A 41,718-nucleotide genomic window follows, 5' to 3' on the forward strand; every position below is an offset into this window, starting at 1 on the left:
GAGAAAAAATGGCGGTGTAGCTCAGCTGGCTAGAGCGTCCGGTTCATACCCGGGAGGTCGGGGGTTCGATCCCCTTCGCCGCTATTATTATTATGGATGGTTTTGGACCTTTAGCTCAACTGGTTAGAGCACTCGGCTCATAACCGAGCGGTCGTAGGTTCGAGTCCTACAAGGTCCATATTTTATTTGGAGGATTACCCAAGTCCGGCTGAAGGGAACGGTCTTGAAAACCGTCAGGCGTGTAAAAGCGTGCGTGGGTTCGAATCCCACATCCTCCTTTGTTTTAAGATCGCGGGATGGAGCAGCTAGGTAGCTCGTCGGGCTCATAACCCGAAGGTCGTAGGTTCAAATCCTGCTCCCGCAATATCCTGTTGTGGACATGGCTCGGTAGCTCAGTTGGTAGAGCAATGGATTGAAGCTCCATGTGTCGGCGGTTCGATTCCGTCTCGCGCCATTATAATTTAATATGCGGGTGTAGTTTAGTGGTAAAACTACAGTCTTCCAAACTGTTGTCGCGAGTTCGATTCTCGTCACCCGCTTTAAATGTTTTATTCCAAGCAGTGCTTGGGCGCGTAGCTCAGGTGGTTAGAGCGCACGCCTGATAAGCGTGAGGTCGGTGGTTCGAGTCCACTCGTGCCCATTTGGGGAATTACTCAAGAGGCTGAAGAGGACGGTTTGCTAAATCGTTAGGTCGGGAAACTGGCGCGAGGGTTCGAATCCCTCATTCTCCGTAAGTTTAAAAACGAGTTTATCGTAAGATAATCTCGTTTTGTTTTATATTTACACGGATATTTAGGTAAATAGGTAAAAATGAAAAAATATATTACATCACGTTTAGTTATTGCAATGGTTTCTATTGCTTTAGTTTTTTTTTCTATTAGTTTTTTCTTACAAAGAAAAAACTCAGAAGTGACTCGAGTTTTGAGTCCACTTAATAATATAGTATCTGGAGTAGATCAAGTGATGGGCACGCCTTTTTGTATGTTTGGCGTTTTCGTTAATAATATTTCGGATCTTTTCAAGACTTATGAGGAAAATCAGCAATTAAAACGGGCGCTTTTAGATTTAAAAAATCAAGAGTTACTTGTTGAAGAACTAAAGAATGAAAATGAGGAATTGAAATCAAATCTTAAATTTAGTGATATCTCTAGTGACAAAGTAATATTATCGACTTATGTAACTGGAAGGACTTCAGAATCATGGTTGTCTAAAATTACGATTGCTGTTGGAGAAAACGATGGTGTAAAAGAGGGAATGCTAGCTTTGTCTGATGGTGGTTTAGTTGGTCAGGTGACTTCTGTTACAAAAAATAGTTCAACGGTCTCGCTTTTTTCAGATGTGAAGGGGGTTCAAAAACTTCCTGTTAAAATGAGTTCAGGTACTGAAGAGATATATGCTATTTTAGAGGGATTTGACAAGGAAAAAAATAGTTTTGTTTTGAGTCAGGCTAACTCTGATGGGACTGTGAATAGTGGGAGTAAGGTTGTGACGAGTGGATTAGATGGGCAAACTTTGCCTAATGTCTTCGTTGGAGAAGTTGAGACGGTTGAAAATTCTGATGATAGTCTATCTAAAAAGATTTATGTTAAACCAGCAGCTAATTTTAATAAAATTAGTGTTGTAACCATTGTGGGTGATTAAGATGAAAAAACAGCAACATTTTTTATGGCTATATCCTTTAGTTTTGTTCTTTTCATTCTTTATTGATTCTCAGTTGACAAGTATTCTCAGTTACAGACTTCCATTTAATCTTCATCCAGATTTTCATTTCTTTTGGCTAATTGTTCTACTGATGTCCTATCAAGTAGAGTTTTGGTTTCATTTTTTTGTTTTAATGTTTTTTGGTCTACTTTATGATTTTCATCATTTACAATATATTGGAATAGGGATGTTTTTTTACCCATTATTATTACTATTTTTGTCTTATTTTAGAAATATTATGCGTAATAATAAATTATATCGAATTTTGAGTTTCTTTATCTTAATTTTTTTGTTAGAGATATTGACATTTACTGGTGGTAAAGTTTTAAATTTAACAAGTGATTCATATATTTATTTTATTACCTATACGTTAGCACCAACACTTTTATTAAACTCAATAATTTTTATGATTAGTCAATATTTCATGAAGGTATGAGTGCTTTTTAAAAATAAAGAGATAACAAATTGTAATAAATGCGTAACATATGTTATGCGTTTTTTTGATAGAATATAAGATGTCTTATCGTAAAGGAGTGTATGAATTATTATGAAAAAAAGAATTTTATCTGCAGTTTTAGTCAGTGGGGTAACCCTAGGCTCTGCTGTGGCGAATGGAGTGAGTGCTGAAGATTATGATACACAGATTTCAGCTCAGGATAATAAAATCTCAGATTTATCTAATCAAGAATTAGATGCTCAAGCGCAAGTTGCTTTTATCCAGGATCAAGTTAGTACTCTGCAAGCACAACAAGATCAATTAGTTGCTCAAACTGCTGATTTAGAGGCTGAAACAGAGGCACTTGGCACAGAGATTGCAAAATTATCTAATAAAATTGTTGCAAGAAGCAAATCATTGAAAAAACAAGCTCGTACGGTACAAAAAACAAGTTCAGCAACATCGTATATCAATACACTTGTAAATTCAAAATCTGTTTCTGATGCAATTAGTCGAATTACAGCTATTAAAGAAGTTGTTGAAGCTAATAAGAAAATGATTGCTCAACAAGAAGCAGACAAGGCTGCTTTGGAAGCTAAGCAGGCTGAAAACCAAACAGCTATTAACACTATTTGGGAAAATCAAGCAGCAGTTGAAGAAAATAAATTAACTCTTGCAACTCAACAAGCAGAATTAGAAGTAGCTCAATTGAATTTGGCAGCTGAAAAAGCTAATGCTGAGGATGAAAGAGCGAAGTTATTAGAACAAAAATCTGCTGCAGAGGAAGCAGCTAAGCAAGCAGCTGCAGCAGAGGCTGCTGCACAAGCACAGGCAGCGGAGGAAGCAAGATTACAAGAAGAATCTGTTGTTAAAGCACAAGAAGCAGCTGCACTTGCTCAACAACAAGCCGCATCGGAGGCAACAAGTGAGGTTGCCATTTCAGAAGCAGCAGTAAGTGAAGCAACAAGCGAGGTTGCTGTTTCAGAAGCAGCAGTAAGTGAAGCAACAAGCGAGGTTGCTGTTTCAGAAGTAGCAGTAAGTGAAGCAACAAGTGAGGTTGCTGTTTCAGAAGTAGCAGTAAGTGAAGCAACAAGCGAGGTTGCCGTTTCAGAAGTAGCAGTAAGTGAAGCAACAAGCGAGGTTGCCGTTTCAGAAGTAGCAGTAAGTGAAGCAACAAGCGAGGTTGCTGTTTCAGAAGTAGCAGTAAGTGAAGCAACAAGTGAGGTTGCGACATCAGAAACTACAGTCGTTGAAACAGTAACAAGCGAATCTGCAGCAGCAGTAACAACACCTACTACGACTTCTGGCGTTAATACTTATCCTATCGGTCAATGTACGTGGGGAGTTAAAGAATTAGCATCATGGGCTGGTAATAACTGGGGAAATGGTGCGCAATGGGCTGCATCAGCGGCAGCAGCAGGTTTTTCTACTGGTTCAACACCTGTAGTTGGTGCGATTGCATCATGGAATGATGGTGGATATGGACACGTTGCTTATGTTACCGCTGTAGAAAGTGCCAATCGTATTCAAGTAATGGAATCAAATTATAATGGAAACCAGTATATTTCAAACTTCCGTGGTTGGTTTGATCCTACAGCCACATCATCAGGAGTTGTAACATATATTTATCCAAATTAAAAAGCTCATCAACTATAATATGTTGGTGATAAGTTAATGTTTAGAGGAGGCTAATAGAGTCTTCTCTTTTTTATTTTAGAATAGTGGCTCATGGTCACCTGTAGTGGATAACTTATAACTAAGCATGAGAGAGGATTAGATTGTTTTTCCTTTTTTATTGAAAAATGACGTGAAAAAAGATAAAATGATATAGGATAAAACTGATGACTATAACTTTGGAGGGAATCATGTCATACAATAATTTAAAGCTGTTTGCTTTATCATCGAATCAGGAGTTGGCTGAGAAGGTAGCTTCCACGATGGGAATTGAACTTGGAAAATCAACAGTTCGTCAATTTTCAGATGGTGAAATTCAAGTGAATATTGAAGAGTCTATTCGTGGACATCATGTTTATATTCTTCAATCAACAAGTTCACCTGTTAATGATAATTTGATGGAAATTTTGATTATGGTGGATGCATTAAAGCGTGCCAGTGCTGAAACCATTAATGTGGTGATGCCTTATTATGGATATGCTAGACAAGATCGTAAAGCACGTTCACGAGAACCAATCACCTCTAAATTGGTAGCAGATATGCTTGAAGTTGCTGGTGTCGATCGTCTATTAACAGTTGATTTGCACGCAGCTCAAATTCAAGGTTTCTTTGACATTCCTGTCGATCATTTGATGGGGGCACCACTGATTGCCGATTATTTTGTGCGTCGCGGGATGACTGGTGAAGATTATGTGGTTGTTAGTCCTGACCATGGTGGTGTGACACGTGCACGCAAGTTGGCAGAGTTTTTGAAAACTCCAATTGCTATCATTGATAAACGCCGTAGTGTAGAAAAAATGAACACGAGTGAGGTGATGAATATCATTGGTAAGGTCGAAGGGAAAACTTGTATCTTAATCGATGATATGATTGATACAGCTGGAACAATTGCTCATGCTGCTGATGCGCTTGCTGAAGCTGGAGCTGTTTCGGTTTATGCAAGTTGTACGCATCCAGTATTATCAGGACCTGCACTTGATAATATTCAAAATTCAGCTATTGAAAAATTAGTTGTGTTAGACACGATTTACCTTCCAGAAGAACGTTTGATTGATAAGATTGAACAAATTTCCATTGCTGAGTTGATTTCAGAGGCTATTATTCGTATTCACGAAAAACGTCCTCTTTCACCACTATTTGAGCTTGGAAAAGCAAAATAAGACACTAGTTGACAAGTCTAGAAGTTTTCTAGGCTTGTTTTTGATTTATAGTGTAAAGTGTCAGAATTTTTTGTATAATAGTAGTACTATCTTTTTAAGAGGTAAGAGTATGAATTTACAGAATCGTTTTAATAAAAATTTGAATAAAATAGAAGTGTCCATGATTCGTCAATTTGATCAATCTATCTCAGATATTCCTGGGATTTTAAAATTGACCTTGGGTGAACCTGATTTTACAACACCAGATCACGTGAAAGAAGCTGCTAAGCGAGCCATTGATGCCAATAAAAGTTATTATACAGGGATGGCGGGTCTTCCTGAGTTGCGTCAAGCAGCGTCAGCTTTTGTAAAAGAAAAATACAATCTTGATTATAATCCTGATAATGAAATTTTGGTGACAATCGGAGCAACTGAGGCACTTTCAGCGACTTTGACAGCCATTTTAGAGCCAGGAGACAAAGTGTTACTTCCTGCTCCTGCTTATCCAGGTTATGAACCCATTGTGAACTTGGTTGGTGCTGAAATTATTGAGATTGATACCACTGCTAATGATTTTGTCTTGACTCCTGAGATGCTGGAAGAGGCTATTTTAGCTCAAGGAGATAAGCTAAAAGCCGTCTTACTTAATTATCCAGCTAATCCAACGGGTGTGACTTATTCTCGTAAGGAATTGGAAGCTCTTGCTGAGGTGCTTAAGAAGTATAATATTTTTGTTATCTCAGATGAGGTCTATTCGGAATTGACTTATACTGGTGAACCACATGTATCGATTGGGGAATTATTACCTGACCAAACGGTTGTTATTAATGGTTTATCTAAATCTCACGCTATGACAGGGTGGCGTATTGGACTTATTTTTGCTCCAGCCTATATCACAGCGCAGTTGATTAAGAGTCACCAATATCTTGTAACGGCAGCTACTACAAATGCTCAATATGCAGCGATCGCAGCTTTAACAGATGGAAAAAATGATACTGAGGCGATGAAAGTAGAATACGTCAAACGCCGTGATTACATCATTGAAAAGATGGAAGAGATGAATTTTAAAATTATTCGTCCAAGCGGAGCTTTTTATATCTTTGCTAAGATTCCTGTTAAAGAAGGACAAGATTCTTTTGCTTTCTTGCAAAAATTTGCACGTGAAAAAGCCGTTGCTTTTATTCCTGGTGTTGCTTTTGGGCAATATGGTGAGGGTTATCTTCGTATTTCTTATGCTGCAAGTATGGATTCTATTAAAGAAGCGATGACACGCTTAAAAGAGTTTATGGCTGAGTATGCAGACTAAGGAGTCTAAAGGAATTATTCTTTATAATCGGGCTTATAAGGAATCTGATAGGCTGGTTAAGATTTTTACAGAAGAAGCGGGAAAACGGATGTTTTTCGTGAAACAAGCTCCTCAATCCAAACTCCAGTCTGTGATTCAACCTTTAACAGTTGCGGATTTTATCATGACGATTAGCGACACAGGATTGAGCTATATTATGGATTATAAGAGTGTCAGAGCTTATCCTAAGATTAGTGGAGATTTATTTAGTTTATCTTATGCCACTTATCTATTGGCTTTGACTGATGCGGCTATTAGTGATAAGGTATTGGATCCTCATTTATTTGCTTTTTTAGTTAAAACGCTTGATTTGATGGAAGAGGGGCTAGATTATGAGGTTTTAACGCTGATTTTTGAGTTGCAATTGCTAGATCGCTTTGGGGTCAAACTTAATTTTCATGAGTGTGCGATCTGTCACCGAGTAGGCCTGCCTTTTGATTTTTCTCATCGTATAGCGGGCTTACTTTGTCCAGATCATTATCAAGAAGACCCTAATCGTAGTCATCTCGATCCAAATGTCCCCTATCTTTTAGATCAATTTCAAGCTGTGCGTTTTGAGGATTTAAAAACCATTTCATTGAAAGCAGACATGAAGAAAAAATTGCGTGTGTTTATGGATGCTATTTATGATGATTTTGTGGGAATTAGGCTCAAAAGCAAGCAGTTTATTGACGATTTGGAAAAGTGGGGGCAGATTATGAAGCCAGAAGAATAAATAGAAATAGAGGCTGGGCAGAAAGTCCAGCCTCGCTTCTCAGAGTTCGTGTCAACATCTCAGCGCAGTGGTTGATTGACAGATTTGTTCGTGTTTCACACTCCAAATCTGACCTAATCAACTGTGCAGGGGTGGGAAGACGAACTCTTTTTAGACTGGTCGAGTTCTTTCCCACTCCCTGTTTTGTAGATAATCCCTTAATTCTGTTTGGGCTTGGTGAGGTGTTAGGACAGCTAGGAAGGAGAGGTGGCTTCGGAAGCAGACTTGGTAGTCAGGCTCTTCATCAATCAGGATGAGTTGTCCAGTGTCATCCCGCTGGCGAATGGTTTTTGCTACCTTCATTCCATCCCAGAATATGTTTTGAGGGGTATTTATGATAAAATAGTAGTTAATTTGATGGGCGACGGGAAAATCTTCCTTGTGTTTGACTTGGAATGGTCGCCCAAGTTGGTTTAAAATCCTTTCTATGGTGTTTGGATAGAAGAATGGTTTTAGGATATAAATCATGTAGGTTCCTTTCCTTTCTTTGATATATCTTAGTATAGGAAATTTTAGAGAAAATGGGGTGGAGCTGTCATGAACAGTCTTTATTTTGTCATGAATGGGGGATGTGATGTTACGGATTTTTATCTTGGAAGATGATTTTATGCAACAAGCTAGGTTGGAGCAGGCGATTGAGGAAGTTGTAAAAATGAGTGACGTTGCCTACAAGACCTTGGAAGTGTTTGGTAAACCTCAGCAGTTATTAGAGGCTGTGACAGAGACTGGAAATCATCAACTCTTTTTCCTAGATATTGAGATTAGAGGTGAGGAGAAGAAAGGGATGGAGATTGCACGGGAGATAAGGGCGCGTGATCCGCATGCTGTGATTGTTTTTGTGACAACGCATTCGGAATTTATGCCTTTGACCTATAAATACCGTGTGTCAGCTCTTGATTTTATTGATAAGGGGTTGGAAGAACCTGCCTTTAAGGAAGCGGTGGCAGATGTTCTCCAACATGCTTATCGTCATATCAGTCAGACTGTGAGCGATGATGCTTTTGTTTTCAAGAGTGAGTTTTCTCAGATTCAAGTTCCTTTTTCAGATATTTTGTATTTTGAAACCTCTTCAACACCTCATAAGGTCGTCTTGACAACCAAGTCAGGTCATACAGAGTTTTATGGCAAGGTGTCAGATATTGCTAAAACAGATGAACGCTTGTACCAGAGCCATCGGGCGTATGTGGTCAATCCTGCTAATATTCTTCGTGTGGATGCTGTGGAGCGGATGGTGTATTTTGAACAGGAGGAATCTTGCTTGGTCTCTCGAATGAAACTGAAAGGTTTGCTGGAGAGGGTTGGGAAATGATGGCTATTGGTTTAGTATTTCTAGTGTCCTTCATTGACTGGTTTATCAAGCTCGGAGTTTTTAATCAGTTGAGTCAGCTGAGCTTGAAATGGTGGCGATTGCTTGTTTTATCAGGTCTATTCTCGGGATTATTCATCCTTTTTCCAGATAGTGTTCCTTACCTTGAACCTTTTTATTTCCTGGTCTATCTCTTGGTGTTTCAGCGGTCTTGGACTTGGTCTCAATCCTTGTTCTACGGTTTGGCACCTTTTGTCTTGGTTGATTTATTTCAGCGAACCTTTGGGATTTACCAGCTTAAGTGGACAACCTTTCAACTATGGCAGACACATCTGGAATGGCTTGATATTCTCTTTGTGGTAGTGGTCCTTTTGCTCTTTATTCCTTTTTATCGGACCTTTATCCGTTTGCTGGGAATTGATTTTCAGCACATGAAGAAGGTTTTTGCTTACCCTAAGTTTAAAAAGAGTCTCAAGAACCTAATTTATTCCATGCTCTTCTACGTTGTTGTGGTGCATGCGTTGCTCGTTTTTGGGCAATCAGTAGGCGAAACAGACATGTCAGTGTCGATTGGTATTGGAGATAGCCTGGTTGTTATAGATTTTATTAAGATTTATTTTGCTTATTTTATTGGTAGTCTCTTTTTCCTCAATACCAAGCTAAAAGAGCAGTTGACTGAGGAATTGCAGGAAGCAAAGGATGCTCAATTATCTTCTTTAGAAGACTACAGTCAGCATGTGGAAAGCCTGTATAAGGATATTAGAAGCTTTCGACATGATTATACCAATATCTTGGTTAGTCTCAATGAAGCTATCAAGCAGGAAGATGTTAGTGAAATCAAGGCTATCTATCAAACGGTTTTAGCAGGGACGGACCAGAAATTTTATCAAGATGCCTATGATATTGGAAATCTAGCTCATCTAGGTAATACTGCGATGAAAAGTATTTTATCTGCTAAGCTGATGGAAGCTCAAAGTCGGGGGATTCAGCTGACCGTTGAGATAGAAGAAGCCAGCACCGCTCCAGTAGGAATCGAATTGCTGGATATGGTGACCATCTTATCAATCTTTTTAGACAATGCCATAGAGGCAGCCAGTTTGTCAGCTGAGAAGAGTCTGCTTGTGGCCTATTTTGAAGACCAAGGTGAAAAAATTCTTATCATCGAAAATAGCACAGCAGAAGAACGGATTCAGACAAAATCTATCTTTTCTTATGGGAAATCCAGCAAGGGAGCGGGACGAGGGATTGGTTTGGCCAATGTACAGAAAATCCTGTCACACTATCCGTCTTGTAGACTGGTGACGACTAGTCAGGCTTTTCGATTCCGTCAAGAACTACATGTGCCACAGACGGTTGAAACATAATATTTACCATTCATGACAAATAAACGACCATTCATTAGAGTGGTCATTTTTTATTGCTCTTTTGGGTTATACTCTTCTTGTAAAACAAATCAAGTCCTAAGGAGTTAAATTATGAATCTGTTTCCTTCAGTATTTCAATCCGTTTTTAAAAGACGTGATGTGAATATTCTTTTAACTTTTGCCTTCTTGCCCTTGCTAGTATCTAGCTTGGCTGGTATAGGAGCTCAAATCAACACAGATGTGGCAAGTAGTTGGCTTTCCTTTATCGTGTCGGCTTTGGAGTTGCAATTCCAGTTGGTCTTACCTGCCTTAATCATGGGCTTTATCGTATCATCGGTCTTTCGTGATCAGATTGGTTCTGGAATCCTGTTTCTTTACAAGGATATCAAGAAATCCAGCATTCTTCACGCCAAGTTACTCAGTCTCTTTGCTGTCTATGTGATTTATTTCTTAGGGACAGTCCTTATCGCTAGTCTGACCTATGTCGTTACCATTGCTCCCCGATATGGTTTTCACTGGCTTCCTGCTCATCAAGCTGCTTATAGTTTGCTCTATATCTTGACGATGATTGGTTTAAATCTGATTTTACTTAGTCTGGTAGCGGCAGTATCTATCAAGCGAACAACCATAATGGCTGTCTTGACTGGGGTACTTTTTAACCTTTTTGCTCAAATTGCTCCACTTTTAAATGGTTTTCGCTATACTTTCCCACAGACCTATGCGACCAAACTGGCTGGACAGTTTCCATTTGGACTTGCTCTTGCCATTAGTCTAGGTTTGATCCTGCTATATTTTGGATTGGCTTATCGTTCGGCACGCAAGAATTTTGAAAAAATTGAATATTAAAAGATACCTAAGAAAGAGAGAATAACAATGCTTACAATCAAGAACCTATCAAAACAATTTGCTGGAAATGACTTTTACTCATTAAAAGATGTGAGTTTGGAGATTAAAAAAGGTGAAATCGTCGGCCTGATCGGTAAAAACGGAGCTGGGAAATCGACCTTGATGAAATTGATGGCCAAATCCCTCAAGCCGACAACAGGAACCATTACCTATAATGGTGTGGATATTCATACAGCAGATAACTTGCTCAAAGATTTTGGGATTATGATTGACCCTGTTTTCTATCCAGAGATGTCGGTTATTGATAATTTGAAGTTTTACCTGACCTTGCATGGTAGGACAGAGATGTTTCCAAATATTGAAAAGACTCTCAAGCTCTTAGATTTGTGGGAGGCGCGCAACCGTAAACCAAAAGGGTTCTCATTTGGTATGAAACAGCGGACGGCCTTGGCTATCGCGATGGTAGCAGAGCCAGACTTCCTTATCTTGGATGAGCCTTTTGTAGGTCTGGACCCTGTCGGTGTGCAACAGCTGATTGATATTCTCAAATCTTGGTCACAGGAACGCAATATCTCTATGTTGATTTCCAGTCACCAGCTTGGCGAGTTGGAGGCTCTCTGTGAGCGTTATGTCTATATCGAAAAAGGTCAGTTGGCAGATGAGTTTGCTGGGCAGTCAGCTCCGAGTGTCTTGGTAGAGGTCAATAGCAGAGCAGATAAGGAAGCTCTCTCAGCCTATCTGACAGAAGCGATTACTCTGGATGGGGATATCCTAGAGATTTCCACTCAGGCAAGCAGCGGAGAACTCAATGCTGTCCTAGCCTACCTAGCTAGTCAAAACTTGATCAGCAAGCTTCATGTAAAAGAAAACCACTTGAAAGAAATTTTTAGTCGAGGTGAATAGTATGTTAGCAATTTTTAAACCTGTTTTTGCCAGTGTTTGGAAGAGGAAGGAAACCAAGATTTTCCTTGCCTTTGCCTTCCTCTTTCCGACACTTTTTCTGGCTTCAACCTTTTTACCAAAAGGTTCTAACTTTATGGTACCTGGTGCAAGTGATGGCTATCTTTATTCATTTGTAGCTTTGACTGGTAGTTTATTTAAGTCTTCAAATGACTTTACTCTACCTATCCTTGCCCTTTTCTATCTAACCTATACGGTCTTTAAGGGTGAGGCAGATAGTCATACCATGTTTCTCTATAAGGATATCAAGCGTCAGGACATCTTTGGGGCCAAGGTCTTGAGTCTGGTGACGATTGTCCTTATTTATACAGGAATCTTCCTATTGGTGATGGTGCCTTATTACTACACACGTATTGGTCATTTGGACTATGCGACCTTGACATTCTGGGATCATCTGGCGGATGAAAATGCAGGGTTTGCTCAAAGTATCCTTGGCGGTATGCTAGATATGTTGGTCTGTGTCTTGCTGGCTGCTTGTGTTTCCTTGTACTCAGGGGTAGGAGCGACTATGGCAGTTGCCTTTGGTTACTCACTTGGGTCAAGTATTTTAGCAGTATTTGGTTTGGCTAGCTTCTTTCCAACTGGTAATATTAATGCCTTGTATGAAGGAGCAAGCCTGTTTTCAACATTAGGAACATCTGTTTTGGTTACCTTGGTTTATTCGACGGTATTAGCCTATCTGACCTTGAAGTATTTTAAAAAGATGGAATTTTAAAGTCTTATCCCCTTTCTTGCTGAGAGAAGGGGGTATTTGTTTTGCTCTGCTATTTTCAATAATAGGAAAAAAGCTGAAATCGTGCTATAATAAAGCTATTAGTTCATTAAGTAAGGAAGTTTTATATGAAAATCATTGCAGTGGATGCTATGGGAGGTGACCACGCTCCTCAAGCGATTGTGGAGGGGGTCAATCGTGCGATTGCTGAGTTTAAGGATATTGAAATTCAGCTTTATGGCGATGAGTCAAAAATTAAGAAGTATTTGACGGCGACAGAGCGTGTCAGCATCATCCATACGGATGAAAAGATTGACTCTGATGATGAGCCAGCAAAGGCAATTCGCCGTAAGAAAAATGCCTCAATGGTCTTGGCAGCTAAAAGTGTCAAAGACGGTCAAGCTCATGCTGTTTTATCAGCTGGAAATACAGGCGCGCTTTTGGCGGCTGGGATTTTTGTGGTAGGACGGATCAAGGGAGTGGACCGCCCAGGTCTGTTATCTACCTTGCCAACTGGGGACGGAAGTGGGTTTGATATGTTAGATCTTGGTGCTAATGCGGAAAATACAGCTAAACATCTGCACCAATATGCGATTTTAGGTTCTTTTTATGCCAAGCATGTCCGTGGTATTTCTTCACCACGTATTGGTCTTTTAAACAATGGTACGGAAAGTAGTAAAGGAGATCCGCTTCGTAAGGAAGTTTATGAGTTGTTATCAGCAGATGACAGCCTAAACTTTGTTGGCAATGTGGAAGCGCGTGAGTTATTAAATGGTGTCGCAGATGTTGTGGTGACAGATGGGTTTACAGGAAATGCCGTCTTGAAATCTATCGAGGGAACAGCTTTATCAATTATGGGGCAGCTGAAGTCAGCGATTCAATCAGGTGGTCTAAAGGCTAAGATTGGCGCCTTCTTCTTAAAAGATAGCCTTTATAGCTTGAAAGGGTCGTTGGATTATAGTTCAGCTGGTGGAGCAGTCTTGTTTGGCGTGAAGGCACCTGTCATTAAAGCACACGGATCAAGTGATGCGACAGCTATCTACTATACCATTAAGCAAATCAAAAAAATGTTGGATACAGATGTGGTAGCAAAATCCGTAGCTGCTTTTACAGAAGAATAGTAAAAATGTTCGTATATAGCGAACATTTTTATTTTGTTTATTTTAAATTGTTAGGCATTTGATTGAAAAGGTACATTCTTTATGTTAGAATGAGGATGATAAAAACGAAAGGCGAACAAAAATATGTCAAGAGAGTTGATTTATTCGGGGAAAGCAAAGGATATTTTCGCAACAGAAGATGAAAATATTATTTTGGCTCAGTATAAAGATCAAGCCACAATGCTTAATGGTGCTAGAAAAGAGACGGTGGATGGTAAAGGGAAGCTGAATAACCAAATTTCATCGTTGATTTTTGAACACTTAAATGCAGCAGGAATTGCGACGCATTTCATAAAGCAAGTGTCCGAAACAGAGCAACTAAATCAAAAAGTAGAGATTATTCCACTAGAAGTAGTATTACGCAACTATACAGCGGGTTCCTTTTCAAAACGTTTTGGTGTAGATGAAGGCATCAAACTTGAGCAACCGATTTTGGAATTTTATTACAAAAATGATGATTTGGATGATCCTTTTATCAATGATGAGCATGTTGCCTTTTTAGAAATTGCAAGTGCTGATGAGCTAGCTTTCTTGAAAGAGGAAACACGTAAAATCAATGCTGTCTTGACAGACTTGTTTGCTCAAATTGGTTTGACTTTGATTGATTACAAATTGGAGTTTGGACGCACGGCAGATGGCAAAATTATTTTAGCAGATGAAGTATCTCCAGATACGAGCCGCCTTTGGGATGCAGATGGCAATCATATGGATAAAGATGTCTTTCGTCGTAATATCGGCTCCATCACAGATATCTATACTGTCGTTTTAGAAAAGTTACAAGAGTTGAAATAAGGAAGGATTTGGGAGTTCCAGATGGATAAACGTATTTTCGTTGAGAAAAAGGATAATTTTCAGATTAAAGCAGAATCTTTACTGGCAGAATTAATTCATAACCTGCAGTTAACGAGTTTGAAACATCTGCGTTTGGTACAGGTTTATGATGTTTTTGGTTTAGAAGAAGAGCTTTTTGGGCAGGCTGAACAACACCTTTTTTCTGAGCCTGTGACAGATAATATCTTAGCAGACGATGCTGTGGCAGAGCTTTTTCATCAAGTGTATTTTGCGATTGAGGCTTTACCTGGTCAGTTTGATCAACGTGCAGCGAGTAGCCAAGAGGCGCTTTTCTTACTAGGAGCTAAAGATGTTACAGTCAAAACAGCTCAACTATATGTGGTTAATGCTGATATTTCATCCTCTGAGCTTGAGTCGATTAAAAAGTATCTGTTAAACCCTGTTGATTCACGCTTTAAGGATATGGAGAAAGCCTTGGTTTTGGAAGGCTACTCAACCTCATCAACAACTATTCCTAACTTAGAGATTTTTGAAACTTATACAGCAGAAGATTTTAAGGCTTATAAGGCTCAAGAAGGTCTGGCTATGGAAGTGGACGATTTACTCTTTATCCAAGATTACTTTAAGACTATTGGGCGTGTGCCAACTGAGACAGAGTTGAAAGTTTTGGATACTTACTGGTCTGACCATTGCCGTCATACGACCTTTGAAACGGAATTAAAGAAAATCGACTTCTCAGCGTCAGCTTTTGAAAAACAATTGCAAGCAACATATGATAAGTACATAGCAATGCGTCAGGAGTTAGGACGTACTGAAAAGCCACAAACCTTAATGGACATGGCTACTATCTTTGGGCGCTATGAGCGTGCTAATGGGCGTTTAGATGATATGGAAGTATCTGATGAGATCAATGCTTGTTCTGTTGAAATTGAAGTTGATGTTGATGGTGTTAAAGAGCCTTGGTTGTTGATGTTTAAAAATGAAACCCACAACCATCCTACAGAAATTGAACCTTTCGGAGGCGCTGCTACTTGTATCGGTGGTGCGATTCGTGATCCTTTGTCAGGTCGTTCCTATGTTTACCAAGCTATGCGTATTTCTGGGGCGGGTGATATTACAGAGACGATTGCAGAGACACGTCAAGGGAAACTTCCTCAACAGGTGATTTCTAAAACTGCAGCACATGGTTATTCATCTTATGGAAACCAGATTGGCCTTGCGACAACTTATGTTCGTGAATATTTCCATCCAGGTTTTGTTGCCAAACGTATGGAGCTTGGAGCTGTAGTAGGGGCGGCACCAAAAGATAATGTGCGTCGTCTTAAACCTGAAGCAGGTGATGTTGTGATCTTACTTGGAGGTAAAACAGGGCGAGATGGTATCGGGGGTGCTACAGGTTCGTCTAAGGTTCAAACGGTACAATCGGTAGAAACTGCTGGGGCAGAAGTCCAAAAAGGAAATGCTATTGAAGAGCGTAAAATTCAACGCCTTTTCCGTAATCCAGCTGTTACCCAATTAATCAAAAAATCTAACGATTTTGGAGCAGGCGGTGTCTGTGTGGCTATTGGTGAGTTAGCTGATGGTCTTGAAATTGACCTTAATCAAGTGCCACTTAAATATGCGGGGCTTAATGGGACAGAGATTGCGATTTCTGAATCACAAGAGCGTATGGCAGTGGTCGTTGCTCCTAAGGATGTTGAACGATTTATCGCTGAGTCTGAAAAAGAAAATATCCAAGCAGTTGTTGTCGCAAAAGTGACTGAAAAGGCGAATCTTGTGATGACTTGGAATGGTCAAAAAATTGTTGATATTGAACGTTCTTTCCTTGACACTAATGGTGTTCGTGTAGAGGTGGATGCGCGTGTTGTTGATAGTGAACTCTCTCAACCCTATCAGGTGACTACCTCTAAAGAAACTCTAGAACAAGATGCTGTTAAGGTATTGTCAGATCTTAATCATGCTAGTCAAAAAGGCTTGCAGACGATGTTTGATAGCTCTGTTGGACGTTCGACTGTCAATCACCCTCTTGGTGGACGTTTTCAAATTACCCCAACGGAGAGTTCGGTTCAAAAATTACCAGTACAAACTGGGGTGACTAATACAGTTTCTGTTATGGCACAGGGTTATAATCCTTATATTGCCTCTTGGTCTCCTTATCATGGTGCAGCCTATGCTGTTATTGAAGCGACAGCACGTTTAGTTGCTACTGGTGCGCAATGGTCTAAGGCACGTTTTTCTTACCAAGAGTATTTTGAACGCATGGATAAAGAAGCTGAGCGTTTTGGAAAACCTGTTGCAGCTCTTTTGGGATCTATTGAAGCTCAAATTCAACTGGGACTGCCATCTATTGGTGGTAAGGACTCCATGTCGGGGACATTTGAGGAGTTAACGGTTCCTCCAACCTTGGTGGCATTCGGTGTGACAACAGGTCAGGCAGACCGTGTGCTTTCTCCAGAATTTAAAGCAGTTGGAGATTATATTTACTATATCAGAGGTGCGGAGTTAGCAGCAGATATTGATTTTGAGCGGATTAAGTCTAACTTTATCAGCTTTTCAACCTTGCAAGAGGAGTATAGTATCACCGCAGCTTCAGCTATTAAATATGGTGGTCTTCTAGAAAGTCTGGCAGTGATGAGCTTTGGTAACCGCATTGGTGCAGAAGTGACCGTATCAGATCTAGAGCAGGTCTTACAAGGGCAATTAGGTGGTTTTGTCTTTACGAGTCCAGACGACATTGATGGTGTTGATAAGATTGGGTTTACGACGCTGGATCACGATATTAGTTTGAATGGACAAGTTTTATCTGGTTCGAACTTAGCATCAGCTTTTGAGGGTACTCTGGAGTCAGTTTATCCTACAGTTTTTGAACAAGACAAAGAACTCAAAGAGGTTCCTAAAGTCGTTTCAGATGCTGTTATTAAAGCTAATAGTTCTGTAGCAGAACCTGTGGTATATATCCCAGTCTTTCCAGGAACAAACTCTGAGTATGATTCGGCTAAAGCTTTTGAACAAGAGGGCGCTAAGGTTAATCTTGTTCCATTTAGAACACTTAACCAAGAGGTGATTACTCAATCTATCGAAGAAATGGTTGCTAATATCGAAAAGGCCAACATCCTATTCTTTGCAGGTGGATTCTCTGCAGCAGATGAGCCTGACGGTTCGGCTAAGTTTATCGTTAATATCTTGTTAAACGAGAAAGTTCGCGCTGCTATTGACAGCTTTATCGCAAAAGGTGGGCTGATTATTGGTATCTGTAATGGTTTCCAAGCTCTTGTCAAGTCAGGCTTACTTCCATACGGGAACTTTGAAGATGCTACTGAAACATCGCCAACCCTCTTTTATAACGATGCTAACCAGCACGTGGCAAAAATGGTTGAAACACGAATTGCCAACACTAACTCACCGTGGCTTGCTGGTGTGGAAGTCGGTGATATCCATGCTATCCCAGTTTCTCATGGGGAAGGTAAGTTTGTGGTAACGGATCAAGAGTTTGAACAGTTACGAGAGAATGGTCAAATCTTTAGCCAGTACGTTGACTTTGCAGGGCAACCAAGTATGGATTCTAAGTACAATCCAAACGGCTCAAGTCATGCGATTGAGGGAATCACGAGCAAGAACGGTCAAATCATTGGTAAGATGGGACATTCAGAACGTTACGAAGATGGTCTTTTCCAAAATATCCCAGGAAATAAAGATCAGCATTTGTTCCGTGGCGCTGTTGCTTACTTTACAGGAAAATAAGCTAGTGGGCTAGGCAAAAAATTGCCTGCTCTAGCCAGATGACAGAAAAGGCTGGGGATGATATCCTAGCTGTAGGTTTACGCATTTTTGCTAGTGCAAGAAATGCAAAGGAAAAAGAATGATGACATATGAAGTAAAATCGCTTAATGAAGAATGTGGAGTTTTTGGGATTTGGGGACATCCACAAGCGGCTCAGGTCACGTATTTTGGCCTTCATAGTTTACAACACCGTGGTCAAGAAGGGGCTGGCATCTTGTCTAATGACAAGGGTCAACTTCATCGCCACCGTGACACTGGTTTAGTATCAGAGGTCTTTAAAAATACTGCTGATTTAGAGAAACTAACAGGACAAGCTGCAATTGGGCATGTTCGTTATGCTACTGCTGGAGCAGCCTCTATCGATAACATCCAGCCTTTCTTGTTTAATTTTACAGATATGCAGATTGGTTTGGCTCATAACGGAAACTTGACCAATACCTTGACATTAAAAGCGGAGTTGGAACGAAGTGGTGCTATTTTTTCAAGTTCATCAGATACAGAAATTTTGATGCACTTGATTAGACGTAGCCATAATCCCGATTTTATGGGTAAAATCAAGGAAGCATTAAATACTGTAAAAGGAGGCTTTGCTTATCTGCTGATGTTAGAGGATAAGTTAGTTGCCGCTTTAGATCCAAATGGTTTTCGTCCCCTTTCAATTGGGAAAATGAAAAATGGTGCTTGGGTTGTTGCAAGTGAAACATGTGCCTTTGAAGTTGTTGGTGCAGAGTGGGTGCGTGATGTTGAGCCTGGTGAGATTGTTGTTATTGATGATAGTGGGATTTACTATGACACCTATACCACAGATACACAATTGGCTATCTGTTCGATGGAGTATGTTTACTTTGCTCGCCCTGACTCAGTCATTCATGGGGTAAATGTCCATACTGCTCGTAAAAATATGGGGCGTCGTTTAGCTCAAGAATTTCAACATGAAGCCGATATTGTTGTGGGGGTTCCCAATTCCTCACTTTCAGCTGCTATGGGGTTTGCAGAAGAGTCAGGTTTACCAAATGAGATGGGCTTGATTAAAAATCAATACACTCAGCGGACTTTTATTCAACCAACACAAGAGTTGCGCGAGCAAGGTGTTCGTATGAAGTTATCAGCGGTCTCTAGTGTGGTGAAGGATAAGCGCGTGGTTATGATAGATGACTCGATTGTTCGTGGGACCACTTCCCGACGCATTGTTCAGTTGCTTCGTGATGCTGGGGCTAAGGAAGTCCATGTTGCCATTGGTAGCCCTGAGTTAAAATACCCTTGTTTTTATGGGATTGATATCCAAACGCGTCGAGAGTTAATTTCTGCTAATCATACGGTTGATGAAGTCTGTGAGATTATTGGTGCAGATAGTTTAACCTACCTTTCTTTAGAAGGCTTAGTGGACTCAATTGGTCTTGAAACTGATGCACCAAATGGTGGGCTTTGTGTTGCTTACTTTGATGGGAATTATCCTACCCCTCTTTATGATTATGAAGAAGAGTACCTTCGAAGTTTAGAGGAAAAGACAAGCTTTTATATTGAAAATGTGAAGAAATAGTAGTGATAAAAATTCTTTCAAGGCTGAAGCGTTTCGTCTTCGCTGAAATCGTCTTGGTGTTGATTGGTCTTGGTAGTGGCATCTGGAATTGGTTTCAACATGGCTTTTCAAAAGCTTGGTTACCAATGTTGGTAGCTGTTATTTTAGGTGTTTCTGCCTGGCAACATCATGGACTTCGAATTGAGTTAGAAAAGCAGATCAAGTTAGAAGACAGCTCTGCTATTTCCAAAGAAAGGAAAGAAAATGACAGAAAATAAAAATGCTTACGCCCAATCTGGTGTTGATGTTGAAGCGGGTTATGAAGTTGTTGAACGTATTAAAAAGCATGTAGCTCGTACAGAGCGTGCAGGGGTTATGGGAGCTTTAGGTGGCTTTGGTGGTATGTTTGACCTTAGCCAAACAGGTGTTAAAGAGCCTGTTCTTATCTCAGGAACGGACGGTGTTGGGACTAAACTTATGCTTGCCATCAAGTATGATAAGCACGACACTATTGGTCAGGACTGTGTGGCCATGTGTGTCAACGATATCATTGCAGCAGGTGCTGAACCCCTTTACTTCCTTGACTATGTTGCTACTGGGAAAAATATCCCTGAAAAACTAGAGCAAGTTGTAGCTGGTGTTGCTGAGGGTTGTGTCCAAGCCGGTGCTGCTTTAATCGGTGGCGAAACGGCTGAAATGCCTGGAATGTACGGCGAAGATGACTATGATTTGGCTGGATTTGCTGTAGGTGTGGCTGAAAAATCACAAATCATTGATGGTTCAAAGGTTGCTGAGGGCGATGTTCTTCTTGGACTTGCTTCAAGTGGGATTCACTCAAACGGCTATTCGCTTGTTCGTCGCGTCTTTGCTGATTATACGGGTGAAGAGGTCCTTCCAGAGCTTGAGGGGAAACCGTTGAAAGACGTTCTTCTTGAGCCAACACGCATCTATGTGAAAGCAGTGCTTCCACTCATTAAGGAAGAGTTAGTTAACGGTATTGCCCACATCACTGGTGGTGGTTTCATTGAAAATGTCCCACGTATGTTTGCCGATGATTTAGCGGCTGAAATCGAAGAAGATCAAGTTCCTGTTCTTCCAATTTTCAAAGCTATTGAGAAATATGGTAGCATCAAACATGAAGAGATGTTTGAAATCTTTAATATGGGTATTGGTTTGATCTTGGCAGTCAGTCCTGATAAGGTTGAGCGTGTGAAAGCCTTGCTTGATGAGCCTGTTTACGAACTTGGTCGTATCGTAAAAAAAGCTGACGCAAGTGTGGTGATTAAGTAATGAAAAAAATTGCAGTTTTTGCTTCTGGCAATGGCTCAAACTTCCAGGTGATTGCAGAGCAATTTCCCGTTGACTTTGTCTTTTCAGATCACCGAGATGCTTATGTCTTAGAGCGTGCAGAAAAACTCGGTGTGACAGCCCATGCGTTTGAACTCAAGGAGTTTGACAATAAAGTCGCCTACGAAGAGGCAATCGTTGCGTTACTTGAAGAATATGACATTGACTTGGTTTGCTTGGCAGGTTACATGAAGATTGTTGGCCCTACTTTGCTAGCAGCTTATGAGGGACGTATCATCAACATCCACCCAGCCTATCTACCTGAATTTCCAGGGGCTCATGGTATTGAAGATGCTTGGGAAGCGGGGGTGGACCAGTCGGGTGTCACGATTCACTGGGTGGACAGCGGTGTTGACACAGGAAAAGTCATCAAACAAGTACGCGTCCCACGCTTGGCTGATGACACCATTGAAAGCTTTGAAGCTCGTATTCACGAAGCAGAGTACCAGCTCTATCCAGAAGTGCTGGAGGAGTTGGGAGTGGCTAGGAAAGTCTAGTTTAGGAGGTTAATGATTCTCCTAAATGATGATATAACATAACCTCAAGGGGACAGAGTGATGAAACGTCGAATAGTTTGGTTGACTGTGTTTGTTTGCTCTTATCTTATTTTGGCAACTATTTTCAACCAATTGCTACTGTTTTTCTTAGATAAAAGTTTACGAGAAAGTATCGCTATTTTTCTTGCGAGCATTCTAGCTTTTTTCATCAGTTTATATGTTGATAAGAGGTACTAGTAGTGAAAACAATCATGCTGACAACTCTCATATACCTTGTTTGTATTGGCTTGGCAGATAGTGTGATAACCTTTATGACACATTTTTGAAGAATGGCGTTAGATTCAGCGGTTGCTTCACTTGTATGGACTGTTTACCATAGTTATAAGCAAAAGAAATGATAGATTCCAAGAAAGGAAAAATACATGACTAAACGCGCACTGATTAGTGTATCAGATAAAGCGGGCATTGTTGACTTTGCCCAAGAATTGACAAAACTTGGTTGGGAGATTATCTCAACTGGAGGAACAAAGGTTGCCCTTGATGCTGCTGGGGTTAAAACCATTGCCATTGATGATGTGACAGGTTTTCCTGAAATGATGGATGGTCGTGTTAAGACGCTTCATCCAAAAATCCATGGTGGACTTTTGGCGCGTCGTGACACAGAAAGTCACTTGCAGGCGGCTCAAGACCATGAAATTGGCTTGATTGATTTGGTGGTGGTTAACCTTTATCCTTTCAAGGAAACTATCCTCAAACCAGATGTGACTTATGCCGATGCGGTTGAAAACATTGACATTGGTGGACCTTCAATGCTTCGCTCTGCAGCCAAAAATCATGCTAGCGTGACCGTTGTTGTTGATCCAGCAGACTATGCTGTAGTACTTGATGAATTGTCAGCTGATGGAGAAACAACTTATGAAACACGTCAACGCCTAGCAGCGAAAGTTTTCCGTCATACAGCAGCTTACGATGCCTTGATTGCAGAGTACTTTACGGCACAAGTCGGAGAAACTAAGCCTGAAAAACTAACTCTGACTTACGACCTCAAACAGCCGATGCGTTATGGGGAAAATCCACAACAAGATGCAGACTTTTATCAAAAAGCTTTACCAACGGATTACTCTATTGCTTCAGCTAAACAGTTGAATGGTAAAGAATTGTCTTTCAACAATATCCGTGATGCGGATGCGGCTATTCGTATTATCCGTGATTTTAAAGATCGTCCAACGGTTGTGGCACTTAAGCACATGAACCCATGTGGTATCGGTCAAGCAGATGACATCGAGACAGCTTGGGATTATGCTTATGAGGCTGACCCTGTATCCATTTTCGGAGGCATAGTTGTGCTGAACAGAGAAGTAGATGCTGCGACGGCTGAAAAGATGCACCCGATTTTCTTAGAAATCATCATTGCACCAAGCTATACAGAAGAAGCGCTAGCTATTTTAACCAATAAAAAGAAAAATCTCCGTCTTCTTGAGTTGGCTTTTGATGCACAAGATGAGAGTGAAATTGAGAAAGAATACACAGGTGTTGTCGGAGGTCTCTTGGTACAAAACCAAGATGTCGTAACAGAAAATCCATCTGATTGGCAAGTGGTGACGGATCGCCAACCAACAGAACAAGAACAAGCTGCACTTGAGTTTGCTTGGAAAGCTTGTAAATATGTCAAATCAAATGGTATCATTGTCACAAATGACAAGATGACACTTGGTGTTGGCCCTGGTCAAACCAATCGTGTTGCCTCTGTTCGTATCGCTATTGAGCAGGCTAAGGAGCGTCTTGAGGGAGCTGTCCTTGCTTCAGATGCTTTCTTCCCATTTGCCGATAATATCGAAGAAATCGCAGCGTCAGGCATTAAAGCCATCATCCAACCAGGTGGTTCTGTGCGTGACCAAGACTCTATCGATGCTGCTAACAAACATGGCTTGACCATGATCTTTACAGGCGTGAGACATTTCCGTCATTAAACCTGATATTTAAAAAATAGAATCATGAGAGGCTGGAATTTTCCAGCTTCTTTTTGTTTGGATTACTATTAATTAGTAGTTTATGACAAGTGTATCAAAATGTTACATCTATGACACAGTTTCTTTAAGAAGCCTTAAATAGACATTTTTTACTCAAAATTTATGTTAAGATATTTTCTATCGAGAGAACGAAAGGGAAGAAAAATGTTTATTAATAAAAAAATTGTCCTTGCTTCAACACTGACGTTATCACTATTTGCAGCTAGTCATGCTAAAGCTGATGAGCAAGATGGCATCTGGACAGCGCGTACTGTAGAAGAAGTTAAAGCAAATCTGATTGAAGAAAATAATAGTGTGACCTATACGATTCAATACGGGGATACTCTTAGTAGCATTGCTGAGGCGATGGAGATTGATTTAGCGGTTCTCGCACAAATTAATCAGATTGCCAATGTGGATCTCATTTTTCCAAATACTGTCTTAAAAACGGTTTATGATCAAAATCATCAAGCCACTTCTGTTGAAATTTCAGTTCCAACAGAAAATCCACTGCAAAATGAAGTGGTTGCCACTGCTGATTTAGCTAGTCAACAAGTAGTGATGCAAGATCAAGTTGTTGATTTAAAACCAATATCAGAAGCAGTTTCAGAGCAAGCAGTCGCTTCATCTGCACCAGCGACCACAGCACTTGCAAATTCTGAGCAGGTTTCTTCCGAAGAATCAGCTTCTGTTAACTCTGATAGCAGTACAGTTGCTAGCTTGACAGCTGATATTGTCAATCAAACTCCTGCTAGTGAATATGTCGCCAGCTCAGAGATTGCTCCTGCTTCTCTTACGGCTAGTTCTGAGGCAGTAACTTCAGAAGAAGTAGCTTCTGTTACCTCAGACAGTAGTACCATTGCTAGCTTGACAGCTGATATTGTCAATCAAACTCCAGCTAGCGAATATGTCGCCAGCTCAGAGGTCGCTCCCGCTTCTATTACAGCTAGTTCTGAGGCAGTAACTTCCGAAGAAGCAACTTCTGTTAATTCAGACAGTAGTACCGTTGCTAGCTTGACAGCCGATATTGTCAATCAAACTCCTGCTAGTGAATATGTCGCTAGCTCAGAGGTTGTGCATTCAGAAGCTCAACCAGTATCAGAAGTTGCAACTGTTACAAGTGAGGCGGCAGCGCCTAGTCAAACTAATGTTGCGGTCAATAGTACTGGTCTTCAACCTGTCGCAGCTAGCTTCCAACAAGCTGTGGCTAATCAATTTGGAATCAGTGATATCGGGGGCTACCGTCCAGGAGATCCTCAAGATCACGGACAAGGTCTTGCTGTTGATGTCATGGTACCAGTAGGGTCAGATTTAGGCGATCAAGTGGCTCAGTACGCTATTGATAATATGGCTTCTGCCAATATTTCTTATATTATTTGGGAGCAACAATTTTATGCCCCAGTGAACAATATCTATGGTCCAGCTAACACTTGGAATCTCATGCCAGATCGTGGCAGTGTGACAGAAAATCACTATGATCACGTTCACATTTCTTTTAATGGGTAATCTATTATTTTTAGAAAATCAGCCAGCGTAAGCCCTGGTTGATTTTTTGTTATGAACCGAACTCTTTTATCAATTTCCCTTACAACTACCAGATTTTATTGGAAATAGACGATTGTTTTTGGTATAATCGGTATATAAAATTCGTGAAATGAGGTTTCATCTGTGAAGTTACTTGTTGTGGGGTCTGGCGGTCGTGAGCATGCGATTGCAAAGAAATTATTAGAATCTGACAGTGTCGAGCAGGTTTTTGTCGCTCCTGGAAATGATGGTATGACCTTGGATGGTCTGGATTTGGTTGATATTGGAATTTCCGAACATTCTAAATTGATTGCCTTTGCCAAAGAAAATGATATTTCTTGGACCTTTATTGGTCCAGATGATGCCTTAGCAGCAGGTATTGTCGATGATTTTGAACAGGCAGGACTAAAAGCCTTTGGTCCTAAAAAGTTAGCCGCAGAGCTGGAATGGTCAAAAGACTTTGCCAAGGAAATCATGGTCAAGTACGACGTTCCAACAGCAGCCTATGGCACATTTTCAGATTTCGAAGAAGCTAAAGCCTATATCGAAAAGCAAGGCGCACCAATCGTGGTGAAGGCAGATGGCTTAGCGCTAGGAAAAGGTGTAGTGGTTGCAGAAACTGTTGAGCAAGCAGTCGATGCGGCGCGTGACATGCTTTTAGACAATAAGTTCGGTGACTCAGGTGCGCGTGTGGTCATCGAGGAGTTCTTGGCAGGTGAGGAGTTCTCTCTCTTTGCCTTTGTCAACGGTGATAAGTTCTACATTATGCCGACTGCCCAAGATCACAAACGTGCCTTTGACGGGGATAAGGGACCAAACACAGGTGGTATGGGGGCTTATGCGCCAGTTCCTCATCTTCCTCAAAGTGTGGTGGACACGGCAGTTGACACCATCATCAAGCCTGTTCTTAATGGGATGATAGCAGAAGGTCGTCCATATCTTGGGATTCTCTATGCAGGCTTGATTTTGACGGAGCAAGGGCCTAAGGTTATCGAGTTTAACGCTCGCTTTGGGGATCCTGAAACCCAAATTATCTTGCCTCGTTTGACATCAGACTTTGCCCAAAATATCACTGATATTTTAGAAGGTAGAGAGCCACAGATTACTTGGCTAGACGGCGGCGTGACGCTGGGGGTAGTTGTGGCATCAAATGGCTACCCTCTGGATTATGAAAAAGGCGTTGCCTTGCCGGCTAAGACTGAGGGTGACATTACGACCTATTATGCAGGGGCGCGTTTTGCGGAAAATAGCAGAGCACTGCTCTCTAACGGCGGTCGGGTTTATATGCTAGTCACCACAGCAGACACCGTCCAAGAAGCCCAGGAAAAAATTTACCTTGAGCTGAAAAATCAGGATACGACAGGACTCTTTTATCGGACAGATATTGGAAGTAAGGCAGTAAAATAAGGGATACAGAAAAGGAAAGACAAGCATGAACATTCCAATTTCCATCATCATGGGCTCTAGTTCCGACTGGAAAACCATGAAAAAAGCAGCCGATGTGCTGGATAAATTTGGCGTAGCCTATGAAAAGAAAGTAGTCTCTGCCCACCGCACCCCAGACCTCATGTTCCGTCACGCCGAGGAAGCTCGTGGCCGTGGCATCAAGGTCATCATCGCAGGAGCGGGTGGTGCGGCTCATTTGCCAGGTATGGTAGCAGCCAAGACCACCTTGCCTGTCATCGGCGTGCCTGTCCAATCCCGTGCCCTCAGTGGTGTGGATTCGCTCTATTCTATCGTGCAGATGCCGGGTGGCGTGCCCGTTGCGACTATGGCGATCGGTGAGGCAGGTGCGACCAATGCAGCCCTGACAGCTCTTCGCATTCTCTCCATTGAAGACCAAACCATTGCAGCTCAGTTGGCAGATTTTGCCAAGGAACAGGAAAAAATTGCGGAGGCGATGACAGATGACCTCATCTAAGACAATCGGAATTATCGGTGGTGGTCAGCTAGGGCAGATGATGGCTATTTCCGCTATTTACATGGGCCACAAGGTCATCACGCTGGATCCTGCGGCGGACTGCCCAGCCTCCAAGGTTAGCGAGGTTATCGTCGCTCCCTATCACGATGTGGTGGCCCTCAAACAGCTGGCGGAGCGGTGTCATGTCCTGACCTACGAGTTTGAAAATGTTGATGCCGACGGGCTGGACGCGGTCATCAAGGACGGTCAGCTCCCTCAAGGGACAGACCTCCTCCGCATTTCCCAGAACCGTATTTTTGAGAAGGATTTTTTGGCAAAAAAAGCTGGCGTGCAAGTCGCCCCCTACAAAGTCGTCACTTCTAGCCTAGACCTAGAAGGACTGGACCTCAGCAAAAACTACGTTTTGAAGACAGCCACTGGGGGCTATGATGGACATGGTCAGAAGGTTATTCGAGAAGAGGCGGACTTGGTAGAGGCTAGTCAGTTAGCCAACTCTGCCGAGTGTGTCTTGGAAGAGTTTGTGAATTTCGACCTGGAAATCTCCGTCCTTGTGTCTGGTAATGGCTCCGACTACACCGTCTTTCCTGTACAGGAAAATATCCACCGCAATAATATTCTTTACAAGACCATCGTGCCTGCCCGTATTTCAGATGAACTAGCTAAAAAAGCCAAAACCATGGCTCTGCAAATTGCTGACAAGCTCCATTTAGCAGGCACCCTCTGCGTTGAAATGTTTGTGGCAGGGCAAGAAATTCTTGTGAATGAGATTGCCCCTCGACCACACAATTCAGGACATTATTCCATTGAAGCTTGTGATTTTTCACAGTTTGATACCCATATCCGAGGCATTCTAGGGGAGCCTCTACCTCCTATCCGCCTGCTTTCTCCAGCCGTTATGATCAACGTCCTAGGACAAGACATGGAAGCAGCTCAAACCTTTCTTCAAGAAAATCCTACCGCCCATCCCCACTTTTATGGTAAACTAGAAGCAAAGCACAATCGCAAAATGGGACATGTGACGGTGTTGACAGAGGATGTTGAGGTAGAGATGTAGGGAGCGGAAAGTTATAAAGGGGGGATTTCTGTGATTAAAATTATTGTTCATGCCTTTGTTGAAAGTCATAAAACTGGCGTGGTTGAAGTTGTTTTTGCTTCTAAAAATGAGCAGTCTATTTCTGAAAAGATGGCAGAGTTACAGATACAGTATCCCAATGATTATCTTGCTATTTATGACTTGCCATTAGACAGGGATCTTCCCAAAATGGGACATTATCCATCTGTTGCAATAGGTAAAGAGGAGTTTGAGTGAGGATATAATATTTTTAGGGATCTATGCCATATTTATGCCAATCTAGTATCAAGCTAGTGGTTAAATGAACTAGGAGTAAATGTATGGTAAAACATAATATGAAAGTAACTTTTTTCATCCCATTGATAAGGTATGGGAAATTGTAATAGACTTATCGAATTAAACTTGAAGAAGTCATTTTGGGCAATTTGAAAAGTAGAGATGATAGCCAATTTATTGAATACTACCAGAACGGTATTCAGACAAATTTTAAGGAGACTAAAGTTGATTTGTACAAATTCTAGGAACTTGAGTTTGAAAATAAAAATCTCTAAGGTACTTGGCTAGGACACTTTTATGATCATGGTGGTCAGACAACTCTGGATTTTACAGAAGATATTGTTGTAAAAAATACTCTCTTAATACTATTTGTCTGGCTTTATTTGAGAAAATAACAAAGCAGTATTTTCAAGATTTATAAAAAGAACTGCAAGTAAAATAGAATAGAGAACAGAAAAGAAAGAGCATCGTATTCTCTGAACTGAATACAGGCTACGGACTTCCTTAAGCAATAAAATTATAAAATAAATGGAAAGGAGAGAGGGCAGATTCGAGTATTTGAACTCGGGCTAGAAGCGTCGGAAAAAAGATAAACTGTCTTGTGTGTTAGCACACAGCGTCAGTTTCCTATTTTTCTCTCGCTTTCTTAACGCCCTCTGTATCATAAACAATGATCAATCGTTATTCCCGCCCGGAGATGGCGGCTATTTGGAGTGAAGAGAACAAGTATAAGGCTTGGTTGGAGGTGGAAATCCTCGCTGATGAGGCTTGGGCTGAGTTGGGTGAAATTCCCAAGGAAGATGTGGCCTTGATTCGTGAGAAGGCAACTTTTGATATCGACCGTATTTTAGAGATTGAAGAGGAAACCCGTCACGATGTGGTGGCTTTCACACGTGCGGTTTCGGAAAGTCTTGGTGAGGAACGCAAGTGGGTCCACTATGGTCTGACTTCGACCGACGTGGTAGATACGGCTTACGGCTACCTCTACAAGCAGGCTAACGACATTATCCGTCGTGACCTTGAAAACTTCACCAATATCATCGCTGACAAGGCACGTGAGCACAAGTACACCATCATGATGGGCCGGACCCACGGTGTCCATGCGGAGCCAACGACCTTCGGTTTGAAACTGGCAACTTGGTATAGCGAAATGAAACGCAACATGGAGCGCTTTGATGTGGCGGCCAAGGGCGTTGAAGCTGGTAAAATTTCAGGTGCGGTTGGAAACTTTGCCAACATTCCGCCGTTTGTGGAAGAGTATGTTTGTGGTAAATTAGGCATTCGTCCGCAGGAAATTTCGACCCAGGTCCTTCCTCGTGACCTTCACGCAGAATATTTCTCAGCTTTAGCCTTGATTGCAACGTCTATTGAGCGTATGGCGACAGAGATCCGTGGGCTACAAAAATCTGAACAACGCGAAGTCGAAGAGTATTTCGCCAAAGGCCAAAAGGGCAGCTCTGCTATGCCCCATAAACGCAACCCTATCGGCTCTGAAAATATGACTGGTCTGGCTCGCGTGGTGCGTGGTCACTTGGTGACGGCTTTTGAAAATGTGGCGCTTTGGCACGAACGCGATATTTCCCACTCGTCAGCGGAGCGGATTATCACGCCGGATACGACCATTCTTATCAACTATATGCTCAACCGTTTTGGTAATATCGTCAAGAACTTGACTGTCTTCCCTGAAAATATGAAACGCAATATGGAGTCAACTTTTGGCTTGATTTACAGCCAGCGTGTGATGCTCAGCTTGATTGAAAAAGGTATGACCCGTGAGGAAGCCTATGACTTGGTGCAACCAAAAACCGCACAGTCATGGGATAATCAAGTGGACTTCAAGCCCCTTCTCGAAGCGGATGAGCGCGTGACAGCCAAACTCAGCCAGGAAGAAATCGATAAACTCTTCAACCCAGACTACTATGCTAAACGTGTGGATGAGGTTTTTGAACGTATCGGATTAGGGGAGTAATAACAATTTATCAATAATTTGAGAGCTTAAGGAAAGTTTAAGGTTGAAGGTTTATACTACTTTTATCCTAAAACTTCTACTGAACACTTGTTCAGTAGTATCAGCTAGATTTAGCTGATATTCTTTTCATAAATCTCCTGAAAGGGTCCTGTCTGACAGGGCTCTTTCTTTTGGCTCAACTTTTCATCGTTAGAGAATTTATGGTAAAATAGGTCTATGACAAGAATTTTAGATAACGATATGATGGGGGACGAGGAGTATGCAGAGCGTACCCTCCGTCCTCAATATTTAAAAGAATATATTGGGCAGGATAAGGTCAAAAACCAGCTGAAGATTTTTATTGAAGCGGCTAAGTTGCGTGATGAAGCGATGGATCATGTCCTTCTTTTTGGACCACCAGGACTTGGTAAAACTACGATGGCTTTTGTGATTGCCAATGAACTCGGAGTGAATCTGAAACAGACAACAGGTCCAAGTATCGAAAAAGCAGGGGACTTGGTGGCTATTTTAAATGATCTAGAGGCAGGAGATGTCCTTTTTATTGATGAGATTCACCGTATGCCAATGGCAGTAGAAGAGGTGCTCTATAGTGCTATGGAGGACTTCTATATTGATATTATGATTGGGGCAGGAGAAGCCAGCCGTAGTGTGCATCTAGAGTTACCCCCTTTTACGCTAATTGGGGCAACGACGCGGGCAGGGATGCTGTCTAATCCTTTGCGTGCTCGTTTTGGAATTACAGGGCATATGGAATATTATGAGCTGGATGATTTGACAGAGATTGTTGAGCGAACAGCTGATATTTTTGAAATGGATATTGTGCATCAAGCGGCAAAATCACTCGCCATGCGAAGTCGTGGGACACCTCGCATTGCCAATCGTCTGCTCAAGCGTGTTCGAGACTATGCTCAGATTATGGGAGATGGTCATATTGATGAAAAGATGACAGATGATGCCCTCACCATGCTTGATGTTGATAGAGAAGGGCTTGATTATGTAGATCAAAAGATTCTAAGAACCATGATTGAGCTTTATGGTGGAGGGCCAGTTGGTCTTGGAACTCTCTCTGTCAATATTGCTGAGGAGAGAGAGACGGTTGAGGATATGTACGAGCCTTATCTGATTCAAAAAGGATTTTTGATGCGGACACGAACAGGTCGAGTGGCAACAGAGAAAGCTTACGATCATTTGGGATATGACTATTCTTTGGCGAAAAAATCATAGATTAAGGTGGAGTGACCCCTTATTTTAAGGGGATTTTCTCACTCCCTTTTTTATTTTCCTTAATTTAGGTATAATAGTAACAATAGAGTAAAGGAGATATCCTATGAAAGTCTGTTTTGTCTGTTTGGGTAATATCTGTCGCAGTCCAATGGCGGAGTTTGTGATGAAAGATATTGCAAAAGGTACAGATTGGCAAGTTGAAAGTCGAGCAACATCTAGTTGGGAACATGGAAATCCTATTCATAGAGGAACTCAGGCGATTTTAAATAACTATCATATTGCTTACGATCACACAAAAGGCTCACAAGAGATTAGTTTGGATGATTTGAAGACATTTGATTTAATTTTAGGGATGGATGAGCAAAACGTTGCGGATCTGTTAAGCTTATCAGCTGGTGAGTTTGATCATAAGATTCACCTTTTTGGTGAGGTTGGTGTGCCTGATCCCTATTATACAGGTGATTTTGAAGAAACCTATGCCCTAGTCACAAAAGGGTGTCAAGCTTGGTTTGAAAAAGCAAATGGAGATTAGAGGATAAGTATGAAGAAGGAAAAACGAGCTAGGTTGAAACTAACTCCAGAAATATTACGGCAGAGGCTGGAGTTTTTAACTTTAATTGTCATTTTTGCGTGTTCCTTGTCAGTTTTGGTTTTGAATTTTCAAACAAAAACAAGCTTGGTCTTAGATGAGGGGAATATCAAATATACAGGATATGTTGTCAACCATCGCATGAATGGTCAAGGAAAACTGACTTATAAAAATGGAGATGTTTACGAAGGGAACTTTGTAAATGGCACCTTCAGTGGCCAAGGGAAGTTTATCGCTAAGGCTGGGTGGACTTATGAGGGGCATTTTAAGAATGGTCAGGCCGATGGTCAAGGAACATTGATAACAGAGACCAAGGCTGTCTATAAGGGAACATTTAAACAGGGGATTTATCAAAAATGAGAATAAAATGGTTTTCTTTTGTACGTATTACAGGGCTACTGCTGGTCTTGTTATACCATTTTTTTAAAAAGCAGTTCCCAGGTGGCTTTATTGGAGTAGATATCTTTTTTACTTTTTCTGGCTATCTGATCACAGCTTTATTATTGGATGAATATAGCAGAAATCACAAAATTGATATCATTGGTTTTTTTAGAAGGCGATTTTATCGAATTGTTCCTCCCATGGTGCTCATGGTCCTGATTACCTTACCTTTTACGCTTCTTATCAAGACTGATTTTAGAGCAGGTATTGGTAACCAAATTGCAGCAACATTTGGTTTTATGACCAATGTTTATGAGATTATGACAGGTGGGAACTACGAGGCACAATTTATCCCGCATCTCTTTGTTCATACATGGAGTTTGGCCATTGAGGTTCATTTTTACATCTTTTGGGGGCTCTTGCTCTGGTTTTTAGGAAAGAGAGTTAGAAATAGCAATCAATACCGAGGTGCTGTATTTATAGTATCTAGTGGCTTGTTTTTAGCAGGCTTTTTAGCGATGTTTATCTCGTCGCTTTTTGTCCATAATTTTTCAAGCATTTATTTTTCTACTTGGACACACAGTTTCCCATTCTTTCTCGGTAGTGTTTTTGCAACGATGACAGGGATACAAAATACAACCAAGCGTTTCAAAAAGAATGTTCGCTTATGGAAAACCTCAAGAGTTATCACTTATGTTTTGGGAAGTTTTGCGCTGTTATTTTTACTAAGCTTGATTCTGGATTTTGACCATCTTTTTACTTATCTATTTGGTTTTGTTCTCTCAAGTTTGTTTGCCTCTGTCATGATTTATTCCTGCCGCGTCTTGAGTGATCAAACGAGCATTAAAGAACCAGCTTTTGTTACTTACTTAGCCGATACGAGTTATGGTGTTTATCTTTTTCATTGGCCGTTTTACGTGATTTTTTCACAAATGCTCTCTAACACGCAAGCGGTTATGGTTACGGTGCTGTTGTCCTATCTTTTTGCGACGCTTTCTTTTTATGTTTTAGAGCCATTGATTGCAGGCAAGTCTTCTCATTTGTTCCGATGGGACTTTGATCTCAGACCTTACAGCAAATGGATTTACACTAGCTTTGCTGCTCTCGGTATTTTGATGCTCTTTTTAACGACTGTTTCTCCAAAAATGGGAGAATTTGAGACCAATCTCTTGGTGAGCTCACTTAACCAATCAAATGATCAAATGCGCCAGACGCGTAATTTAGCGGATAAGGAAAACATTGGTAAAACAGGTAGCCAAGTCTTGATTATTGGAGATTCTGTTGCCCTCAGCTCAAGCGGTGCTCTCAGCCAATACCTTCCAAATGCTCAGCAAGACTCTGCGGTGAGTCGTAATTTCGATTTGGCATTTGATATCTTTGAAAATCATATCAAAAATGAGACCCTTCCAGAAACAGTGGTAATCGCCGTTGGGGTTAATTCGGTTTATGATTATAAAGATGATACTCAGCAGTTCATCGATGCTTTACCTAAAGGGCACCACTTAGTCTTTGTGACCCCTTATAACGGTAAGGAAAATCAGGCGGCTGTTAAAGAAGCGCGTGATTATGAGTTGACATTAGCCAAGAAGTACAACTATATCACGATAGCAGATTGGTATAAAGTAGCAGTTGATCATCCTGAAATTTGGCCTGGCACAGATGGCGTGCATTATAAAGATAACGGCTCAGATGATTCAGAAGGTGGCAAGCTTTATGCGCAAACCCTACAAGCTGCCTTGAAAAAAGCAGCAAAAGCTCCAGCAAAAGGCGAAAAATAACTTCTTTTCTAGAGCTTTGGGCTAAAATATTTTAGAATAAACGATTGAGACTAGGTGCATCAGCCTAGTCTCATTTTTTACCGTTAAAAATAGGAAAATTACACAAATTAACATGAAAGGGTTTACAAAACTAATCCAGTAAGCTATAATAGAAAACGTAACAAATGTGAAAGATTTAACAAACTTGTTGAATCACTTTGGAGGAAAATATGGCTGATAAAACTGTAAGTAAAGAAGAAAAAGCACTTGAAGCACAAGCGCATGTCGATACTCTAGTGAAAAAAGGTCTTGTTGCCCTAGAGGAGATGCGAAAACTTAATCAAGAACAAGTAGATTACATCGTTGCAAAAGCCTCAGTGGCAGCCCTAGATGCTCATGGTGTTTTGGCTATGCATGCTTATGAGGAAACAGGTCGTGGTGTTTTCGAGGACAAGGCAACTAAAAACCTCTTTGCCTGCGAGCATGTGGTGAATAATATGCGCCATACTAAAACAGTTGGTGTCATCGAAGAAGATGATGTAACAGGATTAACATTGATTGCAGAGCCTGTAGGAGTTATCTGTGGGATTACACCAACTACTAACCCAACCTCAACGGCAATCTTTAAATCATTGATTTCTCTCAAAACACGTAACCCTATTGTATTTGCCTTCCATCCATCAGCTCAAGAGTCATCAGCACATGCTGCTCGTATTGTGCGTGATGCGGCCATTGCTGCAGGAGCTCCTGAAAACTGTATCCAGTGGATTGAAAAACCTTCAATGGAAGCGACCGCGGCTTTGATGAACCATGATGGAATTGCTACGATTCTTGCTACAGGTGGTAATGCCATGGTACGCGCAGCTTACTCATGTGGTAAGCCAGCTCTTGGTGTGGGTGCAGGTAACGTTCCAGCCTATGTTGAAAAGTCTGCTAACGTTCGTCAGGCAGCTCATGATATTGTCATGTCTAAATCATTTGACAACGGTATGGTCTGTGCCTCAGAGCAAGCTGTAATTGTTGATAAAGAAATCTATGATGACTTTGTCAAAGAGTTTAAATCCTATCACACTTACTTTGTTAATAAAAAAGAAAAAGCTCTCCTAGAAGAATTTTGCTTTGGAGCTAAAGCCAACGGTAAAAATTGTGCAGAAGCTAAATTAAATCCAAACATCGTCGGAAAACCAGCGACTTGGATTGCAGAACAAGCAGGCTTCTCAGTTCCTGAAGGCACAAATATCCTAGCAGCAGAGTGTAAAGAAGTTGGCGTTAAAGAGCCTTTGACACGCGAGAAATTGTCACCAGTAATTGCTGTCTTGAAGTCAGATTCTCGTGAAGATGGTCTTGAAAAAGCGCGTCTCATGGTTGAGTTTGATGGATTAGGTCACTCTGCCGCTATCCATACAGAAGATGCCGCTTTAGCCAAAGAATTTGGAACTTTGGTTCGTGCCATTCGTGTGATTTGGAATTCACCATCTACCTTCGGTGGTATTGGTGATGTTTACAACTCATTCTTACCATCATTAACACTTGGTTGTGGTTCTTATGGCCGTAACTCTATCGGTGATAACGTGAGTGCGGTTAATCTCTTGAACATCAAAAAAGTAGGAAGACGTAGAAACAATATGCAGTGGTTTAAAGTTCCTTCAAAAACATACTTCGAACGTGATTCTATTCAATACCTCCAAAAATGTCGTGATGTTGAACGTGTCATGATTGTAACTGACCATGCCATGGTTGAGTTTGGTTTCTTGGATCGTATTTTGGAGCAACTTCACCTTCGTCGCAATAATGTGGTCTATCAAATCTTTGCAGATGTTGAGCCTGATCCAGACATCACAACGGTCTATAAAGGAACCGAGATGATGCGTACCTTTAAACCAGACACCATTATCGCACTAGGTGGTGGTTCACCAATGGATGCGGCTAAGGTTATGTGGCTCTTCTATGAGCAACCAGAAGTGGACTTCCATGACCTTGTTCAAAAATTCATGGATATCCGAAAACGTGCCTTTAAATTCCCAGAGCTTGGTAAGAAATCTAAGTTTATCGCTATTCCAACCACATCTGGTACGGGATCAGAAGTGACACCATTTGCTGTTATCTCTGATAAGGCTAATAACCGCAAATACCCAATTGCAGATTATTCATTGACACCAACCATTGCTATTGTGGATCCTGCCTTGGTTATGACCGTGCCAGCTCATGTTACAGCTGACACTGGTATGGATGTTTTGACCCACGCCACAGAAGCTTATGTGTCAACAGTAGCCAACGACTTTACAGATGGTCTTGCTCTTCAAGCCATTAAGCTTGTTTTTGAAAACCTAGAAAGTTCTGTTAAAAATGCAGATTTTGCATCACGCGAAAAAATGCATAACGCTTCAACGATTGCAGGTATGGCCTTTGCTAATGCCTTCCTAGGAATTTCACACTCAATGGCGCACAAAATCGGAGGACGTTTCCATACTGTTCACGGTCGTACTAACGCGATCTTATTACCATATGTTATCCGCTATAACGGAACACGTCCATCTAAGACAGCAACATGGCCTAAATACAACTACTACAAAGCAGATGAAAAATACCAAGATATTGCTCGTATGCTAGGTTTGCCATGTTCAACACCAGAAGAAGCTGTCGCAGCTTATGCACAAGCTGTCTATGACCTTGGTGAGCGTATTGGTATTGAGATGAATCTGAAAGCACAAGGTATTGACGAGAAAGAGTTGAAAGAACACTCTCGTGAATTAGCGCTTCTTGCTTACGAAGATCAGTGTACCCCAGCTAACCCACGTCTGGCTATGGTGGATCACATGCAAGAAATCATCGAAGATGCTTTCTATGGCTACAAAGAACGCCCAGGACGTCTAAAATAAGTTTATCAGCCAATGAGATTGAAACACACGCTGTTTCAATCTCATTTTTTGATTTAGGGGCTTGTCAAGGATGGAGAAATTAGGTAAAATGGATAATTGAAATTAGGACTTTTAAGGTAGGACAGGGAGCCTACTAAGGGACTTCGAACAATAAACTACAAAACAGGAGCAGAAAATACTAAATCTGCATTTATTTTGTGGTGTAACTTTATCGAAAATCAATCTACCCAAGTCTCATTTCGTTATGGAGACTTATTTTTTTGTCAAAAATAAGTCCAATAGAAAAAACACCTTCCTATTTAGATGCCATCCAAATAGGAGGAAAAAGGAGATAAAATGGCAGAGAAACGTTTATTATTTGATATTCATGAAAAGCCAGATACTGCAAAAGGCTTGTTACTGAGTGTACAGCACGTTTTTGCAATGTTTGGAGCGACAATCCTAGTTCCGATTTTATTAGGGATGTCTGTTTCGACAGCTTTACTGGCTTCAGGGATAGGGACATTGATCTATATGGTATCTACCAAGTTTAGTGTCCCAGTTTACCTAGGTTCTTCATTTGCCTACATTTCAGCGATGGCTTTTGCCAAGGAGCAGATGGGAGGAGATATCAGCGCAGGACAAACTGGTATCATGATGGTCGGCTTGATCTATGTGGTCGTAGCCTTAGTGGTTTCAAAAATCGGAACAGCTTGGATTGACCGCCTTTTACCTCCAATTGTCATTGGGCCGATGATTATGGTAATCGGTTTAGGACTTGCCAATACAGCGGTAACATCAGCTGGTTTTGTGGAAGATGGGAACTGGAAAAATATGTTAGTTGCTGCCGTGAGCTTCATGATTGCGGTAACTATTCAAACACGTGGCCGTGGCTTTATGCGTGTTATCCCATTTTTGATTGCAATTGTAGGGGGGTATCTGGTAGCTGTTTGCTTAGGGATGGTAGATTTTACACCAGTTAAAGAAGCAGCATGGTTTGCCCTACCAGATATTAGCTTACCGTTTGCGACAGGGATTAAGAGTTTTAAAGAATACAACCTTTACTTTGGACCAGAAGCCTTTGCTATTTTACCAATTGCTATCGTGACAATTGCAGAACACATCGGAGATCACATGGTTTTAGGTGAAATTTGTGGTCGTAACTTCTTGAAAAAGCCAGGTTTAAATCGCACCTTGATTGGTGATGGGGTTGCAACAGCTGTATCCGCCTTTATCGGTGGTCCAGCCAATACGACTTACGGCGAAAATACTGGTGTTGTTGGTTTGACACGTATCGCTAGTGTTTCAGTGATCCGTAATGCCGCCTTTATTGCTATTGGGTTGAGTTTCTTTTCTAAGTTTACAGCTTTGATTTCAACCATTCCAAGTGCTGTTTTGGGAGGGATGTCTATTCTCCTTTATGGTGTTATTGCAAGTAATGGGTTGAAAGTTTTGATTAAGGCGCGTGTTAACTTTATGGAGTCACGTAACTTGGTGATTGCTAGTGCCATGCTTGTTTTAGGTCTTGGCGGAGGTGTCTTAAAAATCGGTTCTGATCTTGTGATTTCAGGAACAGCCTTGGCTGCCTTGGTTGGTGTTCTCTTAAACCTTGTCTTGCCAGCGGCGTCCAATGATGAAATTGAAGAATAACCCTTTAAAAAGCTAGGATTTTACACCTAGCTTTTTTGAATAGGCTGAGAAAACTTTAGGATATTGCGCCAAATCTGTATCAATTTTCTGACAATTATGGTATGATAAAAAGAAGACTATCTATAAAAATGAGGAACAATCATGACATTAGTATATCAATCAACCCGTGATGAAAATAATAAGGTAACTGCTAGTCAAGCTATTTTACAAGGTTTGGCAACGGATGGTGGACTCTTTACGCCGATCACAACCCCTCAAGTAGAGCTTAACTTTAACCAACTTAAAGATGCTTCTTATCAAGAAGTGGCAAAATTAGTCCTTTCAGCTTTCCTAGATGATTTTACAGCAGAAGAGTTGGACTACTGTATCACCAACGCTTATGATGATAAGTTTGATACGCCAGTCATTGCTCCTTTAGTCAAGTTAGGGAATCAGTACAATCTAGAGCTTTTTCATGGCTCAACCATTGCCTTTAAAGACATGGCTTTGTCTATCCTCCCTTATCTTTTGACAACATCTGCTAAAAAGCAGGGTGTGGACAATAAAATCGTCATCTTAACTGCGACATCAGGTGATACAGGTAAGGCTGCGATGGCAGGCTTTGCTGATGTTCCAGGCACTGAGATTATTGTCTTTTATCCAAAAGATGGTGTTTCAAAAATCCAAGAGTTGCAAATGACCACTCAAACTGGAGATAACACACATGTTATTGCCATTGATGGAAACTTTGACGATGCACAGACCAATGTTAAGCACATGTTTAATGACGAAGCGCTTCGTGCTAAATTGCTAGATAAAGGTGCCCAGTTCTCATCAGCCAACTCGATGAACGTTGGTCGTCTTGTGCCACAAGTTGTGTATTATGTCTATGCTTATGCGCAGTTGTTAAAAGCAGGTGCGATTGAAAACGGTGAACAGATTAATATTACTGTCCCAACAGGGAACTTTGGTAATATCTTAGCGGCTTATTATGCGCGTGAGATTGGTGTCCCAATTGGCAAGTTGATTTGTGCGTCAAACGAAAACAATGTTCTAACGGACTTCTTTAACACAGGAACTTACGATAAAAAACGTGACTTCAAGGTAACCACAAGCCCATCAATGGATATTCTTGTTTCGTCTAACCTTGAGCGTCTGATCTTCCACCTTCTTGGAAATGATGCCGCAAAAACAAAAGCCTTGATGACAGATTTGGTAGAAAAAGGTGAATACCGTCTAGAAGATGTCGATACGGCTATTCTTGATTTGTTTGCTGCAGGATTTGCGACAGAAGCAGAAACAGAAGCAGAGATTAACCGTGTCTTCAAAGAAGCCAATTACATTGAAGATCCTCATACAGCGGTAGCATCAGCAGTTTATCAAGCTTATGCAGAAAAAACAGGCGATCAAAGCAAGGTAGTGATTGCCTCAACAGCTAGCCCATACAAGTTTCCGAGAGTGGCTGTATCAGCTGTAACAGGAAAAGATAGTGGCGATGATTTCAAAGCTGTAGAAGAGTTACATGCCTTATCAGGTGTTGCTATTCCTAAGGCCGTGGATGGTCTTCAAACAGCACCGGTACGCCATACCACTGTTGTAGCCGCAGCAGACATGCAAGTAGCCGTTGAAACTTATCTAGGAGTTAAATAGAGTGGGGATTCCCGCTCTATTTTTGTCATACCATGTTATATAGAAAAGAATTGATGAAAATAGCTTTACCAGCTATTGTAGAAAATCTCCTTCAGATGCTGATGGGGGTCGTTGACAACTATCTAGTGGCGCAATTAGGCGTTTTAGCCATTTCGGGTGTAGCAGTAGCCAATAACATCCTGGCAGTTTACCAAGCTCTCTTTATTGCTTTAGCAGCTGCTATCTCTAGCCGCCTAGCCAGCCAACAGTTGACAAGAGTTAGTATCAGACAAGCCTTCTCTCTCACCTTTTGGCTTAGTACCTGCCTTGGTTTGATCTCCATGCTCTTTTCTTCACAACTGCTTAGTCTATTGGGAGCAGAAAAAAATCTGTCAGACTTAGGTGGACTTTATCTAGCTATTGTTGGAGGAGGTTCTTTTAGCCTTGCTTATCTTACTAGCTTAGGTGCTATTTTAAGGGTAAAAGGAAAGGTACAACTCCCAGCCTATGTCAGTCTGTGGACTAATTTGTTAAATGCTATCTTATCAGCTCTATCTGTCTTTATCTTTGACTTTGGGGTAGCAGGTGTGGCTATCTCGACAGTTTTGTCTCGTCTGATAGGTTGTAGCATCCTGTTTTTCTTTGCCAAGCTAGATTTAGCTGTCCTTATCCCTGAGTTAAGAGTATCTCAAGACTTTTTGGCGCAAGCTTTGCCCATAGCAGGTGAGCGTCTGATGATGCGGTTAGGCGATGTGGTTATCGTGGCTATCGTGGTGATGCTAGGGACAAAGGCGGTTGCCGGAAATGCCATCGGTGAGACCCTCACCCAGTTTAATTACATGCCAGGTCTGGGCTTAGCGACAGCAACGGTCATCCTTGTGGCTAAGGCAAAAAAAGAGGAGGATTGGAGCAAACTAAAGACATTGATTAAAGAGGCTTACCTTTTATCTAGTCTATTGATGGCAACGATTAGTGGTCTTGTTTGGCTATGTGGCACTCCCTTGTCGGCAGCCTTTAGCCAAGATAGTGCGGTCCAAAGCTATTCTTCTGTCGTTCTCCTCTTTTCATTTTTAGGGACTTTGGCAACCTCTGGGACTTTGATCTATACGGCTGTCTTTCAAGGCTTGGGAAAAGCAAAGCTGCCATTTTATGCGACCAGTATCGGCATGTGGGGGATACGTATCGGCTTAGGCTATCTCTTAGCTCTCCCTCTTGGACTAGGCTTGGCAGGCGTTTGGTTGGCTACTATAGCCGATAACATTTGGCGCTTTGCCTTTCTCTATCTAAAATCTAAGATATTAAAAAAATCAACATAAAAAAGCAGATTTAAAACCTGCTTTTTTAATTTTTTGCCACAAAACCCCTTGACAAAAGGATTTGGTGGTAAGGAAGAAGTAGTATGCGTCAATTTATCTCAGTTCAAGGAGAAGATTGGATACTTCCAAGAGCCAAACTTCACTAAGTGGTAAAGCTACCCCAGATTAATGAATGTTAACACTAGCAACAGGTCTAGGTCTGACAGCACGTCGTCGCCATCGTGAATAAAAT

At 41.3% G+C, this 41,718-nt stretch carries 34 protein-coding genes, 8 tRNA genes and 1 pseudogene; 42 read left to right on the forward strand and 1 reads right to left on the reverse strand.

The features are described 5' to 3' along the window. The first annotated feature begins 10 nt into the window (after positions 1–10). The 14 genes from ACQRDX_RS05130 (at position 11) to recO (ending at position 7,010) form a co-directional block, all read left to right on the forward strand. Positions 11–84 (forward strand) — tRNA-Met (locus ACQRDX_RS05130). A 20-nt stretch (positions 85–104) separates the two neighbouring features. Next, a tRNA-Ile gene (locus ACQRDX_RS05135) sits at positions 105–178 on the forward strand. Positions 179–188: 10 nt separating this feature from the next. Then, positions 189–278 (forward strand) — tRNA-Ser (locus ACQRDX_RS05140). Positions 279–290: 12 nt separating this feature from the next. Further along, positions 291–364 (forward strand) — tRNA-Met (locus ACQRDX_RS05145). Positions 365–381: 17 nt separating this feature from the next. After that, positions 382–454, forward strand: a tRNA-Phe gene (locus ACQRDX_RS05150). A 14-nt stretch (positions 455–468) separates the two neighbouring features. After that, positions 469–539: transfer RNA gene (locus ACQRDX_RS05155), tRNA-Gly, on the forward strand. A gap of 27 nt (positions 540–566) precedes the next feature. Further along, a tRNA-Ile gene (locus ACQRDX_RS05160) sits at positions 567–640 on the forward strand. Positions 641–643: 3 nt separating this feature from the next. After that, positions 644–731, forward strand: a tRNA-Ser gene (locus ACQRDX_RS05165). Positions 732–810: 79 nt separating this feature from the next. Then, on the forward strand, positions 811–1,641 hold the full coding sequence (gene mreC, locus ACQRDX_RS05170) for a rod shape-determining protein MreC (protein WP_427895158.1): 831 nt from the start codon (positions 811–813) through the stop codon (positions 1,639–1,641). 1 nt (position 1,642) lies between these two features. Further along, the gene (gene mreD / locus ACQRDX_RS05175) at positions 1,643–2,137 is read left to right on the forward strand and encodes a rod shape-determining protein MreD (protein ID WP_354369911.1); all 495 of its coding nucleotides are present in this window, start codon (positions 1,643–1,645) and stop codon (positions 2,135–2,137) included. A gap of 111 nt (positions 2,138–2,248) precedes the next feature. Continuing rightward, entirely contained in the window at positions 2,249–3,775 is a 1,527-nt protein-coding gene (locus ACQRDX_RS05180) for a PcsB-like coiled-coil domain-containing protein (protein ID WP_427895156.1), read from the forward strand. A gap of 227 nt (positions 3,776–4,002) precedes the next feature. Beyond that, entirely contained in the window at positions 4,003–4,971 is a 969-nt protein-coding gene (locus ACQRDX_RS05185) for a ribose-phosphate diphosphokinase (RefSeq protein ID WP_354369909.1), read from the forward strand. A 109-nt stretch (positions 4,972–5,080) separates the two neighbouring features. Next, positions 5,081–6,256 carry a pyridoxal phosphate-dependent aminotransferase gene (locus ACQRDX_RS05190; protein WP_427895153.1) on the forward strand — a complete coding sequence of 392 codons (1,176 nt, stop codon included), beginning with the start codon at positions 5,081–5,083 and terminating at the stop codon, positions 6,254–6,256. Beyond that, a complete protein-coding gene (gene recO / locus ACQRDX_RS05195) occupies positions 6,246–7,010 on the forward strand; it encodes a DNA repair protein RecO (RefSeq protein WP_354369907.1) in 765 nt (254 codons plus the stop codon). Before ACQRDX_RS05190 ends, recO begins: the two co-directional genes overlap by 11 nt. A 150-nt stretch (positions 7,011–7,160) precedes the next feature. Here recO and ACQRDX_RS05200 read toward each other — a convergent pair whose 3' ends face one another. Continuing rightward, a complete protein-coding gene (locus ACQRDX_RS05200) occupies positions 7,161–7,352 on the reverse strand; it encodes a hypothetical protein (protein WP_427895151.1) in 192 nt (63 codons plus the stop codon). Between the two features lie 271 nt (positions 7,353–7,623). Between ACQRDX_RS05200 and ACQRDX_RS05205 the strand changes: the two genes are divergently transcribed. From ACQRDX_RS05205 to ACQRDX_RS05340, 28 genes and pseudogenes are all read left to right on the forward strand, one after another. After that, on the forward strand, positions 7,624–8,358 hold the full coding sequence (locus tag ACQRDX_RS05205) for a response regulator transcription factor (RefSeq protein WP_427895149.1): 735 nt from the start codon (positions 7,624–7,626) through the stop codon (positions 8,356–8,358). Continuing rightward, a complete protein-coding gene (locus ACQRDX_RS05210; RefSeq protein WP_427895147.1) occupies positions 8,304–9,719 on the forward strand; it encodes a sensor histidine kinase in 1,416 nt (471 codons plus the stop codon). The genes ACQRDX_RS05205 and ACQRDX_RS05210 overlap by 55 nt, the downstream gene beginning before the upstream one ends. A 111-nt stretch (positions 9,720–9,830) precedes the next feature. Then, entirely contained in the window at positions 9,831–10,565 is a 735-nt protein-coding gene (locus tag ACQRDX_RS05215) for a hypothetical protein (protein WP_427895145.1), read from the forward strand. Between the two features lie 27 nt (positions 10,566–10,592). Then, positions 10,593–11,468 (forward strand): ABC transporter ATP-binding protein, encoded by an 876-nt coding sequence (locus ACQRDX_RS05220; protein WP_024399253.1) that lies wholly within the window; start codon positions 10,593–10,595, stop codon positions 11,466–11,468. A 1-nt stretch (position 11,469) separates the two neighbouring features. After that, entirely contained in the window at positions 11,470–12,240 is a 771-nt protein-coding gene (locus tag ACQRDX_RS05225) for a hypothetical protein (RefSeq protein ID WP_427895143.1), read from the forward strand. A gap of 125 nt (positions 12,241–12,365) precedes the next feature. Beyond that, a complete protein-coding gene (gene plsX, locus ACQRDX_RS05230) occupies positions 12,366–13,358 on the forward strand; it encodes a phosphate acyltransferase PlsX (RefSeq protein ID WP_427895141.1) in 993 nt (330 codons plus the stop codon). 123 nt (positions 13,359–13,481) lie between these two features. Beyond that, on the forward strand, positions 13,482–14,189 hold the full coding sequence (gene purC / locus ACQRDX_RS05235; RefSeq protein ID WP_427895139.1) for a phosphoribosylaminoimidazolesuccinocarboxamide synthase: 708 nt from the start codon (positions 13,482–13,484) through the stop codon (positions 14,187–14,189). Between the two features lie 21 nt (positions 14,190–14,210). Next, complete coding sequence (locus ACQRDX_RS05240; RefSeq protein ID WP_427895137.1) at positions 14,211–17,930, forward strand: phosphoribosylformylglycinamidine synthase; 3,720 nt, start codon at positions 14,211–14,213, stop codon at positions 17,928–17,930. 121 nt (positions 17,931–18,051) lie between these two features. Then, on the forward strand, positions 18,052–19,509 hold the full coding sequence (gene purF / locus ACQRDX_RS05245) for an amidophosphoribosyltransferase (protein ID WP_427895135.1): 1,458 nt from the start codon (positions 18,052–18,054) through the stop codon (positions 19,507–19,509). 2 nt (positions 19,510–19,511) lie between these two features. Next, positions 19,512–19,766: a hypothetical protein gene (locus ACQRDX_RS05250; protein ID WP_354368577.1), complete on the forward strand. Its 255-nt coding sequence runs from the start codon at positions 19,512–19,514 to the stop codon at positions 19,764–19,766. After that, positions 19,753–20,778 carry a phosphoribosylformylglycinamidine cyclo-ligase gene (gene purM / locus ACQRDX_RS05255; RefSeq protein WP_427895133.1) on the forward strand — a complete coding sequence of 342 codons (1,026 nt, stop codon included), beginning with the start codon at positions 19,753–19,755 and terminating at the stop codon, positions 20,776–20,778. Before ACQRDX_RS05250 ends, purM begins: the two co-directional genes overlap by 14 nt. Then, entirely contained in the window at positions 20,778–21,332 is a 555-nt protein-coding gene (gene purN / locus ACQRDX_RS05260; protein ID WP_427895131.1) for a phosphoribosylglycinamide formyltransferase, read from the forward strand. Before purM ends, purN begins: the two co-directional genes overlap by 1 nt. Positions 21,333–21,754: 422 nt before the next feature. Further along, positions 21,755–23,302, forward strand: a complete 1,548-nt coding sequence (gene purH, locus ACQRDX_RS05265; protein WP_427895129.1) for a bifunctional phosphoribosylaminoimidazolecarboxamide formyltransferase/IMP cyclohydrolase — start codon at positions 21,755–21,757, stop codon at positions 23,300–23,302. A gap of 204 nt (positions 23,303–23,506) precedes the next feature. Next, entirely contained in the window at positions 23,507–24,847 is a 1,341-nt protein-coding gene (locus ACQRDX_RS05270; RefSeq protein WP_427895127.1) for a LysM peptidoglycan-binding domain-containing protein, read from the forward strand. A 162-nt stretch (positions 24,848–25,009) separates the two neighbouring features. Next, positions 25,010–26,272, forward strand: a complete 1,263-nt coding sequence (gene purD, locus ACQRDX_RS05275; protein WP_427895125.1) for a phosphoribosylamine--glycine ligase — start codon at positions 25,010–25,012, stop codon at positions 26,270–26,272. A gap of 25 nt (positions 26,273–26,297) precedes the next feature. Further along, positions 26,298–26,786, forward strand: coding sequence for a 5-(carboxyamino)imidazole ribonucleotide mutase (gene purE, locus ACQRDX_RS05280; RefSeq protein WP_024383089.1), 489 nt, complete (start codon positions 26,298–26,300; stop codon positions 26,784–26,786). After that, positions 26,773–27,840 carry a 5-(carboxyamino)imidazole ribonucleotide synthase gene (purK, locus tag ACQRDX_RS05285; RefSeq protein ID WP_427895122.1) on the forward strand — a complete coding sequence of 356 codons (1,068 nt, stop codon included), beginning with the start codon at positions 26,773–26,775 and terminating at the stop codon, positions 27,838–27,840. The genes purE and purK overlap by 14 nt, the downstream gene beginning before the upstream one ends. A 30-nt stretch (positions 27,841–27,870) precedes the next feature. Further along, positions 27,871–28,095: a hypothetical protein gene (locus ACQRDX_RS05290; protein ID WP_029187795.1), complete on the forward strand. Its 225-nt coding sequence runs from the start codon at positions 27,871–27,873 to the stop codon at positions 28,093–28,095. A gap of 121 nt (positions 28,096–28,216) precedes the next feature. Then, positions 28,217–28,555: pseudogene (locus ACQRDX_RS05295) on the forward strand (SRPBCC family protein). Positions 28,556–28,804: 249 nt separating this feature from the next. After that, on the forward strand, positions 28,805–30,103 hold the full coding sequence (purB, locus tag ACQRDX_RS05300) for an adenylosuccinate lyase (protein ID WP_427895120.1): 1,299 nt from the start codon (positions 28,805–28,807) through the stop codon (positions 30,101–30,103). 216 nt (positions 30,104–30,319) lie between these two features. Then, the gene (gene ruvB / locus ACQRDX_RS05305; RefSeq protein ID WP_354368599.1) at positions 30,320–31,327 is read left to right on the forward strand and encodes a Holliday junction branch migration DNA helicase RuvB; all 1,008 of its coding nucleotides are present in this window, start codon (positions 30,320–30,322) and stop codon (positions 31,325–31,327) included. Positions 31,328–31,430: 103 nt separating this feature from the next. After that, positions 31,431–31,859 carry a low molecular weight protein-tyrosine-phosphatase gene (locus tag ACQRDX_RS05310; protein ID WP_427895117.1) on the forward strand — a complete coding sequence of 143 codons (429 nt, stop codon included), beginning with the start codon at positions 31,431–31,433 and terminating at the stop codon, positions 31,857–31,859. Positions 31,860–31,868: 9 nt separating this feature from the next. Continuing rightward, positions 31,869–32,276 carry a hypothetical protein gene (locus ACQRDX_RS05315; RefSeq protein WP_427895115.1) on the forward strand — a complete coding sequence of 136 codons (408 nt, stop codon included), beginning with the start codon at positions 31,869–31,871 and terminating at the stop codon, positions 32,274–32,276. Then, entirely contained in the window at positions 32,273–34,075 is a 1,803-nt protein-coding gene (locus ACQRDX_RS05320) for an acyltransferase family protein (protein WP_427895113.1), read from the forward strand. Before ACQRDX_RS05315 ends, ACQRDX_RS05320 begins: the two co-directional genes overlap by 4 nt. Before the next feature lie 209 nt (positions 34,076–34,284). After that, positions 34,285–36,933 carry a bifunctional acetaldehyde-CoA/alcohol dehydrogenase gene (gene adhE / locus ACQRDX_RS05325; protein ID WP_427895111.1) on the forward strand — a complete coding sequence of 883 codons (2,649 nt, stop codon included), beginning with the start codon at positions 34,285–34,287 and terminating at the stop codon, positions 36,931–36,933. Between the two features lie 336 nt (positions 36,934–37,269). Continuing rightward, on the forward strand, positions 37,270–38,562 hold the full coding sequence (locus tag ACQRDX_RS05330) for a uracil-xanthine permease family protein (protein ID WP_427895109.1): 1,293 nt from the start codon (positions 37,270–37,272) through the stop codon (positions 38,560–38,562). Positions 38,563–38,703: 141 nt separating this feature from the next. Beyond that, complete coding sequence (thrC, locus tag ACQRDX_RS05335; RefSeq protein WP_427895107.1) at positions 38,704–40,191, forward strand: threonine synthase; 1,488 nt, start codon at positions 38,704–38,706, stop codon at positions 40,189–40,191. A 32-nt stretch (positions 40,192–40,223) separates the two neighbouring features. After that, on the forward strand, positions 40,224–41,486 hold the full coding sequence (locus ACQRDX_RS05340; protein WP_427895105.1) for an MATE family efflux transporter: 1,263 nt from the start codon (positions 40,224–40,226) through the stop codon (positions 41,484–41,486). The last annotated feature ends 232 nt before the right edge of the window (positions 41,487–41,718 follow it).

The organism is Streptococcus sp. SGI.013, from assembly GCF_050315295.1.
GTDB classification, from domain to species: Bacteria; Bacillota; Bacilli; order Lactobacillales; family Streptococcaceae; genus Streptococcus; species Streptococcus porcorum.

Excerpts from the sequence above, each read along its gene's own strand:
- ACQRDX_RS05190 (WP_427895153.1), top strand. The coding sequence starts at position 5,081 with ATGAATTTACAGAATCGTTTTAATAAAAATTTGAATAAAATAGAAGTG.
- ACQRDX_RS05225 (WP_427895143.1), top strand. The coding sequence starts at position 11,470 with ATGTTAGCAATTTTTAAACCTGTTTTTGCCAGTGTTTGGAAGAGGAAG.
- purH (WP_427895129.1), top strand. The coding sequence starts at position 21,755 with ATGACTAAACGCGCACTGATTAGTGTATCAGATAAAGCGGGCATTGTT.
- thrC (WP_427895107.1), top strand. The coding sequence starts at position 38,704 with ATGACATTAGTATATCAATCAACCCGTGATGAAAATAATAAGGTAACT.
- ruvB (WP_354368599.1), top strand. The coding sequence starts at position 30,320 with ATGACAAGAATTTTAGATAACGATATGATGGGGGACGAGGAGTATGCA.
- ACQRDX_RS05220 (WP_024399253.1), top strand. The coding sequence starts at position 10,593 with ATGCTTACAATCAAGAACCTATCAAAACAATTTGCTGGAAATGACTTT.
- plsX (WP_427895141.1), top strand. The coding sequence starts at position 12,366 with ATGAAAATCATTGCAGTGGATGCTATGGGAGGTGACCACGCTCCTCAA.
- purF (WP_427895135.1), top strand. The coding sequence starts at position 18,052 with ATGACATATGAAGTAAAATCGCTTAATGAAGAATGTGGAGTTTTTGGG.
- ACQRDX_RS05330 (WP_427895109.1), top strand. The coding sequence starts at position 37,270 with ATGGCAGAGAAACGTTTATTATTTGATATTCATGAAAAGCCAGATACT.
- mreD (WP_354369911.1), top strand. The coding sequence starts at position 1,643 with ATGAAAAAACAGCAACATTTTTTATGGCTATATCCTTTAGTTTTGTTC.
- ACQRDX_RS05185 (WP_354369909.1), top strand. The coding sequence starts at position 4,003 with ATGTCATACAATAATTTAAAGCTGTTTGCTTTATCATCGAATCAGGAG.
- purC (WP_427895139.1), top strand. The coding sequence starts at position 13,482 with ATGTCAAGAGAGTTGATTTATTCGGGGAAAGCAAAGGATATTTTCGCA.
- purB (WP_427895120.1), top strand. The coding sequence starts at position 28,805 with ATGATCAATCGTTATTCCCGCCCGGAGATGGCGGCTATTTGGAGTGAA.
- ACQRDX_RS05180 (WP_427895156.1), top strand. The coding sequence starts at position 2,249 with ATGAAAAAAAGAATTTTATCTGCAGTTTTAGTCAGTGGGGTAACCCTA.
- ACQRDX_RS05240 (WP_427895137.1), top strand. The coding sequence starts at position 14,211 with ATGGATAAACGTATTTTCGTTGAGAAAAAGGATAATTTTCAGATTAAA.
- ACQRDX_RS05310 (WP_427895117.1), top strand. The coding sequence starts at position 31,431 with ATGAAAGTCTGTTTTGTCTGTTTGGGTAATATCTGTCGCAGTCCAATG.
- adhE (WP_427895111.1), top strand. The coding sequence starts at position 34,285 with ATGGCTGATAAAACTGTAAGTAAAGAAGAAAAAGCACTTGAAGCACAA.
- mreC (WP_427895158.1), top strand. The coding sequence starts at position 811 with ATGAAAAAATATATTACATCACGTTTAGTTATTGCAATGGTTTCTATT.
- purK (WP_427895122.1), top strand. The coding sequence starts at position 26,773 with ATGACCTCATCTAAGACAATCGGAATTATCGGTGGTGGTCAGCTAGGG.
- ACQRDX_RS05270 (WP_427895127.1), top strand. The coding sequence starts at position 23,507 with ATGTTTATTAATAAAAAAATTGTCCTTGCTTCAACACTGACGTTATCA.
- purN (WP_427895131.1), top strand. The coding sequence starts at position 20,778 with ATGAAAAAAATTGCAGTTTTTGCTTCTGGCAATGGCTCAAACTTCCAG.
- purM (WP_427895133.1), top strand. The coding sequence starts at position 19,753 with ATGACAGAAAATAAAAATGCTTACGCCCAATCTGGTGTTGATGTTGAA.
- ACQRDX_RS05200 (WP_427895151.1), bottom strand. The coding sequence starts at position 7,352 with ATGAAGGTAGCAAAAACCATTCGCCAGCGGGATGACACTGGACAACTC.
- ACQRDX_RS05205 (WP_427895149.1), top strand. The coding sequence starts at position 7,624 with ATGTTACGGATTTTTATCTTGGAAGATGATTTTATGCAACAAGCTAGG.
- ACQRDX_RS05340 (WP_427895105.1), top strand. The coding sequence starts at position 40,224 with ATGTTATATAGAAAAGAATTGATGAAAATAGCTTTACCAGCTATTGTA.
- recO (WP_354369907.1), top strand. The coding sequence starts at position 6,246 with ATGCAGACTAAGGAGTCTAAAGGAATTATTCTTTATAATCGGGCTTAT.
- ACQRDX_RS05315 (WP_427895115.1), top strand. The coding sequence starts at position 31,869 with ATGAAGAAGGAAAAACGAGCTAGGTTGAAACTAACTCCAGAAATATTA.
- ACQRDX_RS05215 (WP_427895145.1), top strand. The coding sequence starts at position 9,831 with ATGAATCTGTTTCCTTCAGTATTTCAATCCGTTTTTAAAAGACGTGAT.
- purE (WP_024383089.1), top strand. The coding sequence starts at position 26,298 with ATGAACATTCCAATTTCCATCATCATGGGCTCTAGTTCCGACTGGAAA.
- ACQRDX_RS05320 (WP_427895113.1), top strand. The coding sequence starts at position 32,273 with ATGAGAATAAAATGGTTTTCTTTTGTACGTATTACAGGGCTACTGCTG.